At 64.9% G+C, this 41,383-nt stretch carries 34 protein-coding genes, 2 tRNA genes and 1 pseudogene; 13 read left to right on the forward strand and 24 right to left on the reverse strand.

The features are described 5' to 3' along the window. Positions 1 to 35: 35 nt before the first annotated feature. From EYW47_RS13495 to EYW47_RS13505, 3 genes are all read left to right on the forward strand, one after another. Positions 36 to 257 (forward strand): glycine zipper 2TM domain-containing protein, encoded by a 222-nt coding sequence (locus EYW47_RS13495; RefSeq protein ID WP_133195331.1) that lies wholly within the window; start codon positions 36 to 38, stop codon positions 255 to 257. A gap of 322 nt (positions 258 to 579) precedes the next feature. After that, positions 580 to 1,056 carry a hypothetical protein gene (locus tag EYW47_RS13500; protein ID WP_240763670.1) on the forward strand — a complete coding sequence of 159 codons (477 nt, stop codon included), beginning with the start codon at positions 580 to 582 and terminating at the stop codon, positions 1,054 to 1,056. A 286-nt stretch (positions 1,057 to 1,342) separates the two neighbouring features. Continuing rightward, positions 1,343 to 2,944 (forward strand): L-lactate permease, encoded by a 1,602-nt coding sequence (locus tag EYW47_RS13505; RefSeq protein ID WP_133195332.1) that lies wholly within the window; start codon positions 1,343 to 1,345, stop codon positions 2,942 to 2,944. A 120-nt stretch (positions 2,945 to 3,064) separates the two neighbouring features. Here the strand turns inward: EYW47_RS13505 and bamC are convergent, their stop codons facing one another. Further along, positions 3,065 to 4,312: an outer membrane protein assembly factor BamC gene (gene bamC, locus EYW47_RS13510; protein ID WP_133195333.1), complete on the reverse strand. Its 1,248-nt coding sequence runs from the start codon at positions 4,310 to 4,312 to the stop codon at positions 3,065 to 3,067. A gap of 406 nt (positions 4,313 to 4,718) precedes the next feature. Between bamC and EYW47_RS13515 the strand changes: the two genes are divergently transcribed. Together EYW47_RS13515 and EYW47_RS13520 are read left to right on the forward strand one after the other, a co-directional pair. Next, complete coding sequence (locus EYW47_RS13515) at positions 4,719 to 5,204, forward strand: DUF2844 domain-containing protein (RefSeq protein ID WP_133195334.1); 486 nt, start codon at positions 4,719 to 4,721, stop codon at positions 5,202 to 5,204. After that, positions 5,201 to 6,538 (forward strand): DUF3443 domain-containing protein, encoded by a 1,338-nt coding sequence (locus tag EYW47_RS13520; RefSeq protein ID WP_133195335.1) that lies wholly within the window; start codon positions 5,201 to 5,203, stop codon positions 6,536 to 6,538. The genes EYW47_RS13515 and EYW47_RS13520 overlap by 4 nt, the downstream gene beginning before the upstream one ends. Before the next feature lie 22 nt (positions 6,539 to 6,560). Here EYW47_RS13520 and EYW47_RS13525 read toward each other — a convergent pair whose 3' ends face one another. Further along, a complete protein-coding gene (locus EYW47_RS13525) occupies positions 6,561 to 7,322 on the reverse strand; it encodes a hypothetical protein (protein WP_133195336.1) in 762 nt (253 codons plus the stop codon). Positions 7,323 to 7,479: 157 nt separating this feature from the next. Between EYW47_RS13525 and EYW47_RS13530 the strand changes: the two genes are divergently transcribed. Further along, complete coding sequence (locus EYW47_RS13530) at positions 7,480 to 9,204, forward strand: VRR-NUC domain-containing protein (protein ID WP_133195337.1); 1,725 nt, start codon at positions 7,480 to 7,482, stop codon at positions 9,202 to 9,204. After that, the gene (locus EYW47_RS13535) at positions 9,201 to 11,498 is read left to right on the forward strand and encodes an ATP-dependent DNA helicase (RefSeq protein ID WP_133195338.1); all 2,298 of its coding nucleotides are present in this window, start codon (positions 9,201 to 9,203) and stop codon (positions 11,496 to 11,498) included. Before EYW47_RS13530 ends, EYW47_RS13535 begins: the two co-directional genes overlap by 4 nt. Positions 11,499 to 11,589: 91 nt before the next feature. Here EYW47_RS13535 and EYW47_RS13540 read toward each other — a convergent pair whose 3' ends face one another. Both EYW47_RS13540 and xylA read right to left on the reverse strand, forming a co-directional pair. After that, positions 11,590 to 14,451 (reverse strand): ATP-dependent Clp protease ATP-binding subunit, encoded by a 2,862-nt coding sequence (locus tag EYW47_RS13540; RefSeq protein WP_133195339.1) that lies wholly within the window; start codon positions 14,449 to 14,451, stop codon positions 11,590 to 11,592. Between the two features lie 480 nt (positions 14,452 to 14,931). After that, positions 14,932 to 16,254 (reverse strand): xylose isomerase, encoded by a 1,323-nt coding sequence (xylA, locus tag EYW47_RS13545; protein WP_133195340.1) that lies wholly within the window; start codon positions 16,252 to 16,254, stop codon positions 14,932 to 14,934. A gap of 436 nt (positions 16,255 to 16,690) precedes the next feature. On the opposite strand from xylA, the pseudogene EYW47_RS13550 reads away from it, so the two are divergent. Then, positions 16,691 to 17,967, forward strand: a pseudogene (locus EYW47_RS13550) (XylR family transcriptional regulator). After that, positions 17,964 to 19,040, forward strand: a complete 1,077-nt coding sequence (locus tag EYW47_RS13555) for an aldose epimerase family protein (RefSeq protein WP_133195341.1) — start codon at positions 17,964 to 17,966, stop codon at positions 19,038 to 19,040. The pseudogene EYW47_RS13550 and the gene EYW47_RS13555 overlap by 4 nt, the downstream one beginning before the upstream one ends. Positions 19,041 to 19,120: 80 nt before the next feature. On the opposite strand, the gene EYW47_RS13560 is transcribed toward EYW47_RS13555, so the two are convergent. Together EYW47_RS13560 and EYW47_RS13565 are read right to left on the reverse strand one after the other, a co-directional pair. Then, positions 19,121 to 19,981, reverse strand: coding sequence for a 3-hydroxybutyryl-CoA dehydrogenase (locus EYW47_RS13560; protein WP_133195342.1), 861 nt, complete (start codon positions 19,979 to 19,981; stop codon positions 19,121 to 19,123). A 205-nt stretch (positions 19,982 to 20,186) separates the two neighbouring features. After that, on the reverse strand, positions 20,187 to 20,753 hold the full coding sequence (locus EYW47_RS13565) for an acyloxyacyl hydrolase (RefSeq protein ID WP_133195343.1): 567 nt from the start codon (positions 20,751 to 20,753) through the stop codon (positions 20,187 to 20,189). Positions 20,754 to 21,399: 646 nt separating this feature from the next. Here EYW47_RS13565 and EYW47_RS13570 point away from each other — a divergent pair. Then, a complete protein-coding gene (locus EYW47_RS13570; protein ID WP_133195344.1) occupies positions 21,400 to 22,851 on the forward strand; it encodes an MFS transporter in 1,452 nt (483 codons plus the stop codon). 127 nt (positions 22,852 to 22,978) lie between these two features. Here EYW47_RS13570 and EYW47_RS13575 read toward each other — a convergent pair whose 3' ends face one another. Then, complete coding sequence (locus EYW47_RS13575; RefSeq protein ID WP_133195345.1) at positions 22,979 to 23,917, reverse strand: DMT family transporter; 939 nt, start codon at positions 23,915 to 23,917, stop codon at positions 22,979 to 22,981. Positions 23,918 to 24,284: 367 nt separating this feature from the next. On the opposite strand from EYW47_RS13575, the gene EYW47_RS13580 reads away from it, so the two are divergent. Next, the gene (locus EYW47_RS13580) at positions 24,285 to 24,653 is read left to right on the forward strand and encodes a hypothetical protein (RefSeq protein ID WP_133195346.1); all 369 of its coding nucleotides are present in this window, start codon (positions 24,285 to 24,287) and stop codon (positions 24,651 to 24,653) included. Positions 24,654 to 24,741: 88 nt separating this feature from the next. On the opposite strand, the gene EYW47_RS13585 is transcribed toward EYW47_RS13580, so the two are convergent. The 7 genes from EYW47_RS13585 to rpmI all read right to left on the reverse strand — a co-directional run bounded on the left by EYW47_RS13585 (position 24,742) and on the right by rpmI (position 30,319). Further along, positions 24,742 to 24,818, reverse strand: a tRNA-Pro gene (locus EYW47_RS13585). 82 nt (positions 24,819 to 24,900) lie between these two features. After that, positions 24,901 to 25,299: a MerR family transcriptional regulator gene (locus tag EYW47_RS13590; protein ID WP_133195347.1), complete on the reverse strand. Its 399-nt coding sequence runs from the start codon at positions 25,297 to 25,299 to the stop codon at positions 24,901 to 24,903. Between the two features lie 133 nt (positions 25,300 to 25,432). Next, positions 25,433 to 25,843: an integration host factor subunit alpha gene (locus EYW47_RS13595; RefSeq protein ID WP_028216809.1), complete on the reverse strand. Its 411-nt coding sequence runs from the start codon at positions 25,841 to 25,843 to the stop codon at positions 25,433 to 25,435. A gap of 81 nt (positions 25,844 to 25,924) precedes the next feature. Then, on the reverse strand, positions 25,925 to 28,366 hold the full coding sequence (pheT, locus tag EYW47_RS13600) for a phenylalanine--tRNA ligase subunit beta (protein WP_133195348.1): 2,442 nt from the start codon (positions 28,364 to 28,366) through the stop codon (positions 25,925 to 25,927). Between the two features lie 121 nt (positions 28,367 to 28,487). After that, entirely contained in the window at positions 28,488 to 29,501 is a 1,014-nt protein-coding gene (gene pheS, locus EYW47_RS13605; RefSeq protein WP_165976549.1) for a phenylalanine--tRNA ligase subunit alpha, read from the reverse strand. Between the two features lie 230 nt (positions 29,502 to 29,731). After that, positions 29,732 to 30,091: a 50S ribosomal protein L20 gene (rplT, locus tag EYW47_RS13610; RefSeq protein ID WP_004192938.1), complete on the reverse strand. Its 360-nt coding sequence runs from the start codon at positions 30,089 to 30,091 to the stop codon at positions 29,732 to 29,734. Between the two features lie 30 nt (positions 30,092 to 30,121). Next, a complete protein-coding gene (gene rpmI / locus EYW47_RS13615) occupies positions 30,122 to 30,319 on the reverse strand; it encodes a 50S ribosomal protein L35 (RefSeq protein WP_028216806.1) in 198 nt (65 codons plus the stop codon). Between the two features lie 20 nt (positions 30,320 to 30,339). On the opposite strand from rpmI, the gene EYW47_RS13620 reads away from it, so the two are divergent. Next, positions 30,340 to 30,576 (forward strand): hypothetical protein, encoded by a 237-nt coding sequence (locus EYW47_RS13620; protein ID WP_133195350.1) that lies wholly within the window; start codon positions 30,340 to 30,342, stop codon positions 30,574 to 30,576. A gap of 47 nt (positions 30,577 to 30,623) precedes the next feature. Here EYW47_RS13620 and infC read toward each other — a convergent pair whose 3' ends face one another. From infC to EYW47_RS13660, 8 genes are all read right to left on the reverse strand, one after another. Continuing rightward, the gene (infC, locus tag EYW47_RS13625; RefSeq protein WP_083245567.1) at positions 30,624 to 31,145 is read right to left on the reverse strand and encodes a translation initiation factor IF-3; all 522 of its coding nucleotides are present in this window, start codon (positions 31,143 to 31,145) and stop codon (positions 30,624 to 30,626) included. A gap of 49 nt (positions 31,146 to 31,194) precedes the next feature. Further along, the gene (gene thrS, locus EYW47_RS13630) at positions 31,195 to 33,102 is read right to left on the reverse strand and encodes a threonine--tRNA ligase (protein ID WP_133195351.1); all 1,908 of its coding nucleotides are present in this window, start codon (positions 33,100 to 33,102) and stop codon (positions 31,195 to 31,197) included. 269 nt (positions 33,103 to 33,371) lie between these two features. Beyond that, a tRNA-Val gene (locus EYW47_RS13635) sits at positions 33,372 to 33,448 on the reverse strand. Positions 33,449 to 33,545: 97 nt separating this feature from the next. Further along, positions 33,546 to 35,798: a RelA/SpoT family protein gene (locus EYW47_RS13640; RefSeq protein ID WP_133195352.1), complete on the reverse strand. Its 2,253-nt coding sequence runs from the start codon at positions 35,796 to 35,798 to the stop codon at positions 33,546 to 33,548. Between the two features lie 63 nt (positions 35,799 to 35,861). Next, the gene (locus tag EYW47_RS13645; protein WP_035530931.1) at positions 35,862 to 36,215 is read right to left on the reverse strand and encodes a RidA family protein; all 354 of its coding nucleotides are present in this window, start codon (positions 36,213 to 36,215) and stop codon (positions 35,862 to 35,864) included. Between the two features lie 102 nt (positions 36,216 to 36,317). Then, positions 36,318 to 37,211, reverse strand: coding sequence for an alpha/beta fold hydrolase (locus EYW47_RS13650; protein ID WP_133195353.1), 894 nt, complete (start codon positions 37,209 to 37,211; stop codon positions 36,318 to 36,320). A 300-nt stretch (positions 37,212 to 37,511) separates the two neighbouring features. Further along, positions 37,512 to 38,153, reverse strand: a complete 642-nt coding sequence (locus EYW47_RS13655) for a CoA transferase subunit B (RefSeq protein ID WP_133195354.1) — start codon at positions 38,151 to 38,153, stop codon at positions 37,512 to 37,514. A gap of 15 nt (positions 38,154 to 38,168) precedes the next feature. After that, the gene (locus tag EYW47_RS13660; protein WP_133195355.1) at positions 38,169 to 38,876 is read right to left on the reverse strand and encodes a CoA transferase subunit A; all 708 of its coding nucleotides are present in this window, start codon (positions 38,874 to 38,876) and stop codon (positions 38,169 to 38,171) included. A gap of 251 nt (positions 38,877 to 39,127) precedes the next feature. Between EYW47_RS13660 and EYW47_RS13665 the strand changes: the two genes are divergently transcribed. Then, positions 39,128 to 39,694, forward strand: a complete 567-nt coding sequence (locus EYW47_RS13665) for a PAS and helix-turn-helix domain-containing protein (RefSeq protein ID WP_133195356.1) — start codon at positions 39,128 to 39,130, stop codon at positions 39,692 to 39,694. A gap of 111 nt (positions 39,695 to 39,805) precedes the next feature. Here EYW47_RS13665 and EYW47_RS13670 read toward each other — a convergent pair whose 3' ends face one another. Both EYW47_RS13670 and EYW47_RS13675 read right to left on the reverse strand, forming a co-directional pair. After that, the gene (locus tag EYW47_RS13670) at positions 39,806 to 40,246 is read right to left on the reverse strand and encodes an acyl-CoA thioesterase (RefSeq protein WP_133195357.1); all 441 of its coding nucleotides are present in this window, start codon (positions 40,244 to 40,246) and stop codon (positions 39,806 to 39,808) included. A gap of 109 nt (positions 40,247 to 40,355) precedes the next feature. Next, complete coding sequence (locus EYW47_RS13675) at positions 40,356 to 41,135, reverse strand: SDR family oxidoreductase (RefSeq protein WP_133195358.1); 780 nt, start codon at positions 41,133 to 41,135, stop codon at positions 40,356 to 40,358. Between the last annotated feature and the right edge of the window lie 248 nt (positions 41,136 to 41,383).

Raw genomic sequence — 41,383 nt, forward strand, 5'->3', positions numbered from 1 at the left:
CCGAAGCCCCTCATCCGATACACGAGGAGTCGACAATGAAAACCCTTGCACGCGCACGCACCCTTCTCACTGTGACCACACTCGTTGCCGTGATTGCCAGCCTCTCAGCTTGCGACAACATGTCGAGGCGCGACCGTGACACCGCAATCGGCGCTGGTGTCGGCGGCGTTGCGGGCGCAGCGATCGGCGGCAGTGCGCTCTCCACGGTCGGCGGGGCCGCGGTAGGCGGCATCATCGGCAATCAGGTTGGCAAGTAAGGGCGTCCCCCGCCTCACCTGACGCAGCGAAAAACAACGACACGACAACAGGCAAATCGGCTTCAAACGCCGGCTTCAGAGAGGATACGCGGCGCATGTCTCGCAAGAGCATGCGCCGCGTTTGCATTGGAATTGGCATCGGCATTGGCGGCGTACTCCGCACGCATACGAGTGCGCGCAGCACCGCAATACCGCGAAATATCCGGTTATGCGAGCGCAACACAAAATGGCGGCAAGGAGCGTAAGCTCGATCGGTCAGGTTCCGGCTACACGACACACGAGCCCGCGTGATCGTCAGCTTTGCGTGGGACAGGAGTCCGCCATGAATCGCCCATCAGCAGCACTCGCCTCGCCTTGCAGATCCAGCGCCCCCGCATATAAAACGCTGTCGATCCGGCCTTGGGCCCGCGGCGCACTCAAACGGGTCTCGACGCTTGGCGCAACGGCTGCACTGCTCGTGCTTTCTGGCTGCTACTACTATTACCCGTACGGCTATGCGCCGTACTACTACGGCTCGGTCCCCGCCGCGGGCACGCAGCAGGAAAGCGCGGTCATGCAAACCAATCCGCAGGCGAGCGAGCCACCCAACCCTGCCCCCGCCGCCATCCCCGACGCGCAATACCCCGGGCCGCTCTACCCCTCGCCGCCCGTCGCCATCGCGGTGCCCGCCTGGCCGGTCTATCCGGCCTGGCCGGCTTACCCCGCCTATTACCCCTACCCTGCGTGGGGATGGGGTGCACCGGCCATCTCGTTCGGCTTCGGCTACTGGGGTGGCGGTGGCAGGCACTGGCATCACTAGGGACCATTCGCGCCAATAACCGGCGTTGACCGGCATCGAAGCGAACGAGCATTGGGCCACCCCTTTGCCGCACGACCGTACTTTCCCTCCTTGACGGTCCCGAACCATTTTCTATCCTGCAATTGGGCATCGGGGACTGAAGCATCGCCTTACTGAATTCGCCCTCCCTCACGACGGCGCTCCGGTTCTATCGCGGGCGCCGCGCGCACCGTCGACGCCACGCCCGGCACACCCTTGCGCACGCACGCATCGATGCGCCGATACGAATCAGCACAAAGGAGACGTCATGTTCCATCAGCTGTTGACTCCCATCGGCAACTCGCTATTCCTGTCGTTCATCGTGGCGGTGCTGCCGATCGTCGTGGTGCTCGTCCTGCTCGGCTGGGCGCGCCGGCCCGCGTGGCAGGCTTCGCTCGCGGGGCTGGTCGTCGGTCTCGCCGTGGCCATCGCGGGCTGGCAATTTCCGGTCAATCTCGCCGTCAGTGCGGTCCTGAACGGCGTGGTCTTCGCGCTATGGCCCGTCATGTGGATCGTCGTCACGGCCATCCTGCTCTATAACATCGCGCTGCGCTCGGGCCGCTTCGCCGCCTTTCGCATGTGGCTGCTCGACAATCTGCCCAACGACCGGCGCATCGTGCTCGTGGTGGTGGGCTTCTCGTTCGGCGCGCTCTTCGAAGGCATCTCGGGCTTCGGCACGCCCGTCGCGATCACGAGCTCGCTGTTGATCATGCTCGGCTTCCCAACGCTCGAAGCGCTCACCTTCACGCTGATCTTCAACACGGCGCCGGTGGCGTTCGGCGCACTCGGCGTGCCAATCACCGTGCTCGGCGCGGTCACCCACCTGCCCGCCGATGCGCTCGGCCAAATGGTCGGCCGCCAGCTGCCGTTCTTCGCGCTGGCGCTGCCCTTCTACGTGATCGCCATCTACGCGGGCGTGGGCGGCATGCTGCGCATCTGGCCGGTGCTGCTGGTCTCGGGCGGCAGCTTCGCGATCACGCAGTTCGTCACGGCGAACTTCATCAACTACAGCCTCACCGACGTGCTCTCGTCGCTCGTCTCACTGATCCTCACGATCCTGTTCCTGCGCGTCTGGAAGCCCGCGCCCGACCCGCGCTTCGAGATCAAGGTCGACCGCGCTAAGGAAGTGCGCGGCGACGTGCCGGGCGCGCAGGGCTGGTATCCGTGGATTATCGTGGCCGTGGTCGTGATTCTCTGGACCATCGCCAAAGTGTTCGCGATCGGCGACGTGAAGGTGCCCTGGCCGGGCCTCGACAAAGCCGTCTATATCACGCTGTACAAGACGCAGTATGGCGCGATCTGGGACTTCCAGCCGCTCGGCACGGGCACCGCGATCCTGCTCGCGGCAATCATCACGGCGCTGGTCGTGCGCCTGAAGCCCGCCGATTTCGGCGGCGCGATCGTCGACACGTGGGTGCAAACGCGCATCGCCATTCTGACCGTCGCGACCATCGTCGGGCTCGCGTTCCTGATGAACTACTCCGGCCTGACCTATACGCTCGGTCTCGGCGTCGCCTCGGTGGGCTCGCTCTTTCCGCTTGTCTCGGCGTTCCTCGGCTGGGTTGCCGTGTTCCTCTCGGGCAGCGACACCTCAGGCAATGCGCTGTTCGGCAACCTCCAGGTCGTGGCCGCGCACCAGCTCAACCTCGACCCCGTGCTCATGGCGGCAACCAATTCATCGGGCGGCGTCATGGGCAAGATGATCTCGCCGCAGAACATCTCGACGGGCGTGGCCACCACCGACCTCAAGGGCAAGGAAGGCCACGTCTTCGCGAAGACCTTCAAGCACTCGATCCTGCTCACGGTGGTGCTCGGCATTCTCGTGTGGCTGCAGCAAAACGTGCTCACGTGGATGATTCCGCCGCATTGAACGCGCCGGGCGGCACGTCGGGGCGTAAAAAAACCGCCTGCGAATACCTCGATTCGCAGGCGGTTTTTTTGTCGATTGCTTGCGGCGGCCGGCGTGCCGCACGCTGCAATACGAGGGGGCTTACTGCAGCTCTCCGACCACGAGACCCATGATCTCGCGAGCCGGCCGCGACGCGTCGACCTGACCGTTGTCGTCGACGACCGCCACGCGGGTCTGGTTATCGGTCACGGCGCGCACGTTGAGCTTGTACTGCTTGGCGATCTTTTCCTTGCGGCCATGGAAGATCTGGTTCCAGAAGCCCTGTTCCGCCGCGCTCATGTCCTGCGGGTCGACGTAGCGCACGTAGTAGATGCCCTTCGCGCGGTCGCGGTCGTCCACGGTGAAGTTCGCGCGGTCGAGCGCGACACCCACACGCAGCCATGCGCGATCGTACGGCTCGGCGAGCGTGAGCTCAGTCGACGTGTACTGGCCGCCAGCCGGGCTGTTCGCCGAGGACGAGGTGGCCGGCGTGCTCTGGCCTGCCGCGGCGGCGTTCTGCGCCGCGATGGCGGCTGCAGCCGCATCGGGACCCTTGGACGCCGCGTCCTTTGCATTGGCCTTCGGATTTGCCTTCGCGTCGGCCTCGGCGGCGATCTGCGCGTCGGGCACGCCCGGCTTGGCGTTCGCGAGCGTCATCATGAGCCGCTTGAGGTACTCGGTTTCGAGCGCCGGATCGTTGGGCTTCGGCACCCACTTGCTGGTGTCGTTGTTGGTGCCGCTCAGCTGCTCGCTCAGACCCTTCTGGCTGATGAAGATGTACGTGCCGCCCGTGGGCGACGTGTCGAGACGCGTGCGGTACTTGTTGCGCTCCGCAGTGACGTACGAGTTGCCCGTGGCCCACGACAGCGTGTTGCGGATGAGGCCGTCGCTGATCTTCGGATGGGTCTCGTTCCAGTCGGTTTCCATCACGCCCTTGTCGCGCTGGTCGACCACCAGCAGGAAGCCCTGCTCCTGCCAGAAGCGGCGCACCTGCGGCCAGACCTGGTCGGGCGTGCGATTGTCGATGACAAGCCAGCTTTCCGTGCCGTCACGCTGAATGTGCATGCCGGGCACTTGCGGGAGCACCTGGGTCTGGTCGGACGGCGGCGCTGCGGCCTGGGTCTGCTTGAGCGAGGACAGCGACGTCTCTCCGCCTTGCGGGGCCATCGAGCGCTGGTCGGAGGCTTCGTCGAGCATGTTCGGCGGAACGGCCAGCGAAGCCTGTTTCGCCTTTCCATCACTGCGGTAATCGATCTTGCCGGGCGTCGGCGAGCTGCAGCCGGCGACCAGCCCGCCCGCCATCAGGAGCGCGAGGGCGCGAGCGGCAAGACGTTGGTGAAAATCACTCATGTTCGGGTAATCCCTTCGGCTAGGCCACGGGCTAGTTTCCGTGGATCAACCAGCCATTTTACCGGCGAGAGGCCGTGCTGTGCAAAAACCGGAGCTCGGCGGCACTGCCGGGCGCAAGCCGGACGTGCAAACCGGGCTGCCAGGCGGCGAGCAGCGGGCCGTCCAGCCGATTTTGCCACCAGATTGACGCCCGCAACGTAACGTTCGTCAACATTTGGAAAAACACTCTCCGAGTCTGAAAAATAGACAAATCCCTTTTTTGATCAATGTCTTACGAGAAAACGCGCCTGGCGATCAAATTTGCGTGAATCGGCATTTATGTCGTTCTGATCTTGCGCGCGTGACCCGGTGCTAATTTCCCTCCAAAAAAAGAGATAAGTCCGAAGAACGCCATACGGAGAGATTCATGAAAATTTGGAGACGCCTGCAGGCGAGCCGCGTTGCGGCCAACGCATGCCTTCTCTCGTGCCTTGCGGCTAGCGCCGCACCGGCTCACGCAGCGCTCGGCGACACGGTTTCGTCCGGGCTCCCGCCAACACCCGCATCGGCCACCCAGACGCTCGCGGGCGGGGCGGCACGCGTGACAAGCTACGTCGACGCGGGCGGGACGCGCTTTAGCGAGTACATCGCCGCCAGCAGCGGCGAAATCTTCGCCTACGTGTGGCAAGGGCCCACCCCGCCGGATCTCGATGCGCTGCTCGGCCGCTACGCCGCCGCGTGGCGCAGCGGCGCTGCCGCGCTGCATGCGAGCGGACGCGACGGCCTGCACGCCGCGCGCGTCGATACACCCACTGTCGTCGTCGAGTCGGGGGGGCACATGCGCAGCTACATCGGGCGCGCGTGGCTACCCGCGGCGCTGCCTGCGGGCGTCAGCGAGGGAGATCTGCGATGAGCGCGCCCGCGCAACGCGTCTTCGAACGCGCTTCGATCCGGAGCGTACAAGCGGACGTCCGCTCGTTCGTGCTCGCAGGCGTCCTCGCCGTGGTGCTTGCGGGCTGCGGCGGCGGCGGCGGCAGCAACGGCACGGCAGGCGCAACGGTCCCGGCGAGCTCGCCCGCTGCCGCAAGCGCGCCCGCGGCCTCGGCTCCGGCGAGCTCGCCGACCTCGAGCGGCCCGAGCACGTCGGGCACCGTCCCGCAATCGACGACGCCCAATGTCGTCGCGGTCAGCGTCGCCGCCACGCCCACCTTGACGCGCAACATGCTCATGGCGAGCGTGACCGTCTGCGTGCCCGGCACGAGCACCTGCGCAACCGTCAACAACGTGCAGGTCGACACCGGCTCGCAGGGCCTGCGTCTGCTCGCATCGGCCCTGCCGGCCGGATTCGCCCTGCCCTCGGTGGCCGCCGGCGCGGGCTCGTCGCCCGCGGGCGAATGCGCGGCCTTCGGCACCGGCTACACGTGGGGCGCAGTACGCAGCGCCGACGTGCGGCTCGCGGGTGAAGTGGCTCCCGCGCTGCCAATCCAGCTGATCGCCGACCCGTCCGTGCCGACCACGCCAAGCGTCTGCCAGGGCTTCGGGCTCGCGATGATCAATACCACGGCGCTGCGCTCGAACGGCATCCTCGGTGTCGGGCCCTTTAACGCCGACTGCGGCGCGGCCTGCGTCAATCAGCCGAATAGTTCGTGGTACTACTCATGCCCTTCCGGCAACTGCACGGCGAGCGCGCAGCCGCTCGCGCAGCAGGTGAGCAATCCCGTCGCGGCGTTTGCCACCGACAATAACGGCGTCGTGCTCGATCTGCCCGCGGTGCCCGACGCGGGGCAAAGTGCCGTGAGCGGATCGCTGATATTCGGCATCGGCTCGCAGTCGAACAACGCGCTCGGCGGCGCGACGGTGCTGCGCGCGAACACGGTGACGGGCTTCGTGTCGACCACGACCTCGGACGGCTCGGTCTATCCGCTGAGCTATCTGGATAGCGGCTCGAACGGCTTTTTCTTCGCGAACGCGGCACTCACCCGCTGCGGCGCGTGGTACTGCCCGAGCGCGCCGCTGAGCATCGGCGCGACGATCAAGGGCACGGACGGTGTGAGCACACCGGCCTCGCTCCCGGTCGCCAATGCACAAACGCTGTTCGCGAGCGGCAACTGGGCGTTCGACAACCTGGCAGGCTACAACGGCAACATGTTCGGCTGGGGATTGCCGTTTTTTTTCGGGCGGCGCATCTATACCGCCATCGAAGCCCAGGTGACGCCCGCGGGCGCGGGGCCGTATTTCGCGTTCTGAGCCTCGGGCGAGCGGGCGCGGGTTACTCGTCGTCGCTGTCGGGCGCGGGCGTGGTCTTTGCGAGTGCGGCTGGCGAGAGCCAGCGGAACGACGTGAGGCTACCCGTCTTGTCATAGGTGCATTCGGCGGCGGTGGCCGGGCGCGGCGCCTTGTGCAGGCCCAGCTTCACGGCCAGCACCGCCATCGGCGTGGTGGGCTTGCTTTCCGCGACCGGCGCGGCTGCCGATGCCGCGGATGCCACGGCGGCTCCGGATGCCGCAGAAGCTGCGGACGCTACAGCGGCTCCGGACGCCGCAGAAGCCGCGGACGCTACCGTTGCTCCGGATGCCGCAGAAGCTGAGGACGCTACGGCTGCTCCGGACGCCGCCGGCGCCAGCGTGCCGCGCTGCGCCGCCGAAGCGACCGACGATGCCGACACCGCCGAAGCTCCACGCGCAGCCGAGGCGCCCGTCGAAGCCGAAGCCCCGGCGGCGCTCGCCGCGCTCACGCCCGTGGCGGCGCCGGTGGAAGCCACAGGCGTGCCGGAGACGGCGGCGACCGCCTCTGGGCTGAGCACGCCCGATGCCGGCAGCGCGCCGCGAGCGAGCGTGCCTTCGACGACGACACGCTTGCCGCGATACGCCACCGCGGTATGTGTGACGGACAATTCGCCCAGCGACGCGTTGGCGAGCCGGGTGCGAATTTCATGCTCGCATGCGCTGGGGTTCTGGTACTGCGCGACGCATCCCGCGAGCAGAGTGGCACCGGCGGCGAGGCCGACGAGGCAGGCTTTCCGTTTGTTCATCGCTCTTGTTGCGCTTCTCGCGCGGTTCGGTTTTCAGGCTGCGGCAATTGTAGCGTACAGCCCGCCAAGACCCGAGGCGCATTGGGTTCTGTGAGCGGCGCTCGCGGGCCGCCCTGGCCTGTTATTATCGCGGCTGTATATCCGTACAGTGCCGCGCGTGCTTCCCGACTCTCCCGATCCGTTTTATTACCTCGCGAACTTCGAGCGCGCGCTCGCCTCGCTCGATGCGCGCTGCGCCGACCTGTTCGACGAAGCCGAGCGGCGCTTCGTGCAGGGCTTTGGCGCCCTGCCGCGGGCCTCGCGCGCGCTGTTCGTGCGCATGCTCATGCGCAAGGGGCCGCATTTTCGCGCGAGCAAGCTCGACTACGCCGAGATTGGCTGTCCGCGCGCGGCGGCGGCTCCCCTCGTGGCGGCGGGCTGGCTGGAGGCCGCGCCCGTGCTTGCGCTCGACGCGCTCGCGGCGCTCGTCACCAAAGCCGAACTGCAGACGCTCGCCGCACGGCTCGCAGCCTGCACGCAGCCCAATGGCGCTGCCGCGCGCGCCACGCGCGCCGAAACACTCGAAACCCTGCAGGCCGCCGCACCCGAAGCGCGCGGCTGGTCCGCGTGGTTTCCCGGCTCGGCCGATACCGTGTTCCATCTGGTGGCCGCGCCGCTGTGCGAGCGGCTCAGGCTAATGTTCTTTGGCAACCTGCGGCAGGACTGGTCCGAGTTCGTGCTGGCCGACCTGGGCGTCTACCGCTACGAACCGGTGCCGCTCGACAGCGCCTCGCGCGCGTTTCAGCAACGCGCCGATATCGACGCGTATCTCACGCTGCGCGACTGCCGCGAGTCCTTCGACCTCGCTGCGGACGCGGCGAGCGCCGTCACCGCCCTTGGCGTCGCGCTCGATACGCTCGACGCCATTGCGCCGCGTACCCGGCACAACGACTGGCTGCGCTCGCGTTACGACCGGGTGCGCCACGCGGCGGGCCAGGCGGCCGAGCGTCTGGGCGAGCCGGCGCTGGCTTGGCGCGCCTATGCCCACTGCGGTCATCCCGAATCGCGCTACCGGTGCGTGCGCGTGCTCGAGCAACTCGACCGCCGCGACGAAGCACTCGCGCTCGCCCAGGCCATTGCCGGCGCGCCCGCCAACGAGGAGGAAGCGCAACGCGCGACGCGCACGCTCGCACGCCTGCAGCGGCGGCGCGCTACGGCGCAAACGCAAACAACGCCTGACACGCCGGGTTTCGCGAGCACCGAGCTCACGCTCCCCGAAGCCTGTGCCGGCCTGCGCGTGGAGGAAGCCGCGCGCCGCACGCTCGAGTGTGCCGACGCGCCCGTCTTCTACGTCGAGAACACGCTCATCAACAGTCTTTTCGGCCTGCTCTGCTGGCCCGCGCTCTTCGCGCCACTGCCGGGCGCGTTCTTCCATCCATTCCAGCGCGGCCCCGCCGACCTGCACGCCAGCGACTTCGTGTCCCGGCGCGCCGGGCTCTTCGCCGCGTGTCTGGCTGAGTTCGAGACCGGCACGTATCGCGCGACCATCGAGCAGCGTTTTACGCAGAAGTACGGCATCCAGTCGCCCTACGTCGCGTGGCCCGCGCTCGACGCCGCGCTGCTCGCACTGGCACTCGACTGCTTTCCCGCCGCCGACTTGAAGCTCTGGTTCGAACGCCTGCTGCGCGAGCCCGGCGCGAACCGTTCGGGCCTGCCCGACCTCGTGCGCTTCTGGCCGCGCGAGCGACGCTACGAGCTGATCGAGGTGAAGGGCCCCGGCGACCGGCTGCAGGACAACCAGCGCCGCTGGCTCGCCTACTGCGCGGCACACGGCCTGCCCGTGACCGTGCTGCAAGTGCGCTGGGCCGCGCCGGAAAGCACGCCGGCTGCGCCCACGCCATGAGCTACACCGTCGCGGTCCGTACGCTCTGCGAGTTCACCGCGAAACGCGGCGACCTCGATCTGCGCTTCACGCCCTCACCCGATGCGAGCGAAGGCCGCGCCGGCCACGCCGCAATCGCCGCACGAAGGCCCACAGGCTACGAAACCGAAATCGCGCTCACCGGCGTATTCGGCACGCTCACCGTGCGCGGCCGTGCCGACGGCTACGACCCGGCACGCCAGCGGCTCGAAGAGTTCAAGACTTATCGCGGCGATCTGGACGCGATGCGCGAGAATCAGCGCGCGCTGCACTGGGCGCAATTGCGTGTCTATGGCGCGCTGATGTGCGAGAAGCTCGGCCTCGACGCGCTCGAGCTCGCGCTCGTCTACTACGAGATCGGCTCGGGACGCGAGACGGCGCTCGTCGAGCACGCGAGCGCGCAGCAATTGCGCGCCGAATTCGAGTCGCAATGTGCGCGCTTCATCGCGTGGGCCGAACAGGAGAGCGCGCATCGCGCGGCGCGCGACGTGGCGCTCGCGGCATTGCGCCTGCCGCATGCCACGTTCCGCGAGGGCCAGCGCGATCTCGCCGAGGCCGTGTGGCGCGCGGCCACGCAAGGACGCTGCCTGCTCATCGAGGCGCCCACCGGCATCGGCAAGACCATCGGCACGCTGTTCCCGCAATTGAAGGCCTGCGCGCGCGCCGGCATCGACAAGGTGCTGTTCTTGAGCGCGAAGAGCCCGGGACGGCAGCTCGCGCTCGACGCGCTCGACACGCTTGCCGCCGCCCAGGTCGATGGCGCACCTCGCGACAGCGAGCCTCGCGACGCCGCCCCGCTGCCGCTGCGCGTGCTCGAACTGGTCGCCCGCGACAAAGCCTGCGAGCATCCGGACCTCGCGTGTCACGGGCAATCGTGCCCGCTCGCACGCGGCTTCTATGACCGCCTGCCCGCCGCGCGCGCCTCAGCACTCGCGCGCGTGCGGCTCGACCGCGCCGCGCTGCGCGAGGTCGCACGCGAGCATGCGGTCTGTCCGTACTACCTCGGCCAGGAGCTCGCGCGCTGGAGCGACGTGATCGTCGGCGACTACAACTATTACTTCGACGTGAGCGCAATGTTGTTCATGCTCGGCGCGCACAACCAGTGGCGCACGAGCGTGCTCGTGGACGAGGCGCACAATCTGCCCGAACGCGCCCGCGCGATGTATTCCGCCGAGCTCGTGCAAACGCGCCTCGACGCCGTGCGGCGCGCCGCGAGCGCGAGCGTGAAGCGCGCGCTGACGCGTCTCGCGCGCCACTGGAACGCGCAGAACGCCGTGCAGCCGCACGCGTGGCGCGCGAGCGAAACGCTGCCCGAAGGCCTCGTGGCCGCGCTCGGCGACGTGATCGCCGCCATTGGCGAGCAGCTCGCGCAACCGGCGCCCGTGCGCGACGCCGAGCTCGAACGCTTCTATTTCGACGCGCTGCACTTCGTGCGCATGGCCGAGCGCTTCGACGCGCAATCGATCTTCGACGTCACACCGCTTTCCACGCGGGACGCCAGGCGCACGCGCTCGACGCTGTGCATCCGCAACATCGTGCCCGCCGGCGCGCTGCGCGCGCGCATGTCGGCGGCCCATAGCGTGACGCTCTTTTCGGCGACGCTCGCGCCCACGCGCTACTACGCCGAGATGCTCGGCTTGCCCGCGAACACGGTGAACGTGGAGATTGGCACGCCGTTTCGCGCCGAGCAGCTCGACGTGCGCATCGCGCGCGATATCTCGACGCGCTACAAGGACCGCGAGCGATCGCTCGACGCGCTCGTCGAGCGCATCGCCAGGCAATACGACGCGCGCCCCGGCAATTACCTGTGTTTCTTCAGCAGCTACGACTACCTCCAGCTCGCCGCCGACGTCTTCGTCGCGCGGCATCCGCATGTGAGTACATGGATGCAGTCGCGCACGATGGACGAGGCGCAACAGCAGGCCTTCGTCGCGCGCTTTGCGGTGGGTGGCTGCGGGATCGGCTTTGCGGTGCTCGGCGGGGCCTTCGGCGAAGGCATCGACCTGCCGGGCACGCGCCTCATCGGCACCTTCATCGCGACGCTCGGCATGCCGCAGGTGAACCCCGTCAACGAGGCGATGCGCGAGCGCATGCAAGCGCTCTACGGCGCCGGATTCGACTACACCTATCTGATCCCCGGACTGCGCAAAGTCGTGCAGGCGGCGGGCCGCGTGATTCGCACCGAACACGACCACGGCGTCGTGCATCTGCTCGACGACCGCTTCGCGCGGCCGGACGTGCGCGCTCTGCTGCCTGCATGGTGGCAAATCGGCTAGCGCTTGATAATCAGCATGCCGAATTAACTCGCAGCAAACAAAACCGGCACCGCGACGGTGCCGGTTTCCTCACTACATACTCAGGCCATACTCAGGCCGCCTTCGACTTTCCCGCGCCCTTGCCGCCCTTCTTCGGCGGCGGGGGCGGCGGATCGCCCTCGGCGTCGTCGGCGGCGAGCTCCGGCGCGACCTCCTTCACGTCCAGCTTCGCGCCCTTCCCATCGGCCTTGGCCTTCTTCACGGGCTTGTTTTCCGGCACGTCGGGCGGCACCGCGATCTTGCTGATGGTCACTTCATGGTTCGCCGTGTCGTAGCCGATCTCGGCGGTGTCTCCCGTTTGCAATGCGTCGCCGAGCATCTCCTTGGCGAGCCGCGTCTCCACTTCCTGGCGAATCTGCCGCTTGAGCTCGCGCGCGCCGAACTCGGGTTGATAGCCGGCCTCGACCAGATGCGCGACGAGCGCATCGCTCATTTTCAGCGTGATGCCCTGCGCCGCCGCGGTGCGCTTCACGCGGTCGAGCTGAATCTGCACGATCGACTCAATGTTCTCGCGCGAGAGCGCATGGAACACGATGATCTCGTCGATGCGATTGAGAAACTCGGGACGGAAGTGGCCCTTGAGCACCTTCATGAGCTCGCCTTTCAGCGCTTTGTCGTCCATGCGCGAGGCGGCCGGACGCTCGAGATTCTCCATGATGATGGGCGCGCCCAGATTGCTCGTGGCGATGATGATCGTGTTGCTGAAATCGACCACACGGCCCTTGCCGTCGGTAAGCCGGCCGTCGTCGAACACTTGCAGCAGCACGTTGTAGACGTCCGGGTGCGCCTTCTCGATTTCGTCGAGCAGAATCACGCTATAGGGGCGACGGCGCACGCGCTCGGTGAGCTGGCCGCCTTCGTCGTAGCCCACATAGCCGGGCGGCGCGCCAATCAGGCGCGCAACGGCATGGCGCTCCATATACTCGCTCATGTCGATGCGGATGATGGCCTGCTCGTCGCCGAACACGGTTTCCGCGAGCGCCTTCGCAAGCTCGGTCTTGCCCACGCCCGTGGGCCCGAGGAACAGGAAAGTCGCGATGGGCCGGTGCTCCTGCCCGAGGCCCGCACGCGAGAGACGCACGGCATCGCTCACCGCGACCACGGCGTCGCTCTGGCCGACCACGCGCTCGCGCAGCTTCTCTTCCATCTTCAGCAGCTTCTGGCGCTCTTCCTGCGTGAGATCGGTCACCGGGATGCCGGTGAGACGCGAGACCACTTCGGCGATGGACGCGACCGTCACCTCGAGCGTCTCCGAGCCGGTCTTGCGTTGCCACGCCTCGGTGAGCTCCTCGAGCCTCGCCTGCTTTTCGTTGATACGTTCTTCGAAGTTCTTCGCCTCGTCGAAGCGCTTGCGCGAGGCCGCATAATCCTGTTCGCGCTTGCACTGCGCGATCTCGGCTTCCAGCTCCTGGATCTCCGCCGGCCGCGAGGTCGCGCCGATGCGCACGCGCGCCGCCGCCTGATCGATCAGATCGATGGCCTTGTCGGGCAGAAAGCGCGAGGTGATGTAGCGGTCCGAGAGCTCGGCCGCCGCGACGAATGCGTCGTCGGCGAAAGTGACCTGATGGTGTGCCTCGAGCTTGTCGCGCAGGCCGCGCAGAATCACGATCGTCTGCTCGACGGTGGGCTCCGGCACGAGCACCGGCTGGAAGCGCCGCTCCAGCGCCGCGTCCTTCTCGATGTACTTCTGATACTCGTTGAGCGTGGTCGCACCGATCAGGCTCAGCTCGCCGCGCGCAAGCGCGGGCTTGAGCACGTTCGCGATGTCGAGACCGCCCTCGCCGCCGCCCTGCCCCGCACCCACGATCGTATGCAGCTCGTCGATGAAGAGGATGAGCTCGTCATGCTTGGCGGTCACCTCGTCGATCAACTGCTTCGCGCGCTCTTCGAACTCGCCACGGTACTTCGCGCCCGCGACCATCGAATTGATGTTCACCTCGACGAGCCGCTTGCCGCGCAGCACCTCGGGCACGTCGCCGTTGACGATGCGCTGCGCGAGGCCTTCGACGATGGCGGTCTTGCCCACGCCCGGCTCGCCGATCAGCACCGGATTGTTCTTCTTGCGCCGCGCAAGCACTTCGATGGTGTTTTCGATCTCCAGCGCACGGCCGAGCACCGGATCGAGCTTGCCCTGGCGCGCCATGGCCGTGAGATCGCGGCCGAACTTGTCGAGCGTGGGCGTGCCCGTGGGCGCATCCACGCGCCCGTCTTCCGCGCCCTTGCCCACCACCTTGACGACCTTCTGGCGCAGCGCCTCGGGCGTCACGCCGTACTTCTTGAGCAGCGCGCCGGCAATGCTGTCCGGCACCGCCGACAGGCCGATCAGCAGATGCTCGGGACCCACGTACGAGTGGCCCAGATCGCGCGACGCCTGGAACGCGAACTGAAACGCCTTCTTCAGACGCGGCGAGATCGTCATCTTGTCGATGGGTGCGTCGGGGTCGGCGCTGCCCTTTTGCGCGTGCTGGTCGATATAGCCCTTAATGTCCTGCGGCGAGAGCTTCAATTCCTTGAGGAGTGCCGCACAAATGTCGGTATCGGCGAGCACGTAGAGCAGATGTTCGGTGTCGAGCTCGGTGCGCCGCAACTCATGGGCCTTTTCAGCGGCGCGCTGCAGGATTTCGAGCGTCTGCTCGCTGAACGCGTCCGTGGCGTCGACGGATTCGCGCGGCACCTCCGCCTCGAAGCCCCCACCTCCGTCGTCGTGATCGCCCTCGCCGTCCGGGCCGCCGAAGAAACGCGACAGACCGCTGCCGCCCAGCAGCGAGTCGAACGGATTGAGCGCGCTTTGATGACGCATCAACTGCCGATAGTCGTAATCGCATATCGACATGGACTTGCGCTGGCCGTTTTGCACGACCATCACGCGCGCGACAGCGGGCCGCGCATTGCAGATTTCACAGAGGGTAGGCATGGTCGACTTGTCTCCAGTTCGGCGCCGTTGCGCGTCTTGCGAAACGGCACGGCGCGTCGCGAAGATGCGCCGGAAAAGTGACAGAGCGGCGGCGGACCGCGCAGAAAGCGCGGCGCTGCGCCAGGCGTTGCCGGGCCGGCGGCATCATGTACTGCAAGCACCGGAGGCACACGACGCAACGATTGTGGCAGGAAAAGTGATGGCACGCTGCAAGCGTGTATCGAGGCGCGTGAAATGGCCGGATGCGCGTCAATGTGCGGCCTTATCGCGAGCGTTCACGAGCTTGCGTCACAGTCTTGTCATACGGCTTGTCATACGAAAACCGCCATGCGGCGCAGAGATTCTTCAGACGCCAAGGGTGAATACCGGTTCGAGCGCGCGATAGAGCAGCACAGCCTTCACGCCCGATGTGCCGAGATCGATACCGATAACCATGTCTGCATCCCCTCCCGGTTCGCGTGCGCGTCTTGCGGCGTGCGTTCAGCGCTGCGCGTAGATCGCCTGATTGACGACGTTTTCGAGCCGCTCTTGCTGACCGCTCGCATGCTGCGGATTAAAGCCATGCGCGAGCGCATCGGTGGCCAGCGACGAAAGCGAATAGCCGCCAGCGAGGATCTTGCGGCCGAGCTCGGTATCCCAGCCCGCATAGCGCTGACGCTTGAACTGTTCGAGGCGATCGTTCTCGACCAGCACTGCCGCACGCTCGAGTGCGAGGGCGAGCACATCGATCGCGCCCACGTGGCCATAGAACAGATCTTCGGGATCGGCGCTCTGACGCCGCACCTTCGCATCGAAATTCATGCCGCCCGTGGTGAAGCCACCGTGACGCAGGATTTCGTAGAACGCCAGCGTCAGCTCTTCCACGCTGTTCGGAAACTGGTCGGTGTCCCAGCCATTTTGAGGGTCGCCGCGATTGGCGTCGACGCTGCCGAACACGCCGAGCGCGTAGGCCATCGCAATCTCGTGGTGGAACGAATGACCCGCGAGCGTGGCGTGATTCGCTTCGATGTTCACGCGAATTTCGTTCTGCAGTCCATATTGCGTGAGAAAACCGTGGACCGTCGCGACGTCGTAGTCGTACTGGTGCTTAGTCGGCTCCTGAGGTTTCGGCTCGATCAGCAGCGTGCCCTTGAAACCGATGCGCTCCTTGTGCTCGACCACCATCGAGAGAAAACGCGCAAACTGCTCGCGCTCGCGCACGAGGTCGGTATTGAGCAGTGTTTCGTAGCCCTCGCGCCCACCCCACAACACGTAATTCTCGCCCCCGAGCCGGTGCGTGGCGTCGAGCGCGTGGCACACCTGTGTGGCCGCATAGGCGAAGACCTCGGGGTTCGGATTCGTGGCCGCACCGGCTGCATAGCGCGGGTGCGAGAACAGATTCGCCGTGCCCCACAGCAGCCTCATGCCACTCGCCTGCTGCTTCGCGTCCAGGTAATCCACCATGCGCGCGAAGTTCTCCTTGTAATCCTTGAGGTCCTTGCCTTCGGGCGCAACGTCGGTGTCGTGGAAGGTATAGAACGGCACGCCGAGCTTCGTGAAGAACTCGAATGCCGCGTCGGCCTTCTGGTGCGCGCGCTCCATCGCGTCGCCGGGCTGCTGCCACGGGCGATGAAAAGTGCCTTGGCCGAAGATGTCGCTGCCGGGCCACACGAACGTATGCCAGTAGCACACCGCGACACGCAGATGTTCCTCCAGCGTCTTGCCGAGGAGCTTCTTCGTGCGATCGTAGTAGTGGTAGGCAAGCGGATTGTCCGATTGCGGGCCTTCGTAGCGAATGGCTGGAATAGCTTCGAAATACGACATGGGGTCCCCCGTCTCAAGCAAAGCCGTCGATCACACCTGGCGTCTTGGCTGCCGGCCGGAGTGAGTGCTTGAGCACTGCCTCCGGCCCCATGCAGAGCACCTGGTGCGATCCCGTGCAAAGCGCTCATGCTGCGGCGCAACGGCACGCGCCGTGCGAACTGAGGCCATACTGCCCGCGTCGCCCGAAGGGCGGCAATTGCGAAATTGCGCGACTTGCATAACGTTTCCTGCCACCCGCCCGCCAGGCACGCGTGCACGGCCTAGAATACCGGGACGCTTGAAAGGCGGCGCGCCGCTTTGCCGCGAATAAGCGTACAGGCAACGCACAAGCAACGTACAAGCAACGCACAAGCGCCGAGCAAGCCCCGCGCCCGAACTGGAGACGACTGCGCCTGCCGCAACGCCAGCAAGCGCATGCAGAACCGAACCGCATGCCATGAACCGTGCCCCCGCTTCCCAGACCGCGCATCGCATCGCGCTGCTCTTCAATGCGAACAAGGTGTACGACCGCGAGATCATCGCGGGCATCGGCCATTACCTGCGCTCGACGCGTGTGGCGTGGGACCTCTTCTCGAAGAGGATTTCCGCTGTCGTCTCGCGGGTATCGAGCGCTTCGACGGCGACGGCATCATCGCCGACTTCGACGACCCCGCCGTCGCCAACGCGCTCGCGGGCTGCCCGCTGCCGGTGGTGGCGCTCGGCTCGTCGTTCGAGGATCCGGCGCAGTACCCCGCCACCCTGCCTTATATCGCCACCGACAACCGCAAGCTCGTCTCGCTCGCATGGACGCACTTGATCGGCGCGGGCCTGCCGCATCTGGCCATGTACAGCCTGCCCGTCGCGCAGGAGAACCGCTGGGCGCAGGAGCGCGAGCGGGCCTTCCTGGCGCTCGCGCAGGCAGAGGGCGTTCAGGCGCCCGTGTATCGCGGCCTGGCCACCAGTGCGCCGTCCTGGAACCAGGCCATCGAGCAACTGAGCGCGTGGCTCCACGCGCTGCCCAAGCCCGTCGGCGTGATCGCCGTGACCGATGCGCGCGCCCGGCATCTGCTGCAGGCCTGCCTGATGCACGGCATCGCGGTGCCGGAACAGGTGGCGATCATCGGCATCGACAACGACCCGCTCACGCGCACCCTCACGCGCATCCCGCTCTCCTCGGTCATTCAGGGCACCGAGGAAATGGGCAAGACGGCGGCGCACCTGCTGCACCAGATGCTCGGCGGTGCACGTTTTCCGGGACGGCGCATTCTGGTTCCGCCCGTCGGCATCAATGTGCTGGAATCGACGCGGCATGAACCGCTGTCCAGCCCGCACGTGATGCGTGCACGGCACTTCATCCGCCAGTACGCGTGCCAGGGCATCAAGACCGAGCAGGTCGCCGATTACGTGGGCGTGTCGCGCTCGTCGCTGGAAGAATATTTCCGGCGGGAACTGCACCGCACGGTCCACCAGGAGATCCTGAGGCACAAGCTCGAGGCCGCGAAAGCCCTGCTCGCGAGCCGCGACGCGTCGAGTGCCGAAGTGGCCATCCGCTGCGGGTTCACGTCGCTTCAATACATGTATGCGGTGTTCCGGCGCGAACTGGGCTGCACACCGCGCGAATATCAGGACAGCGTGGCGCAGCCCGCCAGCTCCGCCGCGCCAGCCTCTTTCCAGGCGCCCGCCCAGGCGGCCCGAGCCCCGGCCCTTCCGACTCACCCGACCGACGCCACATGAACCGAATCGCTCAATTGCGTGCCGAGCCCTGGGGTGCCCTGCCCGGTGGCGACACCTGCCGGCTCTACACGCTGCGCAACGCGCAAGGCATGAAAGTGCAGATCAGCGACCTCGGCGCGACGCTGGTGAGCTGGCATGCACCCGATCGCACGGGACGGCTCGCCGACATCCTGCTGGGCCACGACACGCCCGCCGCTTACTATGCGGCCACGACCTACATGGGCGGCCTCGTCGGCCGCTGGGCCAACCGCATTGCCGGTGCGCGCTTCACGCTGGATGGCATCGACTACACGCTCGATCGCAACGAGAACGGCAATTTGCTGCATGGCGGCGCGAACGGATTTCACCGCGCGATATGGCAAGCCGGGGACGATCGCGGCACGCTGCTGCTGCGGCTCGATTCGCCCGAGGGAGATGGCGGCTTTCCGGGCAACGTGAACGTGCAGGTACGCTACACGCTCGACGACGACGGCACGCTCACGCTCGATTACGAAGCACTCAGCGACGCCCCCACGCCACTGAACCTGACGAGCCACGGCTATTTCAATCTCAGCGGCGAGCCTGGATCGGACATTCGCGGCCACATCCTGACAATTGACGCCGAGACGTACCTCGAAGTCGATGCGCAGACGATCCCCGTCGGCGTGGCCAACGTGCGCGGCACTGCCTTCGACTTCCGCCAGGGCGCGCCGCTCGGCGCGCGGCTCGACTGGCCCCATGCGCAGATCGCGCTAGCGGGCGGCTTCGACCACTGCTACATCCTGCGCGAGGCCGCTCAAGAGGGCCAAACGCCTGCCGTGCGCACCGTGGCGAGTGTCTACGAGCCCGGCAGCGGGCGCGAGCTCACGGTCGCAACCGACCAGCGCGGCCTGCAGTGCTATACGGGAAATTATCTGGAGGGCCAGCCTGGGCGCCACGGCGCGCCATGCGTGCGCCATGGCGCCCTGTGCCTGGAAGCGGGTGGATTCCCGAACCAGATCAACATGGATGCACCGGAATGCAATGAAGTGGTGTTGCGCCCCGGCGGCAGTTACCGCCAGGTCACGCAGTACAGGCTAACTGTGCGCGCCTGAAGCAGAGTGCAGGCGCGGGCCCGACATGAACATCAGGCGCCGGCCTGCACCAAAGTGCCGGAAGGCCTCAGGAAAAGGCCTCAGGAAACCTTGTCGTACTGGTAGACGCCACGGCCGGTCTTGCGGCCGAGCTGCCCCGCCGCCACCATCTCGCGCAACAGCGGGCACGCGCGATACTTCGAGTCGCCGAAGTCCTTCAGGAACACGTCCATCACCGAGAGACACACGTCGAGGCCGATCAGGTCCGCGAGCGCGAGCGGCCCGATCGGATGATTCGCGCCAAGCTTCATGCCGGCATCGATTTCCTCGGCGCTCGCGACACCTTCGGCGAGCACGAAGAACGCCTCGTTGATCATCGGCACGAGAATGCGGTTCACGACGAAGCCCGGCGAGTTCTTCACCGCGATGGGCGTCTTCTCGAGGCGCTGCGCGAGCTCGCGCACGGCATCGGCCACGGCCGGGCGCGTCTGCAGGCCACGAATGACCTCGACGAGCGGCATCATCGGCACCGGGTTGAAGAAGTGCATGCCGATGAAGCGCGACGGGTCGGCCAGCGTCGTCGCGAGCGTCGTGATCGAAATGGACGAGGTGTTCGACGCGATGATCGCGTCGGGACGCGCGGCGGCTTCGATCTGCTTGAGGATGCGCGTCTTGAGCTCGCCGTTCTCCGTGGCCGCTTCGATCACGAGGTCGGCACTGCCAAGGCGCTGGTAGTCGGTACTGGTCTCGATGCGCGCGAGCGCCGCATCGCGTGCGGCCGCATCGAGCTTGCCCTTCGAAACCAGCCGCTCGAGGCTGTGCGTGAGCGTCGCCACCCCTCTCGCGAGCGCCGCGTCCGTCACGTCGATCATCACTGCCTTCAATCCCGCCACGGCCACCGCCTGCGCGATGCCGTTGCCCATGGTGCCCGCTCCCACAATCCCAACCGTCTCGATTGCCATGCCTGCTCCTCACTTTTTTGTCTGCGACGCCGGTGCATCGCTGATGGAAAAAAATCGGCCATGCAGCGCGTGGTGCACTGCATCATGAACCGATAGTGTAACGGGTTGTGAGGGAGGATCGGAATCGGCGCGACGGGGGGGCACAATCGTGCCGCCCGCCCACCCGCTGCGGACAAGTGCGTAACAGCCGCGCGCTGAACGCGACTCAGAAGTTGTACTGAAAGTAGATTTCGCTGAAGTTCAGGCCGGGGTTAGGCGTCTTGATGTCGGCGTTCGAGATGTGCTGAAAGCGAAAGCCCGCCTGATAGTTCTGGTGCTCGCCGAACTGCGCGCCCACGCCCACCATGTCCGCGAACTGGAATGCCGACGACAAGGTGCGGTCACCCGTGAGCCGCACGTGCGAAAGCAGCCGCACGCCCACGCCTGCCTCGAAGTACGGCCTGACCCACCCACTGTCCTTGATGATGCGGAACACCGGGGTCACGCCGAATTCCCAGATGTTCGGGTGCGAGGCGCCCTTTTCCGTCAAGTCCCAATAGGCGACGTGCCCCTCGCCTACCAGGGTGAAATGAAAACCCGCGAAATGCCACCACTGAAGCCCCGGATCCCAGACCAAGCCGAGGTCGAGCTTCTTCACGCCATAGTCCGCGACACCCGGCGCCAACTGGATGCCGAATTGGTCCGCGTGCGCTCCTGCTGCTCCCAAGGCCAGGAGGGCCGCGCATGCGCCACGCGCCATCCGGGCCTGCCAACCCAATTTTCTTTCTGTCATGAATATCCCCGGAAACGAACGACACTTCACGACTCGATTTTGAACGGCCTGCTTTTCTTCACGGCCCTCACAGCCGGCCTATGTTGCCTCACTCCTTTCGGAGACAAATGCCACTGAAAGCAGTCCGCTGCGATCCACCGTTTGCAAATGTATTGCGCACTGCGCTGCCAAGTGTAATCGCCAATTCGTCAGTTCGCTCATAGCAGGGCCTCAACGCGCGCTGGCCATTCACAGATACCTGACTCAATGCTTTCAAGACGATACGCAATACCTTCAATCAGAATAAATGACGCTTTAGCTGGTAGCTTTTACCTCATATCAAAGCACGGGTTCTCTCGCTTTTAACGGCACAACCGTGCCAAATCGACTTGATTGGCATTGATTGTTTTTTCCGCTAATCAGATTAAAGCGTCCGTGCGCTCGAGCACGCGACGCTGCAGAACCTTCTTCCATACGAATCACGCTGGCCCACGAGCATCGCTCATCAGCGTCTTCCCTGGCGCACTGCGCGCTGTACCCAAAATGAGGACAAACAGCACCAACGCGCCTCGCATAATCCGCGGGATGCGCGCTCGGCGACATCGACAAAAAGAGACCATCACCGGCGCGCGCATGCCCAGATAGCCCGGTGCTTAGGAGGAGACCCATGAGCCCAACCCAACCGCGCAACGCCACGTGCCCGCCGCCAATATCTGCTGCTGCGTCTTCTGGCGATGCCACGCTCGCACAGGGTCCCGCGCGGAACTCGAGCAACGCACGCGCAAGCGCCGACGCGGTCACGCGCAAGGTATCGCGCCATCTGCTCGGCTTCCTGTTCCTGCTGTTCGTCGTGTCGTTCCTCGACCGCATCAATATCGGCTTTGCCGGGCTCACGATGATGAAGGACCTCGGCCTGACGAGCACGCAGTTCGGCTTCGCCACCACGCTTTTCTATCTCGCCTATATCGCGTGCGGCATTCCCAGCAACCTCGCGCTGGCCCGCTTCGGCGCACGCCGCTGGATCGCGTTCATCATGATCGCGTGGGGGCTCGCCTCCACCGCGACGATGTTCGCCACCGACGCGAGGACCTTGTACGGACTACGCATGCTGGTAGGCGTGACCGAAGCGGGCTTTCTGCCCGGCATGCTGCTCTATCTCACGTGCTGGTTTCCGCCCGCGTGGCGCGCCCGCGCCAACGCGCTCTTCATGATCGCCATGCCCGTGACCGCGGCGTTCGGCTCGGCCGTATCCGGGTTCGTCCTGCGGCTCGACGGCCACCTCGGGCTCGCCGGCTGGCAGTGGCTCTTTCTGCTCGAAGGGCTGCCCGCCGCCCTGCTCGGCTGCGTCGCGTTTTGCTATCTCGACGACGCTCCCGCCGCCGCGCGCTGGCTCAGCCCCGCGGAAAAGCGCACGCTCGAAGCCGAGCTCGCAAGCGCATCCGCCACGCGAGAAGCACACAGCGAACAGACCGGCCTCTGGCAGCAAATCAGATCGCCCCTCGTGATTCGCTTTGCGGCGGCCTATTTCTGCCTCGTCAACACGCTTGCCATGGTTGCCGTATGGGCGCCGCTCATCGTCAAGAGCTTCAGCGCGGGCGCGAGCAACGTAACAATCGGCCTGATCGCAACGATTCCGCAGATCGCCACCATCGTCGCGATGATCGTCTGGGGACGCAGCTCGGACCGCCGCCAGGAGCGCAAGTGGCACCTCATCGCGCCGATGCTCCTCGCCGCGCTCGGCTGCCTGCTCTGCGCGAGCAGCGGCGCGCCGCTCGTTCAGTTGCTCTGCGTGTGCCTCGCTTCGGCGGGCTCGTACACGGCCATGTCGATCTTCTGGACTACGCCCGATCAGGCGTTCTCGCCCGCCGCGCGCGCAGTCGGCCTCGCCGTCATCAATGCGATCGGCAATCTGAGTTCGGCTGCGAACCCGCTCGTGGTGGGGTGGCTCAAGGACATGACGCACAGCTACGCTGCAGGACTCGGCTACTCTGCAGCGCTGCTCGTGATTGGGACGCTGATCGTTGTGCGGCTGCCCGGCGGACCGAAAAGCGCACGCCATGACGCGCATGACGTCGAAGCCGCCGATGACGCCGATGACGCGACGCGCGCGGCGGCCTGAAGCCCGGCATGCCTGACGCCCGTGGCACAGCCGAGTGCGCGAGACGTCGCATTGCACGACGCCAGATCGTTGTGCACACATCGAATGTACGCACAACGATCCAATTGCAGCATTACGTGGAACGTCCCTATTGCTTGGCGCCCGCGCGCTCCTGACGTGCGCCCAAACCCGGCAGACGCTTGATGAAGCCGGTCGCGAGCGACGTGCCCACGAGAATCGCAGCGCACGCCTCGATCATGCCGGCCGATACGTGCTCGCGAAGAAACAGCGCGCCCCAGAGGATGCCGAAGATCGGAATCACGAATGTCACGGTGATCGTGCGCGCGGGCCCGATTGCGGCGATCAGGCGGAAGAACAGCAGATACGCGACGCCCGTGCACGCGATGCCGAGGCAGAGCGCCGCGCCCCACGCATGCAGGGAGACGGCGGCATGCGGCCACGTGACGAGCGCGATCGGTGCCAGCACGACGGTCGCGGCTGTCATGGTGCCGGCGGCCACCGTGAGCGGATCGACGCCGGTCAGATGCCGCTTCGTGAAACTCGCCGCGACGCCGTAAAGGGCCGCCGCACAGAGCGCCGCCCCGGCTGCGAGCAAGGTGGCCGAGGTGCTCGCGCCGTCGCCGGCGCGCGTGGCGATCTGATCCCAGACCAGCGCGAGCACACCCGCGAAGCCGATCGCGAGGCCGGCGATGCGCAGGCCGCTCAGCCGGTCCTTGAGCCACAGGTACGCGACCATCGCGCCGAACAACGGCGTGGTCGCGTTGATCACCGAGGTCACGCCTGCGGAGAGTGTCAGCTCGGCCCACGCGAAGAGGCAGAACGGCGCGGCCGAATTGAGGATGCCGACCACGAAGAGCGGCCACGCGTGCTCGCGCAAGGCGCCGAGCGCCTCGCGAGGCGAGCGCCTCGAGAACAGCACGAGCAGCAGGAACAGCGCGCCGATGCCGACACGCAGCGCCATCAGCGGCGCCACGCCCAGATCGGTCACCCCAACACGGATAAAGAGGAACGACCCGCCCCACAGGGCGGCGAGAAAGACGAGTTGAGCGAGTTCGATCGGATTCATGGAAGTGGCGCTGGCTGTGTGGCCCGTTGGCGTCCGGTGGCCGTATCCGGAAAGTACAGAACGAAAGTTCAAGCACGGAAGGTACAGCACCGGCGGATAAGCGCTAATCGTACTGTGCGCGGCGCAACCCTCATAACGAATGATTCTCATCGATATGTGAGAAAAATTAACACCGAATCTTGCTCACTCATTCCCGGCCGGTGGACACAAACGCTTTGAATTGAAGGACTTAACACAGTCCGCAGCAACTCGGGCGCTGCGTGCACGAAGTCACATAGCAGCGCAACGCGTCGGCGTAGACTGGAACGTCGGCGCGAGACGTCGGCCCGCGCTCGCCGCCGGCCTTCCCATCGACAGGAGAGATCGAATGAAGACCTTGTTTGCCGTCCTGCTCTTGATCCCCGCCGCGGCTGCGCTTGCGCAAGGCGCGGCCTTCCCCGACGGCGCCACCACGCCCAGTGCCGCCGACATTCAGCAACGCCTCACCGGCAAGGTATTCGACATCAAGATTGGTGACGGCAGCATGTGGCACGTCCAGTACGGCGAAGGCGGCAGCTACGATTTCAAGTCGAGCAAGGGATTCGCCGATCACGGCGACTGGAAGGCGGAGGACGGCAAGATCTGCAGCAAGGGCAGCAAGATGCCGTACTCGTGCAACGACGTGCGCATGAAGGGCACCGATATGTATCTGAAGCGCGATAACGGCGAAGTCGTGCAGTTCGTCGATTCACAGTGAGCACGTGCCCGTGCTGTTGATCCACGCGCGGTTCACGATGCCAAAGAAAAAGGCCTTACGGTTTGCACCGTAAGGCCTTTTTGACTTCTGGTCGGGGCGAGAGGATTTGAACCTCCGACCACCTGCACCCCATGCAGGTACGCTACCAGGCTGCGCTACGCCCCGAGAGCTAGAAAGTATAACAGACCCTTTCTCTAATTAGAACCACCCGAATCGCAATTCGTCACAAAGATTGTTTGAGGGATCTTCACTGCCCGAGCAGGTCGATCACATGCAGCAACTCCTTGCGCAACTGATCGACGTCAACCAGCGCCATATTGCCCTGCGCAGCGGGCATCTCACCCGCCTCGCCCGGCGCCGCTTCATGAGCCACCGCACCCGGCGAATCGAGCCGGTTGCGCGCGCCGTTGATCGTGAACCCCTGCTCGTAGAGCAGTTCACGAATACGCCGGATCAGCAGGACTTCGTGATGCTGATAGTAGCGGCGGTTGCCGCGCCGCTTGACGGGCTTCAACTGCGTGAACTCCTGCTCCCAATACCGCAGCACATGGGGCTTCACGCCGCACAGCTCGCTCACTTCGCCAATCGTGAAGTAGCGCTTGGCGGGGATGGGGGGCAAGACGACCTTTTCGATTGTCGATGTCATCGCCGGGTTGCCGTCGTGGTGGTTGCGCAATGTGGCGTCGCCGCCTGGGTCAGTTGTTTCCAGTCACGCCCGCTGCATGCTCACCCGTGCGGGCCGCGCGGGTCATCCCGCGCATGATGCCTTGATCGACGAATCAGCGCGTGAAGCTTGCCTCTGCGCCGCTCTCGACTAGTGCCTTGAGCTTCTGGCTCGCGTGGAACGTCACCACGCGTCGCGCTGCAATGGGGATCGCCTCCCCGGTCTTCGGGTTGCGGCCAGGCCGTTGCGGCTTGTCGCGCAACTGGAAATTGCCGAAGCCCGAGAGCTTCACGCTGTCGCCGCTTTCGAGCGCGTCGCGAATCACTTCGAAGAACGCTTCGACCATGTCCTTGGCCTCGCGCTTGTTGAGCCCGACGTTGTCGAACAGCAGTTCCGCGAGCTCGGCTTTGGTCAGCGTGGGCGTGTCGTTCGTGGCGCTTGCCGACGAGGCAGGGATGTCGCGAATCATGGCGCTACGCTGTGCCGCAAGAAGGGCTTCGAAATCACTCGAGTTCATTTCGTTCATCTATCTATGAAATGGCGCGCTTCCGGTTCTCGGGACTGCACGAACCGGAAGCCTATGTCGGTAGGAGATGAGCCGTGGAGCTTATCCGCGCAACCGGGCGCCAAACACTCGAGCCAGGCGATCCACCAGGGACTTGATGGCCGCATCGACCGTTTCGTCCTGAAGGGTCCCGCCAGTATCTTGCAGGGTCACCCGGAAGGCAAGGCTTTTCTCGTCCGCGCCAAGTCCGGAAGTGTTTGATTTTGCACGAAATTCATCGAACAATGCAACCCTCTGGACAATCTTGCAGGGCTCGTCCTGCATGCCCTTGTAAAGCTCGTCGAGCAACGCCTGAACCTCGATCTTTTGATCGACGACAAGCGCAATGTCGCGCCGGACCGGCGGGAATTTCGAGACTTCAGACGGTGCGGGCAGTTCGCGCGCCATCAGCGCGTCGGCTTGCACTTCGAAGAGGATCGGCGCATGAGGCAGGTCATACTTCTGCATCCAGCGCGGATGCAACTCGCCAATCCAGCCCACGGCGCGGCCATCCACTTCGATGCGCGCGCTACGGCCCGGATGCAGCGCCGGGTGCTCGGCCTTCACGAAACGCGGCGCTTTTGCCGCACCCAGCGACGCGAACAGCGCTTCGAGATCGCCCTTCACGTCGAAGAAGTCGACGCCGCGCGTTTGCGCGCCCCACTGCTCTTCGAGCGCGGGACCGTAGGCGAGCGCACCGATCATCTTCGGTTGTGCGAAGCCTTCCACCGCCATCTCGCCGGCCTTGATCGACGGATCGTGCAGGAACACGCGGCCCGCCTCGAACACGCGCACGCGGTCGGCGCGGCGGTTGAGGTTGTGGCGCAGCACGTTGATGAGGCTGCCGAACAGCGTCGTGCGCATGACCGAGAGTTGGCTCGCGATCGGATTGAGCAGCTTCACGGGATTCGCATTGCCTGCGAGATCCTGTTCCCACTCCGCGTCGACGAAGCTGAAGTTGATCGTCTCGGCGTAGTCGCGCGCGGCAAGCGCGTGACGGATCGCGTGAATCGAGCGGCGCGTTTCGTTGGTTGCACGCATCTCGCTGCGCGCGACGGGCGGGTTCGCCGGAATCTTCTCGAAGCCGTAGATGCGCGCGACTTCTTCGATCAGGTCTTCCTCGATCTCGATGTCGAAACGGTACGGCGGCGGCGTCACGCTGAACGTATCGCCTTCGCGCGTGAACGTGAGGCCCAGACGCGTGAAGATCTGTGCGATCTCATCAGCATCTATCTTCACGCCGATGATGCGGTTCGCACGCGCGACGCGCATCTTCACCGGCTCGCGCTTGGGCACGTTCACGGTCTGGTCGTCGACCGGACCCGCCTCGCCGCCGCAGATGTCGAGGATCAGCTGCGTGATGCGTTCGATGTGCTCGACGGTCGTGGCCCAGTCCACGCCACGCTCGAAGCGGTGGCCCGCGTCGGTCGAGAAGTTGTAGCGGCGCGAGCGGCCACGAATGCTGTCGGGCCACCAGAACGCGGCTTCGAGATAGATGTTTTTCGTGTCGAGCGAGACGGCCGTGCTGTCGCCGCCCATGATGCCCGCGAGGCTTTCGATCTCGCGCTCGTCGGCGATCACGCCCACGGTTTCATCGACTTCGACGGTGTTGCCGTTGAGCAGCTTGAGCTGTTCGCCCTTCTTGCCCCAGCGCACATCCATCGAGCCGTGGATCTTGTCGAGATCGAACACGTGCGACGGGCGGCCCAGCTCGAGCATCACGTAGTTCGAGATATCGACGAGCGCCGAGATACTGCGCTGGCCCGAGCGCTCGAGGCGCTCGACCATCCACGCAGGCGACTTCGCGTGCGCGTTCACGCCGCGAATCACGCGGCCCGAAAAGCGGCCGCACAGGTCCGGCGCCGAGATCTTCACGGGCAACGTTTCGTTGAGCTTGACTTCGACCTGCGGGAACACGGGGGCCTGCAGCGGCGCGCCGGTGATCGCGGCGGTCTCGCGCGCGATGCCGTACACCGAAAGGCAGTCGGCCTTGTTCGGCGTGAGCTTGATTTCGAAGATGGTGTCGTCGAGGTTGAGCGTCTCGCGAATGTCCTGGCCGATGGGGGTGTCTTCCGGCAAGATCATGAGACCGCTGTGGTCTTCGGAGAGCTTCAGTTCGCGCGCCGAGCACAGCATGCCCTGGCTTTCCACACCGCGCAGCTTCGAGAGCTTGATCGCGAAGGGCTTGCCGCCCTCTTCCGCGGGCGGCAGCTCCGCGCCCACGAGCGCCACCGGCACCTTGATACCGGGCGCCACGTTGGGTGCGCCGCACACGATCTGCAGCGTCGTGCCGGTGCCGGCATCGACCTGCGTGACGTTGAGCTTGTCCGCGTCCGGGTGCTTGACGACTTCGAGCACGCGGCCCACCACGATCTTCGACGTGGGCGGCGCGGCCGGGCGCAGGCCTTCGACTTCGAGGCCGGCCATGGTGAGCGCGTGGGCCAGCTCATCGGTCGTGAGCTTCGGATCGACAAAGCTTCTCAGCCAGGATTCGGGGAATAGCATTTCGTTTTACGTTCCAGACAGATTGAGACCGTCGCGTAGCGTTTTCTCGCGCACTGCCCAAGGGGCTTGAGGTGCTGCGTGCGCTTCGCGAACCGCGGATGCCGTGCGTGGGCCTTCGCGTTTAAGCGAACTGGCGCAAAAAGCGCAGGTCGCCTTCGAAGAACAGACGCAGATCCTGCACGCCATAACGCAGCATCGTCAGGCGTTCGAGGCCGCTGCCGAACGCAAAGCCGATATAGCGCTCCGGGTCGAGGCCCATGTTGCGGATCACGGTCGGATGCACCTGCCCCGAACCCGAGATCTCGAGCCACTTGCCGGCGTTCTTGCCCTGCTCGAACATCATGTCGATTTCGGCCGACGGTTCCGTGAACGGGAAGTACGACGGGCGGAAACGCACCTGGATGTCGTCGCGCTCGAAGAACTTCTTCAGGAAGTCCGAATAGACGCCCTTCAAGTCCGCGAAGCTGATGTTCTCTTCGATCCACAGGCCTTCGACCTGGTTGAACATCGGCGAGTGGGTGGCGTCGCTGTCCACGCGATAGGTGCGGCCCGGCACGATGACCTTGATGGGCGGCGTGTGCGTGCGCGCGTAGCGCACCTGCATCGGGCTCGTGTGCGTGCGCAGCAGGAGCGGCCGGCCTTCGGCGTCCTTGCCGTCCACGTAGAACGTGTCCTGCATCGAACGCGCCGGATGGTTTTCCGGGCTGTTGAGCGAGGTGAAGTTGTACCAGTCGGTTTCGATCTCGGGACCGTCGGCCACGTCGAAGCCGATCGAGCCGAAAATTTGCTCGACGCGCTCCCACGTCTGCATCACCGGATGCAGGCTGCCGGTACCCGTGCCGCGGCCCGGCAGCGTGACGTCGATCGCCTCGGCGGCGAGACGCTGGTTCAGCAGTGCATCGGCAAGCGCCTGGCGGCGCGCATTGAGCGCCGCCTCGACCTGCTGCTTGACGGCGTTGATGCGCGCACCCTCGGTCTTGCGCGTTTGCGCATCGAGCTTGCCGAGGCCCTTGAGCAACTCGGTCAGTGCGCCGGATTTACCGAGAAAACGCGCCTTTTCGTTTTCAAGCGTGTTGACGTCGGGGGCGGAAGCGAACGCGCCTTGCGCGTCGGCGACAATCTGGTCCAGATCCATTGATCCCATCTTTTCAGCGTCAGTGTTTGAGACTTGAGCGGCACAATTCACGTTGTCGGCCACGATGATGACGCACGGGCGCGACGACATGAAGGCACTCGCAGGAAGCGCGCAGATAGCGCTTCACCAACAAAAACGGGGCTCGGTGAGGAGCCCCGTTTTTGTTGCAACATCACCGAGACAACCGGAATGTCTGCTGCAACGAACCTGCGCAATACCTGATACGGCGCTCAGGCAGCGACGGCGGCCTTCACCTGCTTGACGATCGCAGCAAATGCAGCCTTGTCGAACACCGCCATGTCAGCGAGGACCTTACGGTCGAGTTCGATCGAAGCCTTCTTCAGGCCGTTGATGAACACGCTGTAGGTCATGTCGTGCTGACGCACCGCCGCGTTGATACGCGTGATCCACAGTGCGCGGAACACACGCTTCTTGTTGCGGCGATCGCGGTAGGCGTATTGGCCCGCGCGCATGACCGCCTGCTTGGCGATGCGGTAGACGTTATTGCGACGGCCGCGGTAACCCTTGGCCAGGTTGATGATCTTCTTGTGACGGGCCCGTGCGGTAACCCCACGTTTGACTCGAGGCATGAGTAGCTCCTATGAGTTGTCGGTTGAGGATTACGCGAACGGCATCATTGCGCGAACGGACTTCACATCGGCCTCATGAACGGCCGTTGCACCACGCAGATGACGCTTGTTCTTGGTGGTCTTCTTGGTCAGGATGTGACGCTTGAAGGCTTGACCGCGCTTGACGGTACCACCCGGACGAACCACAAAGCGCTTTGCGGCGCTCTTCTTGGTCTTCATCTTGGGCATGACAAAAACTCCATTATTTGATGGACATGGGTGTGCGGTTGGCTCTGGCACGCGCTTTTGACAAACGCCGCTTCGCCCTCAAACCGCCCTTCGAAACCCACTCCACTTGTTTTGGCAGCTGGCTGCTCTATAAAAGACAAGCTTGCCGCCGCTTTCAGGAAAAACGCCCGTTTGCCGCACTGTTCGTGCGGCGCGCGGGCGCCGTTCCGGAACCTGCTTCCCGCCTTCTTCGCGAGAACTGCGAAGAAAACGTCTGACAAAACTGCTGTGACCGCCGCACATGGTTGAATGCGCGGCGCGCCAATCACTTCTTCTTCTTGGGCGAGAGCACCATGATCATCTGGCGCCCTTCCATCTTCGGCATCTGCTCGACCTGACCGACTTCTTCGAGGTCGGTGCGCAGGCGCTCAAGCATGCGCATGCCGATTTCCTGGTGGGCCATTTCGCGGCCGCGGAAACGCAACGTGATCTTCGTCTTGTCGCCGTCGTCGAGGAAGCGGATGAGATTACGCAGCTTGACGTTGTAATCGCCGTCATCGGTACCCGGGCGGAATTTGACTTCCTTGACCTGGATGACCTTCTGCTTGAGCTTGGCCTCGTGCTGCTTCTTCGATTCCTGGTACTTGAACTTGCCGTAGTCCATCAGGCGGCACACAGGAGGCACCGCCTGCGGGGCAATTTCAACCAGATCGACGTCCTGCTGTTCCGACATGCGGAACGCATCGGCCAGCTTTACGATGCCGAGCGGCTCGTTCTCGATTCCGACGAGACGCACCTCGGGTGCAGTGATTTCACCGTTGATGCGATGCGACTTATCCGTAGCGATGTTACGTTTCCTCTAAAAATTAAAAAAACGAGCCGCGCTGCCAGGTGGCTTACTTGAACGTCTTGACGTCTTGCGCCAGACGCTCAGAGAACGCGTCGACAGGCATGACACCCAGATCGACGCCGCCACGGGCACGCACGGCTACCGTTTGTGCTTCACGCTCTTTGTCGCCTACGACAAGCAGGTACGGGACCTTCTCAAGCGTGTGCTCGCGTATTTTATAGCTAATTTTCTCGTTGCGCAAATCGGCCTGAACTCTAACCCCTTGTTTTTGCAACGATTGGGCCAGATTCGCCGCGTATTCGGCCTGACTTTCGGCGATATTCATCACAACCGCCTGCACCGGAGCGAGCCAGGACGGCATTGCACCAGCATGGTGCTCGATCAGAATACCGAGGAAACGCTCCATCGAACCGAGAATTGCGCGGTGCAGCATGATCGGGCGGCGGCGGCTGTTGTCTTCCGCCACGTACTCGGCGCCAAGGCGCTCCGGCAGCACCATGTCGAGCTGCAGCGTGCCGCACTGCCACGAACGGCCGAGCGCGTCCTTGATGTGGTACTCGACCTTCGGACCGTAGAACGCGCCCTCGCCCGGCAACTCTTCCCACTGCAGGCCGCAGGCCGTCAGCGCATCGCGCAGACCCTGCTCGGCGCGGTCCCACGTCTCATCCGTCCCCGCGCGCGAATCCGGGCGCAGCGAGAGCTTGATGTCGATGTGATCGAACCCGAAATCCTTGTAGACGCTCATCGCGAGCGTGTTGAAGGCGATCGACTCACTGATGATCTGGCCTTCCGTACAGAAGATATGCGCATCGTCCTGGACGAAGCCGCGCACGCGCATCAGACCGTGCAGCGCGCCCGACGCCTCGTTGCGGTGGCACGAGCCGAATTCCGCATAGCGCAGCGGCAGGTCGCGGTACGAACGCAAGCCATGGTTGAACACCTGGACGTGGCCCGGGCAGTTCATCGGCTTGACGGCGTAATCGCGCTTCTCCGACTCCGTCGTGAACATGTTTTCACGATAGTTCTGCCAGTGACCCGACGCTTCCCAGAGCGAGCGGTCCATGATCATCGGCGTCTTGATCTCGTCGTAGCCGGCCTCGCGCAGGCGGCCGCGCATGTACTGCTCGACCTGTTGCCAGAGCGTCCAGCCCTTCGGGTGCCAGAACACCATGCCCGGCGACTCGTCCTGCATGTGGAACAGGTCGAGCTGCTTGCCGAGCTTGCGGTGATCGCGCTTCTCGGCCTCTTCGAGCATGTGCAGGTACTGGTCCTGATCTTCCTTCTTCGTCCAGGCCGTGCCGTAGATGCGCTGCAGCTGCTCGTTCTTCGCGTCGCCGCGCCAGTAGGCGCCCGCGACCTTCATGAGCTTGAAAACCTTGAGCTTGCCCGTGGACGGCACGTGCGGGCCGCGGCACAGGTCCGTGAAACCGCCGTGCGCGTACAGCTTGATATCTTCGGCGCCCGGAATCGACTCGATGATCTCGGCCTTGTACTTCTCGCCGATGCTCTTGAAGTAGTCGACCGCATCGCCGCGCGAGACGACACGGCGCGTGACCGGCTCGTCCTTCTTCGCGAGCTCCTGCATGCGCTTTTCGATCTTTTCGAGATCTTCGGGCGTGAAGGGACGGTTGTAGGCGAAGTCGTAGTAGAAGCCGTTGTCGATGACCGGCCCGATCGTGACCTGCGCTTCCGGATAGAGCTCCTTCACCGCGTAAGCCAGCAAGTGCGCCGTGGAGTGACGGATGATGTCGAGGCCGTCGGCATCCTTGTCCGTGACGATGGCGAGCGATGCGTCGCGATCGATCAGCGTCGACGTATCGACCAGCTCGCCGTCGAGCTTGCCGCCGAGCGCCGCCTTGGCGAGGCCGGGGCCAATCGAAGCCGCCACTTCGGCGACCGTGACGGGATGATCGTACTGTCGAACCGAACCATCGGGCAGACGTATCGCAACCATGTTTTTCTCCAGAAGTGCCGTGGAGGCACATCGTATCGTTCGTGGGAACATCCCCGCGAAAATCTCGCGGCGAAAAAAAATGCGGCCCCGCTTTCGAGGGGCCGCATTCACTTTTCAAACCAGATTGCAGGGCGAAAGAGGTCCTCGACTAGCGTCGCTCCGAAGTTGCTTCGGTGAACGTTCGCGGTGTCATAACCGTATCGCCTGTTGCGCTGAGCGCCTTGCTGCACTGAAGCCTCGCCGATACCCTGACGCGGCCTCGATTTCGTTGGTAGGCTCGATTGGACTCGAACCAACGACCCCCACCATGTCAAGGTGGTGCTCTAACCAGCTGAGCTACGAGCCTGAAGAAGAAAGATTGTATGTTGCCACTGCGGACTTGGCAAGCCTTTTTTGCGGCGGGGCACAAAACGCCGGCACGCCCGGCCCACGCCTTGCGCCTTTCAGCCCTTGCGCACCGCCCTGAGCACGCCGCCCACCTCGCCCAGCAGCGCGCAGGCACGCTGGATTTGCGCCGAATTCGAGACCTCGACCGTGAACTGCATGAATGCGGCATTGCGGCGCGACTGCGTCTTCACGCCGATCACGTTCATCTTCTCGCGTGCGAACACTTCCGAGATGTCGCGCAGCAAACCCTGGCGGTCGGTGGCCTCGATCGAGATATCGACCGGGTAGACAGACTGGCCGCGCCCGCCCATCACGTCGGCGGACCAGGTGGTCTGCAGCACGCGCTCGGGCGCGCGACCAGCCATGCGCAGGAAGGTCGGGCAATCGCTGCGGTGAATCGACATGCCCTTGCCGCGCGTGACGAAGCCGCAGATATCGTCGGGCGGCGCCGGCCGGCAGCAGCGCGCGAGTTGCGTGAGCAGCGCATCCACACCCACCACGAGCACGCCCGACGAGCCGCCGTGCGTCACGTTCGCGCCGCTCGCACGCTTGGTGAGTTGCTCCGGTGTTTCTTCCTCCGGCTCGGCGGCGGGCGCGTCGTGCAGTGCCTGCTCGACGTTGCGCAGGCTGAACTCTTCCTTGCCGACCACGCTGAAGAGCTCGTCCGGCGACTTGAAGCCGAGCTTGGCCGCGAGCTGATCGAGATTGACCGACGTGCGCCCCTCGCGCTGCAGCGTCTTTTCCACCATCGCGCGGCCGCTGGCGATGTTCTCCTCTGCGTCGATGGCATTGAACCACGCCCGCACCTTCTGGCGCGCACGCGTGCTGTGCAGATAGCCGAGCTGCGGATTGAGCCAGTCGCGCGACGGACCGCCCTCTTTCACCGTGACGATCTCGACGGTCTGGCCGTTGTGCAACTGCGTGTTGAGCGGCACCATCGCGCCGTCCACGCGCGCGCCGCGGCAACGATGGCCGAGCTCGCTATGCAGGTGATACGCGAAGTCGAGCGGCGTCGCGGCCTGCGGCAGCGCGATCACGCGCGCCTGGGGCGTAAGGACGTAGATATGGTCGTCGTCGAGCGTCGCCTGGCGCAATTGCTCCCACGGCTGACGGCCATCGGCTACGTCGTCCTTCCAGGCGAGCAGTTGACGCAGCCACGCGATCTTCTCGTCGTAGGCGCTGCCCGCGTTGAACTGGCCGCCGTAGCCCTTCGAGCCGGCTTCCTTGTAACGCCAGTGCGCGGCCACGCCGTACTCGGCGAATTGATGCATTTCCTGCGTGCGGATCTGCACTTCGAACGCGCGGCCGTCGTCGCCGACCACGACCGTATGCAGCGAGCGATAGCCGTTGGGCTTGGGCCGCGAGATGTAGTCGTCGAATTCCTTCGGCACCGGCTGCCAGAGGTTGTGCACGATGCCGAGCACCGTGTAGCAATCCTTGATATCGCGCACGATCACGCGAAACGCACGCACGTCGTAGAGCTCGGAGAAGTCGATCTCCTTGCCGCGCATCTTCTTCCAGATGCTGTAGATGTGCTTGGGCCGGCCGCTCACCTCGGCTTCGATATGCGCGCAAGCAAGTTCGTGCTGCAGCCGCGCGATGGCCTCGGTCACGTAGCTCTCGCGCTCGACGCGCTTTTCGTCGAGCAGCTTCGCGATGCGCTTGTAGGTGGCCGGCTCCTCGAAGCGGAACGCGAGGTCTTCGAGCTCCCACTTCAGTTGCCAGATGCCGAGCCGGTTGGCGAGCGGCGCGTAGATCTCTAGCGTCTCGCGCGCAATCTCGGGCCCGGGCGTGACCTTGGCTGCCGCGTAATAGCGCAGCGACTGCACACGCGACGCGAGCCTGATCAGCACCACGCGAATGTCTTGCGCGAACGCAAGCAGCATCTTGCGCAGCGATTCCACTTGAGCGCGGCGCGCGGCCTGGGCGTCGCGCCCTTCGCGGCCGGTTTCCGGCACGGTGTTCTGCACCGCCGTGCGCAGGCTCACGCTGCCAAGGCGCAGCAGCTTGCGCACGTCGAATACGAGCTTGACGACCTCGGCGCCGAAGCGCGCTTCAAGCGTGCGCTCCGGGTCATCGAGGTGCGGCGCGATATTGAAGAGCGCCGCCGCCAGCACCGCAGGCGGATCGACGTTCAGGCGGCTCATGATGGACGCCGTGCCTTGCGCGTGCTCGATGAGCGGCTCGCCAGTGGACAGGCGTGCTTCGCCCGCATGCTCGCGCACGAATGCGAGTGCGTCGTCGAGCGATGGGAGCGCGGCGCTCGCGGAGGCTTCTGCGGAAACGGGAGGTACGGTGTCGCTGCTCATGAGACGGCGCCCGCCGGCGTACCGGCCGGGCTGCAAACTACAACAAGACGATAGATGGCGCGTTCAATCGCGCTGCGCAGCCACCACGACGATTTCGACGAGGCATTCCGGATTGGCCAGCTTCGCCTCGACGGTCGCGCGCGGCGGCGTGGCGCCCTGCGCCACCCACTTGTCCCACTCGGCATTCATGCCCGGGAAGTCCTTCATGTCGGCGATATAGATCTGCACCGAGAGCAGCAGCGACTTGTCGCTGTTCGCTTCGCCGAGCAGGCGGTCGATGTGGCCGAGCACTTCGCGCATCTGGCCACCGATGTCCTGGTTCGTGTCCTCGGCGATCTGGCCCGCCAGATAGACCGTGCCATTGTGAATGGCGGTTTCCGAAAGACGCGGGCCGACGTGGTGACGAATGACTGCCATGTGGATTCCTGTTGAGGTGAATGTCTGGATGCGCCCGGCGCGCCCGTGTCGCTATGCCATCAATGCAACCGCGAGGCATCGGCACGCCGGGAAATCCCGATATTATGACCCGCCGACGGGCCCGCCGTCGAAGAAACGCCGCGCAATCCCGATCTGGTCGGCCGCGAGAAATGCCGGCGCATGCCCGACGCCCGCGATCTCGACGCTCGACACCTGCTGGCCGGTCTCGACCATTTTCGCGACAGTCTCGCGCGAGAGCAGATCCGAGAGCGCGCCGCGCACGGCCAGCACCGGCCCCTTGAAGGCCGCGAACGAGCGCCACAGGAACTGTTCGCCCTGCTCGTTCTGTTCAGGCGTGACACCCTTGAAGCCTTCGGAGATACGCGGGTCGTAGCGGTAACGCCATGCCCCGTCCACCTCGTGCAGCAGCGGCGTGTTGATCTCGCGCCATTCCTGCGCAGTGAGCGGGCCGAACGACGCCGCGAGCAGCGCCGCATTGTCGATGCCTTCCTGCAGCGAGCCGAAACGCTGATCCTGGCCCACGTATTCGCCAATGCGCACGAGCGCCGCCGGTTCGATATGCGGGCCGATGTCGTTGAGCAGCATGCGGGCGATGGGAGTATCAGGCAGCCCCGCGAGCGCCATGCCGATCAGGCCGCCCATGGACGTGCCGAACCAGTCCACCTGCTCGGCACCCGTGCGCGCGATGAGCGTGACCATGTCCGCGACGTATTGCGCGACGCCATAGCCACGCGGATCGACGAGCCAGGACGAGAGGCCGCGCCCCACGACGTCGGGGCAGACCACGCGATACGTGCCCGACAACGCTGCCGCGAGCCTGTCGAAATCGCGGCTCGAACGCGTGAGGCCATGCACGCACACCAGTACGCGCGGATTGGCGGAGTCGCCCCATTCGGTGTACGCCATGCGGTGCAGTCCCGAAGGACTGAGGCACTGGACGTAATGCTGACGCGGCACGGCAGACGGTTCAGTCATCGCTCAAGTCTCGCTGGTGGTGCCCGTAGGCTGTGGGGCCATTGTAAACGGCTTTGTGGCACGGGACCGTCGCGTACGCCGCCGCTCGAGGCACATCGGGACACATGGAGCGCGGGCGGCGCCCGCTTGTGGCGGCGCGCTCGCCGCACCCACCCTGGCCACTCGGCCTGGGCCACCCGGCCGAGGTTTCAAACGCGCCCGATCGCGCAAGAATGGCCCCATCCAAAAGCGAAAACGGGCGGGACCGAAGTCCCGCCCGCTGCCATCATGCTTCAGCCAGCCACTACCGCGTTGCCGCGATCACTGCACCGCGCTCACGTCGAGCGGCGCGCCCGTCTTGGCCTTGATTTCGTCCACCGTCACGCCCGTCGCGAGCTCGGTCACCTTCAGGCCCGCGTCGGTCACCTCGATCACACCGAGGTCGGTGATGATCATATCGACCACGCCCACGCCCGTGAGCGGCAGCGCGCACGCATCAAGAATCTTGTGCTGGTCGCCCTTGGCCACATGCTCCATCAGCACAACCACGCGCCCGACGCCCGCGACGAGGTCCATCGCGCCGCCCATGCCCTTGATCATCTTGCCGGGGATCATCCAGTTGGCCAGATCGCCCTTCTCGCTTACCTGCATCGCACCGAGGATCGCGAGATTGATGTGGCCGCCGCGAATCATCGCGAACGAGTCCGCCGAAGAGAAGATCGACGAGCCCGGCAGCGTCGTGACCGTCTGCTTGCCGGCGTTGATCATGTCGGCGTCCACTTCGTCTTCGGTCGGGAACGGGCCAATGCCGAGCAGGCCGTTTTCCGATTGCAGCCACACTTCCATGCCTTGCGGCACGTGGTTGGCCACGAGCGTCGGCAGACCGATGCCGAGATTCACGTAGAAGCCGTCCTGCAGTTCCTTCGCCGCGCGGGCGGCCATTTCGTCACGATTCCATGCCATGGTCGGTCTCCTTTCTTACTTGCTAGCCGCGGCGCGCACGGTGCGTTGTTCGATGCGTTTCTCGGGGTGCGCATTGAGCACGATGCGCTGCACGAAGATGCCCGGCGTATGGATCGCGTCCGGATCGAGCGCGCCGTTCTCGACGATCTCCTCCACCTCGACCACGGTGATCTTGCCCGCCATCGCGCACATCGGGTTGAAGTTGCGCGCCGTGCGGCGATAGATCAGGTTGCCCGACTTGTCGGCCTTCCAGGCCTTCACGAGCGCGACGTCGGCCGTGAGCGAATGCTCGAGCACGTAGTGCTTCTCGCCAAACTGGCGCGTTTCCTTGCCCTCGGCGATGAGCGTGCCGTAGCCGGTGTTGGTGAAGAACGCCGGGATGCCCGCGCCGCCGGCGCGCAGCTTTTCGGCCAGCGTGCCCTGCGGCGTGAATTCGAGCTCGAGCTCGCCCGCGAGATACTGGCGCTCGAATTCCTTGTTCTCGCCCACATAGGACGAGATCATCTTCTTGATCTGGCGTGTCTCGAGCAACTGGCCGAGGCCGAAGCCGTCCACACCCGCGTTGTTGCTGATGCAGGTGATGCCTTTCACGCCCGAATCGCGCAGTGCGCCGATCAGCGCCTCGGGAATGCCGCAGAGCCCGAAACCGCCTACCGCGAACGTCTGTCCGTCCTTGACGATGCCTTCGAGCGCGGCAGCCGCGCTTTGATAGACCTTGTTCATCAGTGTGTCCCTTCCTCGTATGGAAATACGTCGATGCGCTTGTTCGCTGATTTTGTTCGTTCAATGAGTTCGTGCGGGCCGGCGTACTGGTGCAGCGAACGCCCGGACGCCTCATTCTAGTCGTGCCCCGGTGGCGCTGCCGTAAACCCGGCGCTACGCCCGAGCGGCCCTCCGATGGATGCAAAGCGTACGCTGGGCGGGCATTGCGGCACAATACGCAAAACTACATAAAGCCATACCCGTATCACGCCATGCCCGAACCCACTACCGCCGCCACCGCGCTCGACTATCAGACCGCCTTTCACCTCGCGCCCATCGGGCTCGTGCTCGCGCGCGAGCGCATCATCGAGGACTGCAACGAACAGGTGTGTGCCATTTTCCGCTGCCCGCGCGAGGCGCTCGTCGGCCAGTCGTTTTTGGTGCTGTATCCGTCGGAGGTCGAGTTCGAGCGCATCGGCGCGCGCATTCCGCCCATCATGACAGCCCAGGGCAGCTACGCCGACGACCGCATCATGAAGCGCGCCGACGGTGAGCTCTTCTGGTGCCACGTCACGGGCCGCTCGCTCGACCGCGCGGAGCCGCATGCCGCGGGCGTCTGGACCTTCGAGGACCTGAGCGCGACGCGGCGCGTGGCGGTCGAGCTCACGCCGCGCGAGCGCGAAATCGCAGCGCAACTGGTCACGGGCAAGACAAGCAAGCAGATCGGGAAGATTCTCGACATCAGCTCGCGCACGGTGGACATCTACCGCGCGCGGCTCATGCGCAAGTACGACACGGGCAACGCCACCGAATTGCTGCAGCGGCTGCTCGGACATTGAAACGGCATTGAAGCTGGCTTCAAGCTGGCTTCAAGCGGGCTCAAAGCGGGATTGGTGCGGCTTTGACACCGCGCATCGAAGCGGCGCGCACGCCGAACGCAAGGAGAGGAATCAGCGGGCCTTCACGAGCGGCGCGTTTTCGATGGTCGCGCGCAGGCTGTCGGGAATCGGCACGGACTTGCCCGCTTCGTAGTCGATCCAGACGCAGCGCGCATTGCCGCGCGCGTAGACGGTATCGGGATCGTCCACGCGGCGCAGCTCGAAACCGGTATCGAAGCTGCTGCGGCCCGGCTGACCCACCGTCATCGTGCAGACGATATCGCCCGGGTAATGCAGCTGCTTCAGGAAATCCATCGACGCATTGACAATCACCGGCCCCTGCCCGTTGCCACGCTCGCGGCTCTCGCCGGACACGCCGATATGCTCGAACCAGGAGATCCGCACCTGCTCCATGTAGCGGAAGTAGACCGTGTTGTTCACACGGCCGAACGCGTCCATGTCGCCCCAGCGGATCGGCATGGTCATCTCAAAAACGGGATGGTATTCACTCATTGCGCATTGCAGTCTTTGACTTCGACTTCGTATTACCCGAAAGGCGCGAGTCTACGTCGCGCCGCAGATTGGCGCAGCGAAGCCGGCGCGCGCGTGAAGCATTTGTGGCTCACATCAGGGCGAAGCCGTCGTCGGCGGTGATGATCGAGCCGTTCATGAAGGCCGACTCGTCGGCGGCCAGCAGCAGCAACAGGCCGTCGAGATCCGCGGGCGTGCCCACCCGGTGGCGCGGCAGCATCGAGATCAGCTTCTGGCCCTGCTCGGTCGCCCAGTGATGGTGATTGATCTCGGTGTCGATATAACCGGGACAGATCGCATTCACGTTGATGCCGTGCCGCCCCCACTCGAGCGCCATGGCCTTCGTCATGTGCACGACGGCCGCCTTGCTGATGCCGTAGAGGCCGATCTGCGGCAGCACGCTCAAGCCCGCCACCGAAGCGATGTTGATGATGCGGTACGCCGGCTTGGAGCCGCCGCCGTTGCCGCGCATGATCATGCGCTTGGCCACTTCCTGGGCGACGAAGAAGGCGCCTCGCGTGTTGGTGTCGAACACATACTCGAAGTCGGCCGGTGTAACGTCCGCGAGCTTCTGGGTGGTCGAAACACCCGAGTTGTTGACGAGAATGTCGATGGTCCCGGCCTCGGTCTCCGCATGCGCGACCGCCGAGCGGATGCTCTGGTAATCCGTCACGTCGAGCGAAACCACGTGCGCGGCACCGCCGCCGGCCTCGATTTCGGCGCGCAATTCCTTGAGGCGCTCCACGCGCCGGCTCGCCAGCACGACCTTCGCGCCAGCCTGCGAGAGCACCTGGGCAAAACGCTTGCCCAGACCACTCGACGCGCCGGTGATCATCGCCACCTTACCTTCCAGATTGATCGAACGGCCCATTTTCGCTTCCTGTTCAAGGATGAAAGAGCACCGGAATGCACGATCGGCAGCACGCCGGGCATTCTGGCATAAAATAGAACGATCGTGCTAAAGTTGGCCCGTTGGGTTGCGGCCCGGGGAACGTTACCCGACAATACGAACCCGAAAAAGTATTCTAATGGCAAGAGGAGCTTTGATGACCCCCGCAAGTCTTTTGGAGCAATACGGCCCACGCGAGTCGATGGAATACGACGTGGTGATCGTAGGCG

The organism is Paraburkholderia silviterrae, from assembly GCF_004353915.1.
Taxonomy (GTDB): Bacteria; Pseudomonadota; Gammaproteobacteria; order Burkholderiales; family Burkholderiaceae; genus Paraburkholderia; species Paraburkholderia silviterrae.

Excerpts from the sequence above, each read along its gene's own strand:
- EYW47_RS13495 (WP_133195331.1), top strand. The coding sequence starts at position 36 with ATGAAAACCCTTGCACGCGCACGCACCCTTCTCACTGTGACCACACTC.
- EYW47_RS13500 (WP_240763670.1), top strand. The coding sequence starts at position 580 with ATGAATCGCCCATCAGCAGCACTCGCCTCGCCTTGCAGATCCAGCGCC.
- EYW47_RS13505 (WP_133195332.1), top strand. The coding sequence starts at position 1,343 with ATGTTCCATCAGCTGTTGACTCCCATCGGCAACTCGCTATTCCTGTCG.
- bamC (WP_133195333.1), bottom strand. The coding sequence starts at position 4,312 with ATGAGTGATTTTCACCAACGTCTTGCCGCTCGCGCCCTCGCGCTCCTG.
- EYW47_RS13515 (WP_133195334.1), top strand. The coding sequence starts at position 4,719 with ATGAAAATTTGGAGACGCCTGCAGGCGAGCCGCGTTGCGGCCAACGCA.
- EYW47_RS13520 (WP_133195335.1), top strand. The coding sequence starts at position 5,201 with ATGAGCGCGCCCGCGCAACGCGTCTTCGAACGCGCTTCGATCCGGAGC.
- EYW47_RS13525 (WP_133195336.1), bottom strand. The coding sequence starts at position 7,322 with ATGAACAAACGGAAAGCCTGCCTCGTCGGCCTCGCCGCCGGTGCCACT.
- EYW47_RS13535 (WP_133195338.1), top strand. The coding sequence starts at position 9,201 with ATGAGCTACACCGTCGCGGTCCGTACGCTCTGCGAGTTCACCGCGAAA.
- EYW47_RS13540 (WP_133195339.1), bottom strand. The coding sequence starts at position 14,451 with ATGCCTACCCTCTGTGAAATCTGCAATGCGCGGCCCGCTGTCGCGCGC.
- xylA (WP_133195340.1), bottom strand. The coding sequence starts at position 16,254 with ATGTCGTATTTCGAAGCTATTCCAGCCATTCGCTACGAAGGCCCGCAA.
- EYW47_RS13555 (WP_133195341.1), top strand. The coding sequence starts at position 17,964 with ATGAACCGAATCGCTCAATTGCGTGCCGAGCCCTGGGGTGCCCTGCCC.
- EYW47_RS13560 (WP_133195342.1), bottom strand. The coding sequence starts at position 19,981 with ATGGCAATCGAGACGGTTGGGATTGTGGGAGCGGGCACCATGGGCAAC.
- EYW47_RS13565 (WP_133195343.1), bottom strand. The coding sequence starts at position 20,753 with ATGACAGAAAGAAAATTGGGTTGGCAGGCCCGGATGGCGCGTGGCGCA.
- EYW47_RS13570 (WP_133195344.1), top strand. The coding sequence starts at position 21,400 with ATGAGCCCAACCCAACCGCGCAACGCCACGTGCCCGCCGCCAATATCT.
- EYW47_RS13575 (WP_133195345.1), bottom strand. The coding sequence starts at position 23,917 with ATGAATCCGATCGAACTCGCTCAACTCGTCTTTCTCGCCGCCCTGTGG.
- EYW47_RS13580 (WP_133195346.1), top strand. The coding sequence starts at position 24,285 with ATGAAGACCTTGTTTGCCGTCCTGCTCTTGATCCCCGCCGCGGCTGCG.
- EYW47_RS13590 (WP_133195347.1), bottom strand. The coding sequence starts at position 25,299 with ATGACATCGACAATCGAAAAGGTCGTCTTGCCCCCCATCCCCGCCAAG.
- EYW47_RS13595 (WP_028216809.1), bottom strand. The coding sequence starts at position 25,843 with ATGAACGAAATGAACTCGAGTGATTTCGAAGCCCTTCTTGCGGCACAG.
- pheT (WP_133195348.1), bottom strand. The coding sequence starts at position 28,366 with ATGCTATTCCCCGAATCCTGGCTGAGAAGCTTTGTCGATCCGAAGCTC.
- pheS (WP_165976549.1), bottom strand. The coding sequence starts at position 29,501 with ATGGATCTGGACCAGATTGTCGCCGACGCGCAAGGCGCGTTCGCTTCC.
- rplT (WP_004192938.1), bottom strand. The coding sequence starts at position 30,091 with ATGCCTCGAGTCAAACGTGGGGTTACCGCACGGGCCCGTCACAAGAAG.
- rpmI (WP_028216806.1), bottom strand. The coding sequence starts at position 30,319 with ATGCCCAAGATGAAGACCAAGAAGAGCGCCGCAAAGCGCTTTGTGGTT.
- EYW47_RS13620 (WP_133195350.1), top strand. The coding sequence starts at position 30,340 with ATGGACATGGGTGTGCGGTTGGCTCTGGCACGCGCTTTTGACAAACGC.
- thrS (WP_133195351.1), bottom strand. The coding sequence starts at position 33,102 with ATGGTTGCGATACGTCTGCCCGATGGTTCGGTTCGACAGTACGATCAT.
- EYW47_RS13640 (WP_133195352.1), bottom strand. The coding sequence starts at position 35,798 with ATGAGCAGCGACACCGTACCTCCCGTTTCCGCAGAAGCCTCCGCGAGC.
- EYW47_RS13645 (WP_035530931.1), bottom strand. The coding sequence starts at position 36,215 with ATGGCAGTCATTCGTCACCACGTCGGCCCGCGTCTTTCGGAAACCGCC.
- EYW47_RS13650 (WP_133195353.1), bottom strand. The coding sequence starts at position 37,211 with ATGACTGAACCGTCTGCCGTGCCGCGTCAGCATTACGTCCAGTGCCTC.
- EYW47_RS13655 (WP_133195354.1), bottom strand. The coding sequence starts at position 38,153 with ATGGCATGGAATCGTGACGAAATGGCCGCCCGCGCGGCGAAGGAACTG.
- EYW47_RS13660 (WP_133195355.1), bottom strand. The coding sequence starts at position 38,876 with ATGAACAAGGTCTATCAAAGCGCGGCTGCCGCGCTCGAAGGCATCGTC.
- EYW47_RS13665 (WP_133195356.1), top strand. The coding sequence starts at position 39,128 with ATGCCCGAACCCACTACCGCCGCCACCGCGCTCGACTATCAGACCGCC.
- EYW47_RS13670 (WP_133195357.1), bottom strand. The coding sequence starts at position 40,246 with ATGAGTGAATACCATCCCGTTTTTGAGATGACCATGCCGATCCGCTGG.
- EYW47_RS13675 (WP_133195358.1), bottom strand. The coding sequence starts at position 41,135 with ATGGGCCGTTCGATCAATCTGGAAGGTAAGGTGGCGATGATCACCGGC.